Genomic DNA, 48,963 nt, shown 5'->3' with positions numbered 1-48,963 from the left:
AGAGTTTACAATATTTGATAGTAATAAGAAAGAAATTAAAAAAGGTGTGACAGACAAAGAAGGTAAAGTAGTATTTGAAAACTTAGAATATGGAAACTATTACTATAAAGAAACAAAAGCACCAGAAGGATACACAATAGATAACAAGATGTATCCATTTGAAATAAAGGATAACAATCAAGTAATAAGTAAAACAGCAACAGATGATAAGATAATAGGAAAGATAGAAATAACAAAGAAAGATTCAAAAGATAGTAAGAAAGTACTAGCAAATACAGAGTTTACAATATTTGATAGTAATAAGAAAGAAATTAAAAAAGGTGTGACAGATAAAGAAGGTAGGGTAGTATTTGAAAACTTAGAATATGGAAACTACTACTATAAAGAAACAAAAGCACCAGAAGGATACACAATAGATAACAAGATATATCCATTTGAAATAAAGGACAACAATCAAGTAATAAGTAAAACAGCAACAGATGATAAGATAATAGGAAAGATAGAGATAACAAAGAAAGATTCAAAAGATAGTAAGAAAGTATTAGAAAATACAGAGTTTACAATATTTGATAGTAACAAGAAAGAAATTAAAAAAGGTGTGACAGATAAAGAGGGTAAAGTAGTATTTGAAAACTTAGAATACGGAAACTACTACTATAAAGAAACAAAAGCACCAGAAGGATACACAATAGATAACAAGATGTATCCATTTGAAATAAAAGATAACAATCAAGTAATAAATAAAACAGCAACAGATGATAAGATAATAGGAAAGATAGAAATAACAAAGAAAGATTCAAAAGATAGTAAGAAAGTATTAGCAAATACAGAGTTTACAATATTTGATAGTAACAAGAAAGAAATTAAAAAAGGTGTGACAGACAAAGAAGGTAAAGTAGTATTTGAAAACTTAGAATATGGAAACTACTACTATAAAGAAACAAAAGCACCAGAAGGATACACAATAGATAACAAGATGTATCCATTTGAAATAAAGGACAACAATCAAGTAATAAGTAAAACAGCAACAAATGATAAGATTGTACCTATTAAGGATCCAATAAAAGATCCTACTTTAGAGGAAAATGTGACAGTTAAGCCTGAAGATTCTAATAACAAACAAATTGAACCTAGTAATGAAAATAGATCAGAACTTGATAATAATACAAAAAATAATGAAGTTACTGAAAATATAAGTAGTGAAAAAACAGATAATAATAAAGTTCAGACAACTAAAGGCAACTATGGAAATCCAATAACCTCAGATAGTAGTATATTACCATATATAGGGTTATTTGCAGTATCAACAATAGGATTAGCTGTAAATCTTAACAATAGAAAGAAAAAATAAAAATTAGAATACTAAAAGTACTTATTATAAAAATAGAGTATCAAATTTAATTTTGATACTCTATTTATTTTAAATAAAAAATATAATGTTTGCAAAAGATAAATTATAAAATAGTTTGATTTAAACAAATTGTAATATATAATAATAATTGATATTTAAAATAAATAGAAAATGATAAGGTGTGACATATGGAAGAACTAAAGAATAGTATTTATGAAATAACAGATGACAATATAATAAAAGTAGTTATAAGTAATAAACTAAATAAAGATATTGAATATAATAAAATCAATATTGAGTTAAAAGAAAAAAATAATACAGAGTATTATCAAGTAGAAAAGTATACAGATAAACAGGTATTTCATGAGAATATAGAAAAAGATATGTTAAATGAAAAAATGTTAGAATTTATAGATGGCAAGTATAAACAAGTGGGAGCTTGGTCTCAAGAATACACATATGATTTAAAGATATCAAAAAAAGGAAAAGTATTTCTAGGTAGAAAAAAAAGCGATAACTCTAAATTAGTAAATAAGAGTCATAATAGAGAAAAAAATTATATTCTAAAAGAAGGTATGATAATACAACCTTTAATAGATTTAGGGGTATTCACTAAAGATGGAAAAGTTGTTAATTCAAAATATGATAAATATAAACAAATAAATAGATTTATTGAAATAATAGATGATGAAATAAAGAAAAATAATGATAAAGAACTTACCATTTTAGACTTTGGATGTGGAAAGTCATACTTAACATTTGTACTATACTATTATTTTGTTGAAATTAAAAAAATAAATGTAAAAATGATAGGTTTAGATTTAAAAGCGGATGTAATAAAAAAATGTAATGAGATAGCTAAAAAGTATAATTATAAAAATTTACACTTTGAACTAGGCGATATAAATGGGTACAAATATACTGATAATGTAGATATGGTTATAACTTTACATGCTTGTGATACTGCTACAGACTATGCTTTATATAATGCAATTAAGTGGAATGCTAAAATGATATTTTCTGTACCTTGTTGTCAACATGAATTTAACTCACAAATGAAGAGTGAAGATCTTTCTATATTAACAAGATATGGAATAATAAAAGAAAGAGTAGCAGCTCTTATGACAGATGCTGTAAGAGGAAATTTATTAGAGGCTATAGGATATAAAACTCAATTGTTAGAATTTATAGACATAGCACACTCTCCTAAAAATATCTTAATAAGAGCATCAAAGAGTAAAATAAGTAGAGAAAAGAAAGAAAGCTCACTAATGGAAGTTGATAATATTATGAAAGAATTTAACTTAGAACCGACATTATTTAATTTGTTAAAAAAAGATAATTTAATATAAATATAGGAACCTTTAATATAAATTTGAATATAAAATAGTATAAGCTTAATTTTATATAAAATTATCAGGTACTATATGTACTGGGCTTTTACAGCAGTGGTTAAATCCATGGGATAGGTAAATACTTTTCCATGGATTTTTATTTTGACAGGTTTAATGGAGGATAATATGATAAATAAAAATTATAGAGATGTAAAACTTGTTTTATGGATTATATTATTTGCAAATTTAGTGGTTTCTATATCAAAAGTTCTAATTGGATTTATTACTAAAAGTGCTAGTATTACAGCTGATGGATTTCATTCAATTTCAGATGCTTCATCTAATCTTGTAGGGCTAATAGGAATAAATTTAGCATCTAAACCAAGTGATAAAAAGCATCCGTATGGACATTATAAATTTGAAATACTCACAGGGTTATTTATAGGAGCAATGCTTTTATTTATGGGATGTAAAATAATAATAGAGGCTAAAAATAAATTTTTAAATCCAGAAGTATTAATAATAAGTAAGGAAAATATAATAATTCTTATTATTACATTAATAATAAATATATTTGTTTCAATTTATGAATACAAAAAAGGAAAAAATTTAAATAGTTATATTCTTATTTCTGACTCATTACACACAAGAAGCGATATATTTGTTTCTATAGGTGTTATAATGGGATTAATAGGAATTAAATTGGGATTACCTATAATAATAGACCCAGTAATATCCATTGGAGTATCAATATGCATATTCCATTCTGCTTATGAAATATTTAAATCAGCTATTGATGTATTAGTAGACACAGCAGTTTTAGAAGAAGAAAATATTACAGAAATTTTAAAGAATATAGATGAAATAAAAGATATCCATAATATAAGAAGTAGAGGTAGTGAAAATAATATTTATATAGATATGCATATTATGGTAGAACCTAGTACTACAGTATATGAAGCTCATAAATTAGAACATAGTATAGCAAATATAATTAAAAAACATATAAATGAAAATACACAAGTTATTATTCATATAGAGCCATTTATTAAATAAAATTTAAAAATAGAAATGAGGTAATTATATTTAAAATCAAAATAATTTGTTTTTAAAAAGTATATTATATATTTTAGACTAGTTAGTATAATCAAGTACTTACTTTTTAGTAAGTACTTGATTATACTATTAATATAAATTAATATTAGTATTATTAATAAAAATAAAATTTAGATAATTTGGAGTGATTAATATGAAATTTACATTTTGCCATAATAATTTTAATGTTTTAGATTTAGAAAAAAGCTTAGAATTTTATGATAAAGCTTTAGGGTTAAAAGAAGTAAGAAGATATGAATCACAAGATGGGAGTTTTATACTTTCTTATTTAGGAGATGGACAAACTAATCATACATTAGAGTTAACATGGATAAGAGATTGGGATAAGCCATACAATTTAGGAGATAATGAATTCCATCTAGCCCTAAGAGTTGATGATTTTGATGCTGCTTACAAACTACATAAAGATATGGGTTGTATATGTTACGAAAATAAAGATATGGGGATATACTTTATATCAGACCCTGACAATTATTGGATTGAAATATTACCTTCAAGAAAACATAATTAAGAAATAAATTAAAAACTGTATCTAAATAAGTTTATACTAGAATTAGTATAACAATTTAGATACAGTTTTTGTTTTATTAATTTAGATTGATTTGTATGATTAAAATTTGGATATATAAATAACTAATAAGTTAAACCTAACTTTGAATGAGGGAGGCTGTATATGAGAAAAAAGAAATTATGGATAAGTTTAATAATCATGATATTTATTATAATTACGTTTATAGGTATGTTTTTAAGTAAAACAGAACCTAAATCAATTAATTATGAAAAGAAACCTAATGTAGAAGAAGATATAAAGTCAGATTCGAAAAGTATACAATTTTTAAAATCTATTTCGGGCATAGAAGCTATAAACACTAAATTAATAGATAATCCAGTTGGAATAAAAGGAGAGTTCTTAGTTCCAGAAAAATCAATTGTACAAGGTGTAAATTATTTTTTAATAGAAACTAAAAATGATAAAATTACAAATTTAAATATAAATATAGAAGATGGAAAAATAAAAGCTAAGGTAGATTATAGGTTAACTAAAAATATAAATGTTCCTGTAGAAGTTGAAGTGCTTCCAACTTTAAATAAAAATAAAGATTTAGTATTAAATATAAAGAATGTTAAGCTTTTGGATTTGAAGTTATATGATTGGATAGTTGATTTATCTGTAAACAGTTTTATAAAAGATTGGTTTTCTAAAGAGAGTAATATTTTAGTAAAGTTTAATGATGGAAGTGTAATTATAGATAAAACAAATTTTAAAGGTGTAAATCTAGAGAATATAAATCTAGATAAACACAGTTTAAAACTTAATATGATAATAAATTTAAAATATTTTTTAAATAAATAAAACACTGTGAAAAAATTTCACGGTGTTTTTTTATGTTTGATTTAAAAGCAAATATAAATAATATAAAAATTAATTATTGATAATATCGATATCATTAATTAATGATATCGATATTATCAATTTGTAGAAAAAACATATATATTGTAAGATGATTATGTAATATTTAATAAGTGAAGAGGTGGATTTATGGAGTATAAAATAAATAAAGATCAGATGACTCCTAAGGAGAGAATGGAAGCTTTTGCTAAAGGAGAGCCTATGGATAGAATTTTATGTTCACCGTTTTTGGCAGAAAGTGTTTCTCCTATATTTGGGCATACAATACATGAATATAACCATTCGGTAGATGCACTTGTAGATGTAGCTGTTGGAAGTTTTAAGCTATTTAGACCTGATAGTATAGGTTTTGGACCAGGATTACAAGGTATACCAGAAGCTATGGGAAGTGAAGTTATATTTCCAACAAACAACACACCGTATATAAATAAACCAGCTATAAATGATTATAGTGAAATTGGGAAATTAAGACCTATAGATCCTTATAAAGATGGTAGAATACATTATTTTCTAGAAGCACTTAAAATTGCTCAGGATAAGTTAATAGCAGAAGTTGGAGTAGGGACATCTGTAGGAGGTCCGTTCACTACAGCATGCTTTTTAAGAGGAACAGATAAATTTTTAAGGGATTTAACTAAAAACAAAGATATGGCACATCAATTATTAGAAATATCAACTCAAAGTGTTATAAATTATATAGACGCAGCATGTGATATTGGACTTGCTCCAAGTTTAGCAGAACCAATTGCATCGTCGACTATGATAAGCGAGAAAAAATTTGTAGAATTTGCAAAGCCTTACTTAAAAAAATGTATGGATAGAATAATAGAGAGAACTGGAGGAGGAACTACACTACATATATGTGGTAGAACAAAGAAAATATGGGGACATATGGTAGACACAGGAATAGCTAATTTGAGTCTAGATAATATAGATGATATAGGAGAACTTAAAGAAGCTTACGGGGATAAGGTTTGCTTGATTGGAAATGTAGATCCAGTAGATACTATAATGAGAGGTATTATAGAAGACATATATAAAGAAGCTAAAGAATGTATAAGAAAAGCACATGATAGTAAATGTGGATTTATACTAAGCACAGGTTGTGATGTTCCTATAGGAACAAATCCTGAGAATATTAAAGCATTAATGGATGCGGCTAGAATATATGGGGCTTATCCAATTAATATAGATAATTTATAGGAGGAGTAAATTATGGATAATTCAAAAGAAATTTTATTAAAAAAATTAGCAGATTGTGTTTTAGAAATGGAAGATGAAGAAGTTATAGATGTTGCTAAAGAATATATTGAAAATGATTTTGAAGCTTATGAAGGTATATCAAAAGGTCTTGCTTTAGGAATGGAAGAGGCTGGAAGATTATATGAAGAGGAAGAATATTATATACCTGAATTATTATTATGTTCAGATGCTATGTATGGAGGAATAGATGTTTTAAAGCCTCATTTACCAAAACACCAAACTGGAGAACATTATAGAGCTGTAGTTGGGGTTGTTGAAGGGGACACACATGATATAGGGAAAAATCTATTTAAGATAATGCTAGAGACTGCTGGATTTGAAGTTTTTGATTTAGGAAGAGATGTAGCACCTATGTCATTTATACAAAAAGCAAAGGAAATTAATGCTGATGTTGTAGGAATGTCTACTTTAATGACAACTACAATGGATAATATGCAAGTAGTAATAGATTTATTGAAAGAAAAAAATATGAGAGACGATGTAGTTGTGATGGTAGGTGGAGGACCTATATCTCAAAGCTTTGCTGATAAAATTGGGGCAGATGGATATGCACATGAAGCATCAAAAGCAGTTAAATTAGCAAAAGATTTAGTTGATAAAAAAAGAGGGGTACACAAAGAGGTGGTATAAAATGAATCCAAAAGAAAGACTTTATAAAGTCTTAAAAGGGGAAGAAGTAGATAGAGTTCCATGTATATGTCCAGGTGGGATGATGAATATGATAATAGAAGATGTTATGGATATTGAAGATGTATCTTGGCCTAAGGCACATACAAATCCATCTATGATGGCAGATTTAACTTATGGAATGTATAAAAATAATGCATTTGAAAATTTAGGAGTACCATTTTGTATGACTGTTGAAGCAGAATCTATGGGTGCGAAAGTTTATATGGGAACAAAAAATACAGAACCTAGAGTAACTGAATATCCTATAACATCAAGTGAAGAATATAAGACTTTAAAAAATATAGATGTAAATAAAGGCAGAGCCAAAGTTGTTTTAGATGCTATAAAAATATTAAAAAATAGAGATTTAAAAGTTCCAATAATAGCTAATTTAACAGGACCTGTTAGCTTAGCATCATCTTTAATGGAGCCTATGATTTATTATAAAGAAATTAGGAAAAAACCTGAAAAAGTTCATGAGTTTATGGATTTTGTAACTAATAATCTTATAATATTTGGGAAAGCTCAATTAGAAGCTGGAGCAGATATACTAACAATATCTGATCCTAGTGGAACAGGAGAAATTTTAGGTGCTAAGAATTTTAATGAGTTTGCTATACCATATTTAAATAAAATAATAGATCAGCTAAAAAGTTATGCAAAAGGTGGGACTATAATACATATATGTGGAAGGTTAAAAAGTATTTATAAAGAGCTAAACTCATTACATAGTGATGCTATAAGTTTTGACTCTATAACTAGTGTAAGTCAAGTAAAAGCAAATGTATACAACAAGGTTATAATGGGAAATGTAAGCACATTTGCTCTTGAAAATAGTGAAAAAAGTAGTTTGGAAAATATATGTGAATCTTGCTTAAATAGTGGAGTTGATATATTGTCTCCTGCTTGTGGGATAGGGGTTAGGACTAAACTTGATAATATACAAGTTTTAAAAAAATGCGTAGAAAACTATAGTAGATAAAGAGGGATTGTATGAATTTTTTATATGTAGACGGTGGATCCTATGAGTTTGAATTAGGAAGTAATCTTTTAGAAATAATACAAAATAATGATTTAGGAATGGAAAGTCCTTGTGGGGGAAAAGGATTATGCGGTAAGTGTAAGGTACAAATTGTAAATGGGACTATAAACGAACTAACTAATGAAGAACTTAAATTTTTAAGCCAAGAAGAAATGGATAATAATATTAGACTAGGGTGTTTAGTTTATCCAAAAGGTAATTTAAATATAAAACTATTAAAAGACAAAAACACTAATCATAAAATATTGGCAGATGGATATATGCCTGAATTTATAAAAAAACCTGTGCTTACTAAAAATTTATACAATATAGTACAACCTACTTTACAAAATAATAAGTCTTATGAAACTATAATTAAAGATATATTAGGACAAGACATTCAATTTAACTATGAAACATTAAAGCAATTACCTAAATTATTTAAAGAAGAAAATTTTACTGTAATTTGTTTAAATGAAAAACTTATAGGATTAGAATGTAGAGATACTAAAGATAGCTTATATTCTTTAGCAGTTGATATAGGAACCACAACGGTAGTATGTTCTTTAATAGATATTAATAGCCAAGTAGAATTAAGGTGTGAAAGTGAAATTAACCCTCAGAAAGAGTATGGACTAGATGTACTATCTCGTATAAATTTTATAAGAAGTAAAGAAAATGGATTAGAAATTTTACATAAATTGATTATAGATTGTATAAATAAACTGATAAAAAAATTATGTGAAACTGAAAATATTAAAACTAGTAATATATATGAATTAGCAATAGCTGCAAACTCTACAATGATGCATATACTTTTAAATGTAAATCCAGAATCTATTGGAAAATCACCTTATGCAACATCTTTTGTAGCAAGTAAAAATATAAGTGCAAAAGAACTAGGTATAGATATATCTAAATTTGGTAATGTTTATTTACTTCCTGGAGTATCTAGTTATATAGGTGCTGATATTGTTTCTGGAGTATGTGTATGTGATTTAAAAAATACTGACAAAAATATACTGTTTATAGATATTGGAACTAATGGAGAGATGGTTTTATCTAAAAAAGGAAAATTAGTTTCTTGCTCATGTGCAGCAGGACCAGCTTTAGAAGGAATGAATATAAGTTGTGGAATGAGAGCTGGAGATGGAGCTATTGAAAATATAAAAATTTCTGATGAAATTAGTTTTAAGGTTATTGGAGATACAGACCCTAAAGGTATTTGTGGAAGTGGAATTGTTGATGCTATAAGTGAGCTTGCAAAATCTAAACTTATAGGAAAGACAGGAAGAATATGCAAGAGCGAATCAATAAAACAAGATGAAAAATTAAGCCATTTAAGTAATTACATAGTAGATGTAGATAAGAAAAGAAAATTTGTTTTAATGAGTAAGCCAAAAGAAATATCAATTACACAAGAAGATATAAGACAAGTACAATTAGCTAAAGGTGCCATTCTTTCTGGAATATATGCACTTGTAAGCCAAGTAGATATAAATATAGAGGATTTAGATGAAGTTATAATAGCTGGACAATTTGGGAAACACCTAAGTATAGATAGTTTAATTGGAGTTGGAATAATTCCAAAAGAATTGAAAGACAAAATAACTTACATAGGAAATTCATCTAAAACAGGTGCGATAATGAGTTTATTATCCAAAGATGTTAGAGAAAACTTAGATAATATAGCTAAAGATATTGATTATTTTGAACTGTCAACAAAAGAAAATTATGAAAGATTGTTTACGGACTGTTTAAAATTTTAAAAAGGTGATGAAATGATAAAAATAGATGTTGTATCAGGTTTTTTAGGATCAGGAAAAACAACTTTAATTAAACATATGTTAGAATCTATAGAAAATGAGAAAGTTGTTATAATTGAAAATGAGTTTGGCCAAATCGGTATTGATGGAGATTTAATAAGCAAATCAGGCATTGATGTATTAGAGTTACAAAATGGGTGTATATGTTGTAGTATTAAATTGAACTTTAGAGATACACTTTTAGATATTATAGAAAAGTTTAATCCTGATAGAATACTAATAGAGCCAACAGGTATAGGTTTACTTAGTGAAATAATATCAATGATAGAAAATTCAAAACTTAAAAATACCTTGAGTATTAATTCTTTAATTACAATTGTAGATGGGCTCAATTATTTTGACTATATTGATAATTTTGGTGATTTTTTTGAAGATCAAATAAAAAATGCATCAATTCTTATGATAAGTAAAACCCAGTTAATAGGTAAAGATGAATTAAATAAAGTAGAGTTATCATTAAAGAATTTAAATAAAACAGCTAATATAATTAATAAAGATTGGGATAAGATTCCATTTGATAATTTTTTTGAAAAATTGGATTTATTAAATTGTAAAATAAGTGATGATATAAAAACTTTAATAAAAAAAGATATTAGTGAAGATATGAAAAATATTGAATCTATATCTAAAATCCCAAATAAAATTTATACAGTGGAAAGTCTTGAACATATATTAAGTAGTCTTAACAATGAAAAATTAGGAAAAATTATAAGGTGCAAAGGGTTTGTAAATAATGATGAAGGAATATTGGAATTTAACTATATAAATGGAAATTATACTATAGCAAGTACCAATAGAGATATAACTCCTAAGCTATGCATAATTGGAAGTAATTTAGAAAAAGAAGAACTATTAAATATGTTTAAATAGGAGTTATTAAAATGAAAATAGATTTTAAGTGTAATCAAAATGAAAATGAAAATATTCCAAAAGATATCGTTGAAAATTTAAAGTTAAAATTTCCAGTTTTACATACAAGGGCTAAAGATATATCAATAGTATCTAAAAAATTGAAAATATATAAAAATGATAATATATGTAAAGTTCCGTTTTGTACAACTGTAGAAGCTGAATCATTTGGAGGATTAATAAACTTAGGTGATGATAAAAATACTCCTAGAGTAAAAGAATATGCGTATAATAATGTAGATGAGTTATCCAAAATAGATAAAATTGATTTTGACAATGGAAGAATAAAAGAAGTATTAGAATCAATTAAAATTTTAAAAAATGATGAAATAGTTTCTTTAAATATTTGCGGACCAATTACTATATTGTCTCTTTTAATAGATTTAAAATATTTTTATAAATCTGTTAGGAAAAAAGATACTGTGATTTTAGACGTAATGAAGATTTTGGAAGATAATATAGTTAATTATGCAATTAGAGGATATAGATGTGGAGCTAAAATAATATCATATAGTGATCCTGTTGGAGATATAACTATAGTGGGGCCTAAAGTATATAAGGAAGTAGTACTTAATTCTACTTTAAATATAATAAAAAGAATTTTAAATGAAACTGACGATATAGTAATTCATTTATGTGGAAAAACATCTTCATCTTTATATAATCTTGATGTATGTGAATTCAATGAAATTAGGTATGATAATAATCTTACATATGGAGAGGCTATATGCAATTTATTAGATGATAAATGTATAAAGCTTATAGGTAATAATTGCATGAAAAGAACACCACATAAACTCAAAAATTCAATTATATACAGTATAGAAATTAAATAAGAGAGCTTACCTCTCTTATTTAATTTCTATACTGTACTTATAGTATTAGCTATATTTTTAGCATCATTTATACTTTTTAAAATTTCATATATATTCATAAATATTAGTTTGTCATCTCTTTCATTTAATTTATTGAAATCATCAACCACTTTACTTTTACTTAAATCTCCAGTTATATATTGTTGTATTTCTTTGCATGCTTCTGGTATATTCAAATTTTTTACCCTATTATTTTTTATGCTATTTTTAAAAACTCTTAAATTACTCATAATGACTCTTTCATTAACCAAGAAATTACTAATTTTATCACAGCAAATAGTATTATTGTTTATACTAATTTTCTCATTTGTAAGGTTATTGGTTAAAACTACTTCTCTCAAATTCGATGAACTTAAATTTGAAGAGTATAAACTTCCCAAGTTATGTTCAATAGTTTTATTTAAATCAATTGATTTATCAATTAAGTTTCTAGTAACAACTTTGATTTTATATGGAAATATAGTTCTATTAGCAACAAATGCAAAAAAGCATCCTAATAAAATAAACTTTATTCTATCAAAGGATAATATATTAAAGTCTGTACTAGTAGCGCCTATGCTTAAAGCGAAAACTGTCATGAACGTCATTCTCTTAGAGTAATCTTTAAAATAGTTACTAATATATCCACAAGCAAAACCTATAAATATTTTAAACTCTATATTTGGAACTAAATGAAATAACAATTCAAATATTAATACACCTATTAAAGTACCTTTTATTCTATCTAACATTTTTGATTCACTTGACTCTATATAAGGCTGAATTACAGAAGCTAAAGTAAAAACCATCCATTTACCTTTATATAAATCAAAATAGTTTACTATAAAGGCACCCAAACTTACTACTAATGCAACCCTAAAGGCGAATGTAAATCTAAGTGAATTTCTATTAAAACGTTTTTTAATAACATCAATCTCTTTGATTTTATCTGATATATCAAATCTTTTATCACTTAAAGACAATCCACCATTTTCTAAATCGGTTAAAATATCTTTTAGTAAGGTCATATTTTGTTTTAGTTCATAGGATATATAGTAACTGTAGCCCTTCTCATCTCCACTATATATAAAATGATTTAACTGTTCTTTTAACTCAGACATATCTTTTTCGTTATTAATAAGTTTTAATATATCTTCAAATTGGACCTTTAAATCTTTTAATACATCTACACATTTACTTAAATTTTCCTTATCATCTAAAGCTTGCTCTAAAATTATATTAGCACCTTCTATGGTTTGAGTTATACATAAATAAAGTCGAGTCTTATCTGATATTATAAATGTTTTTTCTCTTCTAGAATATAAACTTTTAGACAATGACTTTAAACTTCTATTAATCTGAGTACAATTCTTTATTATAGAATCATAATTATCTCCATCTATTAATATTTCTAATTCATTTATTAATAAATTTAAATTTTTAGTAATTGTGGATTTTGATTTAGTCCAAAAATTATTTTTATTAGCAATAATTTGCACAAGCATAATAAGCATACCAGAGAGAATTAAAGCACCTATTCTAGCTGGTATGTCGCCAGGTTTAGCTGGAAAATAAACCATAAATAAGTATGCCAAAGCAAAGGGCATATATATTGGTTTACTTGTGTCGTATGTAAATATGTAAATTATAAAAAATATTGAAATAAATGTTGATACTAAAGTAAGTGAAGGAGAAATTGTTGATATAAAAGCACAAGCGCCTATAAATAGTTCTATAGATATAAATCTAATAGTATTTTTTATAGGTGTAGGTGTATAATCGTTATGAATTAAGCTTGTAGCAGCCATAAAAGCTGTTATACCAACTAACATATTTGTAGTACCAAATAATAATTTAAATATTATTGCTGTTGGTATTATTCCTATGAAAATCATTGTTTTAGAAATTATATTTTTCATATCTTCACCTCCTATAAATTAAAATGTAACCATACTTTAAAATTTTTACCCTTAATATAAAAATTCAAAACCTATATGAATTAAACTTATCATCCATACAAGGAGGTAAACATATAATAAACTAGTGGAGAGATTGGTTAGGTGGTGATTATTATATACTGTAAGGCTATGTTTAAATATAAAAATAAAGTTATACTAATAGATGAAAATATAGAAAAATTAAAAGAAACTATATTATCTTATTACAAAATAGAAAGTTTTGATGATAGTGAAATAGAAGATTTTAAAAAACAAATTTTATTCAGAGGACACAATAAATGGGAATATAAAGATTTAAAAAAATATAGTTTTTATGATGAATATATTATAAATAGTAAAAATAATGTAGTTCTTAAACTAGAACTTCATAAAAAGGAGGATCAAGTAGATGGTTTTAAATTAATTGATTTTATAAAATTTATAAAAGATAATTCGTATAAGTATAAAGTGCCTACATTAATAGACTTAAATTTAGAAAATTATAAGTTAAATGAATTTTATAAAAATGAATTAGAAAAATACTCAAATCAAATATACATAGAAAAAAATTTAAAATTAGATCATAACCAAAATATAATAAATTTAAATATAGAAAATGATGAGAGTAATAGTGAAATAAACATATTAAAAGATAAGGACCTAGATGTTCAGTTAAGTTTAAAAACCCCAAATGAATATGAAGTTAAAAATATAATTCCTAGGTATAAAAAACAAGAATATTTTTTAGAAAATACAAAAGTAGATATTAATATTATAAAAGTAAAACATCTTGAGGATTCAGATATAATAAAAGTTAAATTCCAATCAAAAGATATAATTGAAAGTGGAAAATGGGCAATTAAGTTTAATGTTCTAAAAGGAAGTAAAAAAAATATAAGTATCTATACTAATAAAATGAAAAATTATAATTTTATAGAAAATGCAAGTATATCTTTTTTAATTCGATTTGGAATAAATAGTTCTATAAAAAGTTTGAAGAATAGAAGTTTTAGAGATGAATCGATTAATTTAAGTGAATTTTCTCCGATATTTATTATAGATTATAAAGATGGTTTTGAAGAAGATATAAAAGAGTTAGCAGATATTTTTAAGTTTGATAAATTATCCGATAACTTTGGGATATTATATATAAATAAATCTAGAACAGAAGATATGGGAGAATTATATAGGATTACATCTATATATAGAATTCAAAGATATACAAAAATGGTTCAACTAACTAATTTAAATAGAGGCATAGAAAATGGGTATGTAGCAACAGAAGAAATAGGCGCAAACTTTTTTAAAGAAAATCCAAATATAACTTTAGATGGAAGAGGAGTTTTTATTGGAATTGCAAATTCAGGAATTGACTATTTACATCCAGATTTTATATATCAAGATGGGACATCTAAAATAGCCTATTTATGGGATCAAACAAAAGAAGGGAATCCTCCTAGTGGATTTAATATAGGCACAGAATATACGCGAGAAGATATAAATAAAGCTATTAAAGAAAATAATAAAACATTATCTATAGACGAAGAAGGTATAGGAACCGCATTAAGCGGTATATGTTCTGGTTTAGGTAATGTAAATAAGGAATATGGAGGAGTTGCAGAAGGATCAGATTTAATAGTTATAAAACTAAAAAAAATAGATGGACATTACAACATAGCTACCCTTCACACTGCAATGAGGTATGCATATAAAAAGGCCAAAGAAGAAAACAAACCTATAGTTAATAATGTTTCATTAGGAAGCAATGGTTCTGTTGTTACTGGAACACTCATAATCACAGATAACTTATTTTATGAATATGGAGTTTGTGAAGTAATAGGTGCAGGAAATGAAGGCAGTGGAAAAACTCACGCTTCGGGATATCTATCATTTAAAGGTGATATTGAATATGTAGATATAGAAATAGAAGAAGAAGAGGAGATTGAAATAGACGTTTTAGTAAATAGACCTGATATAATAAATATTGCAATAGTGTCTCCATCTGGGGAGCAAAGTAAAATTTCATATGTATCAAATTTAAATTATATACAAGGTTTGTTTGATCTAGAAAATACATTTTATTCAATAGTTTCGAATTATCCAGCTAGTTATTCAGGTCAACAACAGACAATGATAAAACTTACATCAGTAAAAAAAGGTATATGGAGAATTAAACTAATAGGAGAGTCTATAACAAATGGAATATATAATATATATTTACCAAATGAATTGTTGTTAAAACCAGGAACTAAATTTAGAAATGGAGACCCCAACACAACATTAACATATCCTAGCGGATACAAAGATACAATAACTGTAGGAACTTATGATAGTGTAAATAAGAGTTTATGGGCAAACTCCTCAAGAGGACCAACGGTAGGTGCCACAGGAAGAATTGAAAAGCCAGATGTAATAGCTCCTGGAGTTAATATAATAGCTCCTTATAATGGAGGTAAGTATGCAACTGTAACTGGAAGTGGAGTATCTTCAGCATTTGTAACAGGGGCTATGGCCGTATTTTTTCAATATATATTATCAGATAAAAACTATAAAAATAAAGCCGTTGTACAAAAAATGAGAACATATTTAAGAGCAGGAGCAAAAAGATCAGAATCGATAAATTATCCAAATACAAATTCTGGATATGGACTATTAGATATTAAAGGAATGTTTGATCAATTAAAATAGCTATAGGAGGGTTGTAATTTGAAAACATCTTATATAGTAGTTTACAACGGTAACACACAAGAATTAGAAGCAGATTTAAAAAAATATAGTTTAGATAATTATATTATATTAAATGAAAAAATAGCTTCTATATATATTGATGAAAATTTTGATGAAGAAATATTTAAACAAATAGATTCTATATATGACTGGTCAATTTCAATACCAATTAGTTCTCTTATTAAAATTGGAGAAGGAGTTGACAATGGAGATAGACCAAGAGTAGTTTCAGGAGCTGACTATATTGATAAAAATCCGTACATAAGTCCATCAGGGAAGAATATAATAATAGCAATTATTGACTCAGGTATAAATTATTTGCATCCGGATTTTATCAAAGATGACAATACATCTAAAATAATATCCATATGGGATCAGATGAGCAATAAAGGAATTCCACCTAAAGGATTAAAAATTGGAAGTGAATTCAAAAGAGAAGAAATTAATAAATATATAAAAGAAAATGATCCGAGCTTATCTGAGGATAATATTGGAAGTGGAACTATAGCAGCTGGGATAGCAGCAGGTAATGGGAGATTAAATAAAGATTTTATAGGAATTGCAACAGATAGTGAATTAGTAGTTGTAAAATTAAGAGAATATAGAGGTGTTTATAAAGAAGGGAAAATTAGCTATGAACTAAGTGATTTATTAGCAGCGATTAAATATATTGAAGATATATCTAAGATTTATAATAAAGATATAATTATAAACTTAACTCTTGCCGAAAAAAGTAAATCTTTAATTTTAACTAATTTTTTAGACTCTTTTAATTTTTTAACTAGTCCAGGTATTATTATAGTAAGTGGGGCAGGAGATGAAGGAAATACGGATATTCATTACTCTGGAAGACTATATAATGAGAATCAAATAAATGATATATTAATTCAAATTGGAAATCAAAAGAATTTAGATGTTTCAGTAAGCAATATTGGACCTGATAAAATCAGTGTATCTATGATATCACCTTCTGGGGAATTAAGTTATATGAATCAATACTCACCAGGAGAAACAATTTATAACGGTAGATTCAATATAGAAGGAACTAATTATGAAATGATATATAGATATCCATGGTTAAAGTCGGGAACTGAAGAAGCTATAATAAGATTAACTGGTGTTAAACCAGGAATATGGACCCTTAGACTTAAAGGGGAATTCATAGTAACAGGAGAATATGATGCATTTTTACCAAATAAAGATTTGATAGATGATGAAACCAGGTTTATAAATTCTAACTCATTTTCTACAACTACATTATTTGCAACCACTGAAAATGTAATAACTGTAGGAGGATTTAACAATAGAACTGACAGTATGTGGATAGAATCATCAAGAGGAACGTTAAATCAAAATCCAATAAAGCCAGATATAGTAGCGCCTAGTGTTGATATAATAGGACCATATAAAAATAATGATTATGTAAAGGCAACAGGAACAGGTGTTGGAAGTTCAATAATTAGTGGGGTTACAGCTGTTTTATCAGATTACCTTATAAATCAAAGTAAATTTGGAAGAACTTTGTTGTTTACAGAAGTTATGAAAACATATTTAATGATTGGTGCTGACAAACAACCAATATATACATATCCAAATGTAGATATGGGATATGGGGTTTTAAATTTTAGAAGAACAATGGAACAAATGTCAAAACGATTAAGATAGATTAAGCTTTAATATTTAATAAAAAAAGAACTAACTAAAAGTTAGTTCTTTTTTTATTAAATATTAAAATTGGGTAACAGAGTTTATTTTTGGAATAGAATAAATTGATATATCTGAGTTTTCATTGTTTACAATCATTATATCATTACCAACAAAGTTTACTGAACCGCATATTTTTTCAGTGTTTTCGCAACAGCTAGAAATATTATTATTAACGATATCTACACATTGAACTACACTAGAAATATTTTTATCAAAGTTTAAATCACCTATAACATCATGAGTACTTTTTATAGTTTTTATTGACCTAACGACAGGATCCATTTTTATATCATTAATATATTTAATAGTATCATGTTTAATATTTTTTATACTATTAATATTTTCAAGATTATTTTTAGTAACTACAGAAGTTGTATCAACATCATTAGTTATATTTTTTATTGTAGTTTTAGAAGTATTTATAAGATCTTTTATGGAAACTATATTTTCATCATCATATTTTATAGCATTACCACCATAGCCTATATCTAAAGATTGCAATAAACAATCTTTACTTATATCTAAGTGAGTAACTGAATTTTTCAACTGATTTCTATATATGTTTCCAACTAAATTAAATGTATCCTTAGGAATAACATTAAAGGTTTTAAAACTTAACTTTAGAGGTTCGAATGTACCATCATCTAAAAACACACCAATGCAATTTTCGCCATTAGGGCTTAAACTAAGCAATTTACCGTCTAATGAGCATTTGCTAATACATTGATTTAGTGGAACTAAATCTAATACTTCTATAGTTTTAGGGGGGATAATTTGTCTTTGAATATCAATATTTGATATTGTATTTTCTGAATAATAAGGGTTTATGTCAGTAACTGATTCTATTTGATTTTGGTTGACTTTATTTAATATCTTTACAGGTTTTGGATTTATAGCTACAGAGTAATTTTTTGTATGTATTTTAGTTAAAACATCTATGTCTTCTGTATCTATAGGTTTTGAAACCTCTACTTCACTAGCATTGTTAGTAAGAACTAGTTTTTCTTCAGTTTTAATATCTGTTATTACTTCATCGCAAAATTCTTTTATGGAACTTACAACGTTTAGTGTGTCTATATCTAAATCAATATTTTCTAAGGTTTCCATTTCAGTAGCATATAAACTTGTATTTGAGTTTAAGACGTTTTCATGAACGGTATTAACTGTTATATTGTTATCTAAACAGTTAGTAGACATATTAAAATTTATATCTTTTATATTTTTCATATTTTTTAATATATAATCTTGAATATTATAACTTATATTAAAACAATCATCAGAGAAAACATTAAATCTATTGATACATTTTTTGTTAGAAAAAGTATCAATAGGGCTGTTTACATTATATATAGTTAGATTTTCTAGACTTTTTAATAGAGAGAAAGTAAATTTATTAGAAGGAATTTTATCTATTAGTATTTTAATTTTTACTATACTACTTATGTTTATAGCTTTATTTTTATAAATAAGTATATTTTCATTAATAGAAAAATTATCTTCTTCAGATTTTGAAATTATTATTTTAGTTGTTATTCCATCATCAGTTAAAACTAACATTGGTACAAAAAAATTATGTATATTTACTGTATTACAAACTAAACTTTTAACTGTATTAAACACATTTGTTATTGATGTAGAGTTAGGATATTTATCACTCATATATAGCCTCCTATAATAAATAGTAATTATATTTATACTTATGAATATTTAGAATAGATTATTACTATTAGTAATATAGATAAATATAAGGAAAAATAAAAAATAGGTTCATTAAAAAATGAACCTATAATTTAAATTTAGTATATTACTAGTACAAATCATTATTTGTACTAGTAATTAATATTATTTTTCGTGATGTTTAAATTCAGCAGGAGCTGAGTATACAACTAGTGCATCTGATTTTGTAAGGTATAGTTTTTCACTAATTAATAATTCATCAAATATTCTAGCACTGAAAGTTCCTCCGCTGAAAGGTGTTGTTGGAACTATAGATTTAACTACGAATTTAAGATCAAATTGAGCTCTTAAAGTTAATGGATCATCAGTATTAGGTAAACAAATAGTGCTAAATAAGTTTATATTTGTTAAGAAATCAGGAGCATCTGATGGAGTTACTGGGAATCTAGCTGTAAAAGGATCACAACCTATAAATCCTTCAACTATATATTGGAAGTTATAAATAGATGCATCCAAAGGTCCTTGAACTAAAGTTGCAGTTGAACCTTTCTCACGACAAATACAACCTGTAGATATTGTTCCTTCATAATTATGGAATACAGATGCTTCACCTGAAGGACATAGTTGAGGTGTTCCTGTAAGTGAACCGCTAGTATTACATAAAGTTATAGGTAATAAATCATTTGAGAACCCTAAACAATCGTATACTACAGTAACTTTTTCTATACATACAGGAGCTCCAGCTGTATATGGAGGACATCCCATAGGTCTAGGATCTACAGTAAATACTTGAGGTGCTATAGATCTAGGTATTTGTTGATTTACACATTTGAAATCAAATATTCTATCTGCCAATATAGGTGTACATATAGCACAGTTTATATCTGGGCATTCAAATTTCACAGGGTTACAAGGTTTACCACATTCATTTTGATTAAATTTTGCTTCTGAACAACAACAGCAATTTGGTTTTTTATTACCTTTACATGGGTCATACTGAGGTCTTTCAGGGCAATAATCATGTTGAGGTTTTTCATGACAATGATTGTATTGAGGTTTCTCAGGGCAATGATCATACTGAGGCTTTTCATGACAATGACCATACTGAGGTTTCTCAGGGCAATGATCATATTGAGGTTTCTCATAACAATGGCCGTATTGAGGTCTTTCTGGACAATGATCATAGCTAGGTCTTTCAGGATAACAATTACATTCTTGACTTTCTCTATATTGATTAGAGTTTAATCTATCACAAGTAAGATTATCGATATTACTGTTTGTTTGAGCTGTATTATTTTTAGTCATGCTACATATCCTTTCATATAAATTTATTAAAGAGAAGGCTTTGTTTTTCTCTTTAATAGATTATATGATTTAATAATAGATATGTTACTTTCTAAAAGTAAATTTTGTCTAAAATATGAATAAATTAAAGTATTTAAAATGAATCGAAGTTCAATAATATTGAATGGGAGGGGATTCAATGATTTTTAATGATACAGATATACTTATTAAAAGTTCTAATGAAGATTTAAATATATTTTGTTTTATAGATGGTATAGTTTTAAAAAGAATAAAAAAGAATTTAAATGACAGATATAGTATAAAAATTATAGATGGTATTTATTCATTTGTAGATTTTTATGCAGATATAAATAATTATGATGAAATTTACGGAATTTTAAATGATAAAAGTGGATTTTTGTGGAACATATATATAGATGAAAAAAATAGTGAAAGCATTATACTTAATAAGGAATTAATTCTTAAATACGATAATGAAATTTCATGCATAAAATTTCCATATATAAAATATCTGAAAAAAGAAACTCATATTATTTACTACTTAATAAATAAAGATGAGCCTTTTAAGTGTGAATTAATTCATATAAATAAAGAGGATAATTTAGTTATAAAAAATAAAATTGATTTTAGCTATTATAATATAATTAGTAACTTTGAAGTCTTATGGGAAGGAAGTATACCTATTTTATTTTACTTTAAATGTATAAATGGTTACGAAGAATTATTCGTTTCCAAATTAGAGTCTAAAGACACATGGAGTGAACCAATTAAAATAACAAATACTAAAAAAACTAAGATATATCTATCAGTTATAAAGGATAACGCTGGATGTTTTAATATAGTTTTTTCAGAAGAATCAGATGGTAAGTATCACTGTAGATATATAAAGGGAGAATTAAAAGGTAATACTTTTTATCAAACTTATACAGAAACTATAAAAACAGATATAATGTGTTTATTTCCACATTTGATTAACTACAAAGATACTAGTTATATCCAGTGGGGAGAATATAATTATTTATATACATGTGAGTCTAATGATTTAGGAAATACCTGGAGTAGATCCAGACAATGTGATAAAGATTTGGAGTCATATTCAAAAAGATATCTATACAAATCGAATTGTATAGATGATAAAGATTATATATTAAATAGTGTATTTGGACATCAAGAATACGATAAAATGATTAATTATAAAATAAAAGATAATATATAATTTAAAATACAATATAAATTATAATTTAATATATATATTATGAAAAAGTCGTAAATAATAAAATTTTATAAAAAAAGAAAAATATATAGAACAATATATATAATTATAAAATAAATTTAATTTTCTGAAAATTATTTAATGTATTTACTATTTTCTTGCAATATAATACTATAAAATCGTTCAAAGAATAGTTATTGAAATAGCTTGATTTAGATATGAAAATTTATTTTTAAAATGATTTAAGATTTACATATACAAGGAATGTTATATATCAATATACAAATACTATAATCAACATAATCATTTTTATGAATAATCCAAAAATTAATATTAAATGAAAATATTAGCCATGAAGGTTTAATTTAAATAAGGTATATTTTATATGCTGTTAATTAAAACTTTATGGCTTTAATTTTTTTTAATGTTATAGTAAACTAAACATAGGAAAAATATGGGGGAAAATAAAATGATAAAAAGTAAAAGTTTAAAAAAGTTTGTAGCATTAATGGCTATAGCAGGGATTACACTTAGTGTTGTAGGATGTTCGAACAATAAAAAAGAAGAAGCTAAAGCATCTGATACGAAGGTTGAATCTAGTAATTTTGAGAAGGTGGAATACGTTTACTCAGATGGAGCTCAAGATTATAATGTATCTGTAAATGCTCCAAAGCAAAAAGCAGTAACATTATCTCAATTTATGACAGAGATGTTACTAGCATTAGATCTAGGTGATAAAATGGTTGGAACAGCTCTTTTAGATAATCCTATATTACCACAATTCAAAGAAGCATATGATAAAATACCAGTTTTAAAAGTTGGAGAAGGACATTCTATATCAAAAGAGGCATTTGTAGCAACAGGAGCTGATTTTGTAAGTGGATGGGATTCATCTATAAATGATCAAACAACTGGATCTCCAAAAGAACTTATAGATAAAGGAGTAGCTCCTTTTATGGCAAAATCTTATGCACCAGATGCTACAGTTGAAACAGTGTATGAAGACTTTACGCAATTGGGAAAAATATTTGGAGTACAAGATAAATCTAAGGAAGTTATAGACAAAATGAAAAGTGATATAAAGGTTGTTCAAGATAAAGTTGGAAATGTAAAACCAGAAGATAGAGTTAAAATGATGGTTTATGATTCTGGGGAAAAGGATGCTATGGTAGTTGGAAGTGGACTAGCTAATAATTTAATTGAAATAGCTGGAGGAAACAATGTATTTGGAAAGGATGCTAAAAAACCATATATAAATGTTTCTTGGGAAAGTGTAGTGAAGAATAATCCAGATGTTATATTAGTTACTGATTTCTTAGCAGGGCAACCAGCTCAGGAAAAGATTGATTATTTAAAATCTCATCCAGCGCTTAAAGATGTTTCTGCAATAAAAAATAATAAAATATATGTAGTTAAACTAGCTGATTTATCTCCAGGAGTAAGAAATCCTATGGTTATAGAGGAAATGCATGGATATTTTTATGGAGATAATAAATAATGCAAGCTTATCAAGAAAACTCAAGAAGCCTTTCTAAAAAGAAAGGTTTCTTATTTTGGGTTATAGTTTTAATTATAATATTAGCAGGCACGATAGTTGGAGCGATAGCAGTAGGAAGTACATATATAGAACCAGGAGAAGTTTATAAGGTAATTTTAAATAAATTAACAAATGGAATAGCATTTAATGGTGTAGGAGAAGTTATGACCCAAAATATAATCTGGGAAATAAGATTTCCAAGAGTAATATTAGGGGCGATATGTGGAGCAGGACTTGCAATATGTGGAGTTTTGATGCAATGTGTAACTAAAAATCCAATTGCAGAACCTTATATACTGGGAATTTCATCAGGAGCATCTTGTGGAGCTGTCGCAGTTATTGTTTTAGGAGGAGCTTCAAGTATAGGTATAAATAGCATAACTAGTGGTGCGTTTGTAGGATCTATATTATCAGGAGTTTTAGTATTTGGAATTGGGACACAAATGGGAAAGACTACATCTACAACAAGACTAGTTCTTACTGGAATGGCTATATCAACAATATTTTCAGCATTAACTAATTTACTTATATATTCAGCAGAAAATTCAAATCAAGCTAAAAGTGCACTATTTTGGACTGTAGGAAGTTTAGGAGGGGCAAAATGGGATGTATTATTACTTCCATTTATAGTTTTAGCTATAGTAATAATTATCAGTTTTTTTATGTCAAAGTCTTTAGATATACTATTACTCGGAGACGATAGTGCCATTATACTTGGTATAAATGTAAAACTTATAAAAACTACCATTTTAATACTTGCAACTCTTTTAACATCTACATTAGTTGCAATAACAGGGGCTATAGGCTTTATAGGATTAGTAGTTCCTCATATTTGTAGAACTATAGCTGGAAGTGATCATAAAAAACTAATTGTATTATCAAGTTTTATAGGTGCAATATTTTTAATATGTTCAGATGTTTTAGCAAGAGGATTATTCCCTCCAGTAGAAATACCAATAGGAATAATAACATCTTTAATAGGTGGCCCATTCTTCTTATATTTAATTTCTAAGAAAAATTATTCATTTGGAGGGCGTGATTAATGTTTAAATTACAAGTGAAAAATTTAAATTTTAGTATAGAAAAAAAAGAAATTCTAAGAGATATATCTTTTGAAATACCAAAAGGGTCATTTGTAGGAATTATAGGACCTAATGGATCAGGAAAATCTACTATACTAAAAAATATATATAGGTTATATAAACCAAATAGTGGATCGATTATACTTGATAATAAAAATTTATCAGATATGAAAGATAAAGATTGTGCAAAAGAAATTGCAGTACTTGCACAAGAAACAAATTCTCAATTTGATTTTACAGTTGAGCAAATTGTAAAGATGGGACGATATCCTTATAAATCTGTTTTTGAAGATTATTCTAAAAAAGATATTGATATGGTAAATAATATGTTAAAAAGAGTTGGACTTGATAATTATAGCGATAGAAGTTTTTCAAAATTATCAGGAGGAGAAAAGCAAAGAACTTTAATTGCTAGAGCGTTAGTTCAAGATACTGATTTTTTAATACTAGATGAACCAACCAATCACCTGGATATAGGTTATCAAATACAACTTATGGATTTAGTTAAAAGCCTAAAAATAACCACATTAGCAGCTATTCATGATATGAATATTGCAGCAATGTATTGTGATTATTTAATTGTAATGAAAGAAGGAAAAATAAAATGTTGTGGATGTATAGATGAAGTTATAACTGCAAACATGTTAAAAGAAATATTTGGAGTAAATGCATATGTAGGAAAAAATCCAATAAATAATAAACTTCAAGTTTCATTTATGCATAGTCACCATCATGTAAATGGAGTAGGTCATGACCATGTGCATGATGATGGATTTACAGGTGAACATGAACACTTTCATCAACATATTTATGACGTATAAAAAATTTAAAATAAAAATTTAAAAATAATAGAGGAATTTAGAACTATTTATAGTATTATATATACATGTGATAAATTGAATAAAAATATTGTAGGTTTTTATAGATAAAATTAATAGGGAAAGAGGTGTAATTCCTCTGCAGCCCCCGCTACTGTAAAACGGATGAAACTTTCAAATACCACTGTGATAATTATTACGGGAAGGGAAAGGAGTAAAGTGAAGTTAAGCCAGGAGACCTGCCTATAATATATTAAGTTAGTTTCTTCGGGGTGAAGGAAAATAATTGATAAAATAATATCTTGACTTAGTACAAGTGTAAGTATTATTTAATATGTCATTAAAACCCTAATCTAACGATTAGGATTTTTTTATGTAAATAAATTTTTCTATATACACCTAATAGCTTTTTATTAATTTATCACAAAAATTGATAAAAATTTAATAAATTGAAAAGAGAGGTATTAACATGAAATTTTTACCACTATCAATAGTAGCAGGTGTACTATTAGTAATTTTAAATCCTATGACTTCAAGTGCTATGCATATCATGGAAGGTTACTTACCAGTAAAATGGTCAATATTTTGGACCGTCGTATTTATTCCATTTTTTATATATGGATTAAAATCAATAAATACCATAGTGAAAAAAGATCCTAAAAAAAAGGTATTATTAGCTTTAGCAGGAGCATTTGTATTTGTATTATCAGCTCTAAAAATACCATCATTAACAGGAAGCTGTTCACATCCTACAGGAGTAGGTTTAGGAGCTATATTATTTGGCCCAGCAGTTATGGCTGTAATAGGAACTATAGCTTTATTATTCCAAGCTATATTATTAGCTCATGGAGGGCTTACAACACTAGGAGCTAATGCTTTTTCAATGGCAATAGTTGGACCTATAGTATCATATTTAATATTTAAGTTTTGTAGAAAAAGAAATATGAATATGGGAGTGTGTATATTTTTAGCAGCAGCATTAGGTGATTTAGCTACATACACTGTAACAGCTACTCAGTTAGCACTAGCATTTCCAGATCCGGCAGGTGGAATCATGGGGTCTTTAATCAAGTTCTTAGGAGTATTCTTTATGACTCAAATACCAATAGCAATAGCTGAAGGTTTACTAACTAACCTAGTATATAATCTAATAACACAAAATGATGAAGGAGTGGAAGAAGATGAGTTTAAATTCGAAAGCCAAAACTAAAGTTAGAAATAAAAATTTACTACTATTAATTTTAACAGTAATACTTATAATAACTCCTTTAATATTAAATGCTACTGCAGAGTATGGTGGAGCTGATGGAGAAGCTGAAGGTTTAATAAGTGAAATAAGCCCACATTATGAACCATGGTTTAGTAGCTTATACGAACCACCAAGTGGAGAAATCGAAAGTTTGCTATTTTCTACTCAAGCTGCTATAGGAGCTGGGTTCATAGGTTATTACTTAGGTGTTAAAAAAGGAAAAAAGAGTAAATGCTAGAAATAGATAAATGTGCTTATACAAATTCTATAAAAGATGTGAACCCTATATTTAAATTTATAGTAGCATTTATATCTATGACAGTTTCTATACTTACAAATAGTATAAGCTTGCATTTATTAATAATATTAATTTTGACTATTTTGATTGTTTTTTTAGCAAAAGTGGATATAAAGCTATACATAAAATGCTTGAAGATACCTATATATTTTTTATTAATAGGAACTATACTTAATTTGATTAATATATCATTTGAATCTAAAGATTTTGTATTTAATATAAAAATATTAGGATTATATATAGGAACTACGAAATTTGCAATTGATAATACTATGCATATATTACTAAGAGCACTTAGTTGTATTATATCTATTTATTTTTTAATACTCACAACACCATTTAACCAATTGATAATTATATTTAAAAAATTACATTTTCCAGATGTATTAATAGAGCTAATGATCTTAACATATAGGTTTATATTTATATTTTTAGAAGAAGTAAAAGATATATATAAATCTCAGCAGTTAAAGTTTGGATATATCAATTTAAAAAATTCATATAATTCAACTGCATTACTTATAAAGGTTTTATTTTTTAGAATGATGAAAAAATATGAAGATATGAGTATAACATTAGATATTAAGCTTTATAATGGAAAATTTCATATATAGGAGAAAATCATGTTCAAGACAAGTAATTTAACATATAAGTATGAAAAACAAAATAAGGCTTTAAATAATATGAATTTAGATTTCTCAAATGGGAATATGATTGGAATCATTGGGGCTAATGGAAGTGGGAAGTCTACTTTATTTATGAACTTAATGGGTATATTAAAACCTACACAAGGACAAGTCTTTTATAAAGGTAAAGAGTTAACTTATAAAAAGAAAGATTTGAATAATTTAAGAAAAGAAGTAAGTATAGTTTTTCAAGACCCAGATAAACAAATATTTTATTCTAGGGTATATGATGATGTTGCTTTTTCTTTAAGAAATTTAGGGATAGAAGAAAGTGAAATCAATGAAAGAGTAAAACAAGCTTTAACGTTGGTTAATTCTATAGATTTAATAGATAAGCCTGTGCATTTTTTAAGTTATGGACAAAAGAAAAGAGTTGCTATTGCATCAGTAATAGCTATGAATAATAAAGTTGTTCTATTAGATGAACCAACAGCAGGATTAGATCCAGAAAGCACTAAAGCTATTGTTAAAATTTTAAAAAATTTATGTAAAGAAGGTATCAAAGTGGTTATATCTAGTCATGATATGGACTTGATATATGAAATATGTGATTATATATATGTTCTTAGTAAGGGAAGTATAGTTATAGAAGGAAATTGTATTGATGTATTTAAAGAAGTCGAAACTATACAAGCAGTAGGACTAAATATTCCTTGGCTCGTTAAAGTACATAAAAATATGAATCTTCCTCTTTTCAAAAAGGAAGAAGAACTATATGAGTACTTTAATAATTTGAGATGATATTATTATAAAAATAGAAATTAAAAAGAGGTTATTACTTAAGTAATAACCTCTTTTTTAAAAAAGTATAACACATAAGTCTTTTAAATTATGAAATAGTGTATATATTTTATAAAAATGTTGCATAAACAATTAAAATAATATATAGTATATCATATAAGGAACTTAATGAATAAATAATACATACTATATATTATTGGAGGTAATAATTATGTGTACTTTAATAGCATATGGAAGCAATAATGGAATAACGAAAAATTTGGCAGTATCATTAGCAGAAAAGATAGACTCAGAAGTTGATGTAAAAAACACTAAGTATAATTCATCTTTTTATTTAGATAAATATGAAAATATATTAATAGGCATAAACTTAGTAAATGGAGAAGTTTCTAAAGAAATAAGAAAATTTATAGAAAATAATATAGAGGAATTTAGATTTAAAAAATTAGGGGTATTTACTATAAATAAAGATGAAAATCAAATAGATTCAATAAGACAAAGCTTACCAAAAGAATTTAAAGACCTTTTAGAATTTAAAGAACATTTTGATAAAAATGATAATGAAAAAATTTATGGATTTGCAGATGTATTAAATAACAACTTAGTTGAAGATTTTATTAATTAGACTTAGAATACAATTAAAACATAAATATAATACTTAGGAAATCACCAGATAGATCTATCTGGTGATTTTTTAGTTTTCAAAAAGGGTATTATATACTATAGTAGAATTAACTATGTTTTAAGGAGAGAAAAAGAATGGGAAGATTATTAGAATTAAATATGGAATCAGATGCACTTGAGCTTGCAAGAAATTTTTGCAGAGATAATGACCTTATGCTTTTAAGTAACAACATTGAAGATAATAGTTTACTTGTTATGGATAGAAGTTGTAATACAAAAAGAATATATATAAAAGATGGAGAATGGGCTCTATAATAGTTTTAAATACTTTATATTTAATTTACCAAAGAATAAGGGCAAGTGAATGCATGGAAAATTCACTTGCCCTTATTTATAGAAAACAAACGATGATTATTGAGTGTGTTAGAAAAGTTTATTTTCTATATAGGATATTATAACATAAATGAAAAAAAGTATTATGTAATTGTAAAAAATATAATAAATATATAGATATATTTATTATATAAACTTATTAAATAGATATAAAATAGTAGAGATATACTGGGTTTTATATATAGTAATTCATTTTAAAATATACAGGATAACGAGGCTGTGTTATTATACTTATGGGAGAAAAAACATATAGAGGGGGCGAAAAAATGTTTAAAAGGTCAATATTTATATCCTTAATAGGTGGATTATTACTATTTACTGGATGTGAAAATAAATCATCCTCATATGAAAAAATGATTGAAGATGGTAAAATAGCAATTGTAAATAATGATTATGAAAAAGCTGAAGGGTTATTTGATTTAGCATTAGAAAAAAACTCAAATGATAAGGAAGCTAAATCATTACAAGAGCAAACACAAAAGTTAATACAAGCTAGTAAATTAAAGGATGAAGGACATATTGAAGAAGCTAAAAGAATATGTGATGAAATAGATGGCATGTATAGTAAATCTGATGTAGTTAAAAAACAAGTTAGTAAATTAAAGGAAGAATTAGATATTATAACTAAAAACGATATATTAGATAAAAGCTCTGAACATAAAAGTGAATTAAAAGATAAGCACAGTATACTTGCAGATAAAAGATATAAGTATATAGGAAAATTAGAAGAAATTCAAAATGAAATCAATTCATTTTCTCAAAACTATTCAAATAATGCTGATATGATTGAAGGCGAAGCTACTGCATTAAAATTATGGGATGATGAACTAAATAAAATATATGGTGAAATAAAAGAAAATACACATCCAAAAGAAATGGAGATTATAAAACGTAAACAATTAGAATGGATAGAGTATAGAGATAAAGAGGCCAAAAAAGAGTCGGAAAAAAATGGAGATGGTTCTTTATCTGGAGTTGTATATAATTCTACATTAGCTCGACTTACAAAAGAAAGGTGTTATGAGCTAGTTAATACATATATGAAATAAATATAAAATATTTAAATTAATACATTGTGCTAATTAAAAGATTTTTAACTAGCACAACAAATTAATTTATAATATTAAACTACTTATTTACAGGAGAAATAACTACATTTCCTTTGCTATCTAATAAAGGTGTCAAACCAACACCTTGACCGACACAATAAACTAAATAGTTAACTCCGGTATCCTGATCAACTATTATTTTTATTCCAGAAAAACCAAAACTTTGAATATTTTTTAAAGTAAATCTTTCATCGTTTTTCACTAAAGACTCCTCCTTTTAAAGTTTAGGCTATATCTGTATTATATTCCTGTATAATTTAAAAATCAATATTACTATATATTATTGAGTTCCAGACTAAATAAAAAGTAAGGTAAATTTACCTTACTTTTTTTATGGAAAGGTTTTAATGTAAAGGATATAATAATGTATAAATAAAATTTAAAATATTACGTATATAAGGGGAATAATATGGTTAACAAGGAAAGAATAGTAAAACACTTTATAGATATGGCTATGATACCGTCACCTAGCTATAAGGAAAGAGATATGGCAAACTATTTAATAAAAGAGTTAAAAAAATTAGGATTAGAAGTGTATGAAGATAGTACCGGGGAAAAAATTTTAGGAAATGCGGGGAATGTAGTAGCAGTTTTAAAAGGAAATAAACCTAAAAGATTATTAATATCAGCACATATGGACACAGTAGAACCTTGTGAAAAAATAACACCTATAGTAGAAGACGATATAATTAAAACAAATGGAGATTCAGTACTAGGAGCAGATGATAAAGCAGGTATAGCATCTATATTAGAATTGATAAGTATATTAAAAGAAAATAAGATAGAACACCCAGAAATAGTTATTGTATTTAGTGTTGCAGAAGAATGTGGACTTCATGGGGCTAAAAATATTGATTTATCTAAATTTGGGAAATTTGATTATGGTTATATATTAGATGCAGGAGGAGATCCAGGTATATGTTACAATAAAGCACCATATGCAGCAAATGGAAAATATATTATAGTAGGAAAATCATCACATGCAGGATTAGAGCCTGAAAAAGGGGTAAATTCATTTATAGTCTTAGCAAAGGCGATAAATAAATTAAAACTTGGAAGAGTAAATGAAAATACTACATGCAATATAGGTGTTGTAAATGGAGGATTTGCAACTAATATAGTTATGCCTAGGATAGAAATATCATTTGAAGCAAGGAGCCTATATGAAGATGAATTAGAAAGATTACTAAAGAAAACAGCCCATACATTAGAAGAAACTTGTAAAAAATATAAAGCTGAATTCATAAATAATGTTTATAGAGGAAAAACTAAAGGTTATGAATTAAGTGAAGACCATGAAGTTATAGAAGTATTTAAAAAAAGTGTCGAAAATTTAGGATATGAATTTAAGCTTAAATCAAGTGGTGGGGGTAGTGATACCAATATTTATAATATGAAAGGAATACCATCTGTAAATATTTCAATTGGAATGGAGAATATTCATAGCACAGATGAATTTATAAAGATAGATAGTTTAGTCAATACATCTATGTTACTTGTTGAACTATTAAAAAATTGTTAGGACTATATATTTAGATATAAAATTCAAATCCATGGGATAGTTTAATTACTTTTCATGGTTTTTTTTATAAAAATTAACTGCTAATATTGTAGGGTAACTGATTGTATTCAATATTTGTACAAATAAAAATAATATAAGTATAAAAAATTAAAATATATAAGTAATCTAATTATTTTTGGGTAAGAAATAAATATATAAGTTATATAATTGATAATATAAAATAGGGAAATGTTAATTATAATAAGAGTATGTTAAGGAGGTTATGTTATGACAAATGAAAATGATAAAACAAAAAAATCTTTAAAAGAGCTAGAAGAAAGAGCTAAAGAGTTAGAAAAAAGTACAAAGAAAAAACTAGAGAGTATAGAAGAGGATATAAAAGAAACTTTAGAAGAGTCTGATAGAGAAAGAGAAGAAATAGTAGATGAGTTGATGACACCTCCAGATGAATACATTGAAAAAGATAATGTATGCGAAGAAAAAAATGATTCTGAAGAGATAGTTGAAGATTTAAAATTAAATTCAGTATTTTATGATCAAGGAGAATTTAAATATGAAAAATGTAAAATAGTAAAACATTTAAATATTATATCAAAAATTGTATTAGTACTAGCTGTAATTTCTGCTATTATACTAGCGATGCAAAAACAAGTTATAATGAATCCTTTTGGAGGGTATGCAGGATATGAATGGCAACCTATAGCTTTATTATATGGGGTGTTAAGTGGATTTAGTGGATACATATTTTACACAGTACTCAATGCTTTAGCTAACTTAGTTGAAAATATTGACAAAAATAGACAATTAAAAGAATTTGAATTAAGAAAAGACATGGAAGATTTCGATATATAAACCACAAAATATTAAAACTAAACTATATGTGGTACTTTAATATATAACTCACAAAGCATATACTATTTATATAATAAATAATAGATAATAATGACATCAAATAAATAGGAGTGAGATATATGAAAGTTGCAATAATAATGGGTGGAATATCCTCAGAGAGAGAAGTATCTTTAAAATCTGGAGAAGCAGTTTTTAATGGAATAGATAAAAATAAATATGATGTTGTAAAAATAGTTTTAGATAGTAAAAGAGATATATTTACTAAAATAACAGATGATATAGATTTTGCATTTTTAGCTCTTCATGGAAAATTTGGAGAAGATGGATGTGTACAATCTATATTAGAAGCTATGGAAATTCCATACTCTGGGTGCAGTCCATTAACAAGTGCATTATGTATGGATAAAAATATGACTAAAAAAATATTAAGAGATTCAAATTTACCAACAGCAAAATGGACAGTAGTTAGAAATATAGAAGAAATAGACTATGACGAAATAGAGGAAATAGGATATCCTGTATTTATAAAACCAAATAGTGGTGGGTCTAGTGTAGCTACATTTTTAGTAAAAAGAAAAGAAGATGTTTATGAAGCTGTTAAAAAAGGATTAGAAGTTGATGAGTGTGTAATGATAGAAAAATATATAAAAGGTGGAGAATATACATCATTTATACTAAATGGAGAGGTATTTCCTACAATATCTATAGTTGCAAACTCAGAATTTTTTGATTTTGAGTCAAAATATAATAAAAATGGAGCAAGAGAAGAAGTTGTATATTTAGATAAAGAACTTCAAGAAAAAGTAAATGATATATCTAAAGGATGTTGGAAAGCTTTTAACTGTAAAGCCTATGTAAGAGTTGATGTAATAATAAGTGACGGGATACCTTATGTATTAGAGCTTAATACATTACCAGGAATGACTGAAACTAGTTTAATACCAAGAAGTGCAAAGGCTAATGGATTAGGATTTAGTGATTTAATAGATAAAATAATAGAATATTCTTTAAATTAATATTATTTAAAAATTAAAATAAAGTTTAAAACAATTGATTACTAAAAATGAACTCTAATTATTAGAGTTCATTTTTTTATAAAAAATAAAAAATAATATACTTTTAATTGTTGATAATAATTATCAAGTATGATAATATTGAAATATAATGATAATCAATATCAAATGGTGAATAGAAACAAAAGATGGGGAAAAGGGGGAGATTTTTAATGGATATTACACAAATGAATGTTGGAAGTGAAGGAATTGTAGATTATATACTTGGTAATAGCGCTTTTACTAAAAGGTTATTATCCTTAGGATGTATTGAAGGAACTACTATAAAGATAAAGAAGATAGCTCCACTTGGAGATCCTATTATAATAAATTTTAGAGGATTTGACATAGCAATTAGAAAAAAAGAAGCAGAATCTATAAAAATAAAATAATAAGTAATACAAGGGGTGCAATTATGATTAATGTAGCTTTGTTAGGAAATCCAAATGTTGGGAAAACAACTATATTCAATGCAATTACAGGCCTTAAACAAAGGGTAGGTAACTGGCCTGGAGTAACTATAGAAAAGAGAGAAGGCAAATTAGGTGAAAGTATAACTATTGTCGATCTACCTGGTATATATGCGATGGATACATTTTCAAATGAAGAAAAAATATCTAAAAATTATTTAGATAAAGAAAAAATTGATGTAATTGTTAATATAGTTGATGCGTCTAATATATCTAGGAATTTATACTTAACAACTCAGCTTATGAGGTATAAAAAACCTATAGTATTAGTTTTAAATATGACTGATATAGCCAAGCAAAAAGGTATTGAAGTTGATGCTAAGAAACTAGAAAAATCACTAGGTGTAAAAGTAGTACCTATGATTGCTAAAAAAGGTGTGGATTCAAAACTTTTAGAAAAAATTATTAAAGAAAGTTCAGATTCATTATTTTTATACAAAGATTATCCACATGATGAAGATGCTACATATAAAGAATTAGAAAAAGTTTTAAAAGAATGTACAAACATAAATAAAAGTAACAAAGAAACTCTAAGTGAAAAAATTGACTCTGTAGTTTTAAATCCAATATTAGCGTACCCGATATTTATAGGATTGTTATACACACTATTCAAATTTACTTTTGATTGGGTCGGAGGGCCATTACAGGAATTTTCAGTAGGAGCAATTGAAAATTATATACAAGGACCAGCAGGAGAACTTTTAGCAAATTCTAGTCCTTGGTTTAATTCATTAATAGTAGATGGAATTATAGGAGGACTTGGAGGAGCATTACCATTTTTTCCATTGATATTTGCTCTGTTTTTAGGAATTACACTACTTGAAGATAGTGGGTATATGGCAAGAATAGCCTTTTTAATGGATAAAATAATGACAAAAGTTGGATTATCAGGAAAAGCTTTTATACCAATGGTTATGGGAATGGGATGTTCATCACCAGCTATAATGTCAACTAGGACTCTAGATAGTGAACAAGATAGAAAAATAACTGCACTTATAGCACCACTTATGACATGTGGAGCTAAACTACCAATATACGCTATGTTTGTAGCTATATTCTTTCCTAAAAATGCAGCATTAGTTACAACATCATTATATCTAATAGGTATTGTTGTTGCTATAGGTGTTGCAATGTTTATAACTAAAAGTCAAAATTCTTATTCTACAGCACCGTTTATAATAGAACTTCCTAAATACTCTATGCCGACTGTAAGTCAATTACTTAAAAATACATGGAATAAATCTAAAGGATTTTTAGTTAGAGTTTGCACTATAATGTTTGCTATGTCTATTGTTATTTGGGGATTATCTTCATTTAATTTTGGTGGATTTACATCTGAGATAAATGAAAGTTTCTTAGCTAGTATTGGCAAGATTGTATCTCCTTTATTTGCTCCTCTTGGATTTGGAGATTGGAGAGCAGGAGTATCAATAATAACAGGGCTTTCAGCTAAAGAAATTGTTGTAGCTACAATGAAAATACTTTATGGAGATTTAAATACAGTATTACCAACAATGTTCACAGGAGTAACAGCATATGGATTTTTAGTATTTAGTGCACTATACACACCATGTATAGCAGCACTTGCGACTATGCAAAAAGAATATGGAAGTAAAATGACTTTAATATCATTTTTGTATCAATTTTTTATTGCTTGGGTAGGAGCTTTTTATGTATATCAAATAGGAACATTAATAACATCTGGATTTATAATTAGCAATGTTATTAATTTAATTTTAGGGTCTATAATAATTGTTGGTATATGTATATTTATTTACAAGAAACTTCAAAAACTAAATTTAAATAATGAAATAAAAACAAAAAATGAATTAAAAGCGGTTATATAAAATAGTATGGGTAAAAGGTGATTATATGAGTGTATTAATTTTAGGCGGACATGAATGTATGGAAAAAGATTATAAGAAAATGTTAAGGGCTAAAGGGTATAATACAAAGATATATACAAAAATGCCTTCTGGATTAAAAAAAAGAATTGGAAATCCAGATGCAATAGTATTATTTACTTCTACAATTTCTCATAGTATGGCAGAGATGGCTATAAATGATGCTAAAAGAAAGAATATACCAGTTATAAAAATAAGAAATAGTAGTAAAGTAGCTCTTAATAGTTGCATAGAACAAATAGATAAATGTTTATTAAATTGCAGTGAATGTAAGTATAGAAAAAGCTAGTCAAGGACTAGCTTTTTCTATATTTATGTTTATCCATATAAAGTATTAAAAAATTTTAATATTAATTTTAGATAACTTTAATTTTAAATATTTAGAATCACTTATTTTTAAAATGGAAATTACATTAAAAAATTGGTATTATAATAAATATATTTTAGATTTTAAATAAAACTCTTAAGAGGTGATAATTTGTTATTTTCAGATTTAAAATTAAATGAGGATGAACCTATATATATACAAATTAAAAATTATATAGATGCTATGATAAATAAAGGTTTGATACCCAATAATAGCAAGCTCCCCTCGACAAGAGAGCTGAGTCAATTTTTAAATGTAAGTAGGAACTCTATTATTTCTGCTTATGAAGAACTTAAGTCGGAGGGAATAATTTACTCAGTTTCAGGAAAGGGTACATTTGTAAATCATAAAAATATAATATCTAAAAACTCATGGAATATAAATTTTGATTTGCTAGAAAATGAATATAGTAAAATTGCAAATAAAATGGATATTGTAAAAAGTGAAATTCCATGGAGATCAGATTTAATATCTTTTAAAAGCATATCTCCAGATGGAGAACTATTTGATATAGATGAAGTTAAAAAGTCATTTTTAAATCGAATATCATTAGAAGGACATAAAATTTTAAATTATGGTTATGCAAAAGGATATAAACCATTAATAGATTATCTTTTGAGTTATATGAATATAAAAGGTGTAGATACTAGTAATAAAGATATATTAATAACAAATGGATTTACAGAAGGTCTTGATATAATATTATCTTCATTTACTGAAAAAGGAGATTATATAATTTGTGAGAATCCAACTCACAATACAGCTATTAAAATTTTTAAATCATTAGGTCTAAATATTATAGGAATTGATATAAACAAAAACGGTATAGATTTTAATAAATTTAAAGAAGATTTATATAAAATAAAATTAGATAAAAGTATAAAAATAAAATTTGCATATATAACGCCATCATATCATAACCCAACAGGAATAGTTATGAGTCCAGAAGATAGATATAAATTTTATAATATTATGAAAGAAAATAATATAGCTATAATTGAAGATGGATTTAATGAAGAATTGTTATACACAAGTTCTCATATATTCCCAATTGCATCTTTAGATAATTTAAATAATGGAGTAATTTATATAGGTAGTTTTTCAAAAATACTATTTCCAGGAATTCGTATTGGATGGATATTATGTGATAAAGATGTTATAAAAAAATTAGAAAGTGTGAAAAGGTGTAAAAGTATACATGTTTCTTTTTTAGACCAAGCTATTTTATATGATTATCTAAGCAATGGTGCATTTGATAAGTATGTAAAAAAAATAAGAAAATTTTATGGTGATAAGTTTAATTTTGCATATGAATGTGTACAAAGATATATTCCAAATGAATACATTCTAGGAGAAGGGGGATTACACATATTTATAAAACTAAAAGATTTAGATTCGAGAATCGTATTAGAAAGATGCTATGAAAAAGGTGTAATATTTATGCCTGGAGATATATTTTATATAGGAGAAAATGGAAGAAATACACTTAGATTAGGAATTTCAAGAGTATCGATGGAAAATATGGAAAAGGGTATAAAAATAATAGGAGAAGTGGTAAAAGATTTAATGAAATATAAAAAATAGGTGATTGTCTAAATTTTAGATAATCACCTATTTTATTAAATATATATAGCCATAATTATCTAGTTTATAAAATAATAGGAAAGTATGTGGAAGAAATTGTAAAAAAATATAGTGTTAATATATGCTAAAATCATAAAGAGTAATTGCCGATATTTAAATACAGAATATTGTTAAATGTTTGATTTACAACTAAAAAAAGACAATTCACTACGAAATACGACTAAATAAACCTTTTATTTTGTATAATATTGTTAAGGGATAAACACTATATTTACTCAGGGTAAAATGATTTAAAGGAGTGGGGACTATGAATAGCAACTTAGAGGAAATAATTAAAAAAGATGAGTATTTAGTGGAGAATGAAACTTTAAATGCTGTATTTTATAAAGATTTATATGGTAGATATATTTTTTGTAATAGAGAATTTTGTAAATGTTTAGGATTAGTTCCAAATCAAATAATAGGGAAAAATGACAAAGAAATATATGAGCTAATAAAACCTTTTAATATACTAGAAATTAAAGATAATGAAGTTATAAGCTGCAAGAAAAAATTAGCCTACCAAAGAGATATATGTTTAGACAATAATAAAATTATTAATTTGGAAATAACAAAAACTCCAATGGTAGATAGTCAAAATAAAGTTTGTGGAATAGTTGGAGTGGTAAGAGAAATTGATAGCCAAAAAAATGTAGATGAGGAGATTGAAAAATTAAGAACTGATTTTTTCTCAAATTTATCTCATGAATTAGGAACTCCTATAAATACTATTATGAGTTCCCTACAATTATTAAGTTATAATATAGATTCGATGGAAAGTGTAGATATAGAGAAAATAAAGTATATAAATGATATAATAAGAAAAAATGGACTTAGATTATTAAAATTAACTAATAATTTAGTATATGTTACAAAATTAGATGCAAATGAAGTTACTTGTAATTTAACTAAAAATAACATAGTAGGCTTTATAGAACGTATATGTATGAAAGCATCTGAATTTTGTAAAAGTAAAGGTATAGATTTAGTTTTTGATACAAATGAGGAAGAATATATAGGAAAATTTGATTCTAATATAATAGAAAAAATTCTTCTTAATTTAATATCTAATGCAATAAAATATAATAAAAAAAATGGGAGAATTGAAGTTTTATTAATTTGCGAATATCAGAGTATAACAATAAAAGTAAAGGATTATGGAGTGGGAATTCCAAATAGGGATACAAAACGTATTTTTGATAAATTAAGCTATGTTGATGATAGATTAGTTAAATTAAATGAAGGCAGTGGTTTAGGTTTATATATAACTAGCACTTTGGTTAAAATATATGGAGGTAGTATATCTGTAGATAGTTTGCTAGGAGAAGGTAGCGAGTTTACTGTTAAACTTCCATTTGAAAAAATAAATGAAAGTAGTAATCTAGATTTTAGCCAGATATGTAGTGGATTTGACCCTATTAGCGTAGAATTTTCTGATATATACTAAAAGTATTTAATATAGGGGGTAAAAAGTTGAAAATAGCTATTTGTGATGATGAAAAATTATATAGAATAAAAGTTAAAAAAAATATATATAAAACATTTAAAAACTTAAAAATAGACGGTAAAATATTTGAATATGAGTCAGGAGAAAATCTATTAGAAGACATTGAAAAAAAACAATTTGACTTAATAATTTTGGATATTGTCATGAATGATATGGATGGAATAAATACAGCTAAAGAAATTAGGGAAATAGATAAAAAAGTCTGTATAGTTTTTTTTACTAATTACAATCAATACGCTATACAGGGATATGGATTAAATGTATATAGATATTTAATTAAAAACTTAGATGAAGAAAAAATAAGTGAAATAATTTCTAATATTTATGAAGAAAAAAAATTTAAAACTATAGTTTTAAAGAGCCAGAAAGAAGTTATAAGTTTTGATTTAAGTAGTATTTATTTTTTTGAAGTAAATAATAGAATAATAACTATGCATTATGAAATTAACAGAGAATATAAAACTAGAGAGTTTTATGGGAAATTAGATGATCTTGAGCTTCAATTAAAAGGAGAGAGCTTTTTTAGGAGTCATAGAAGCTACATTGTTAATATAAAAAAAATAAGAAAAATAGTTTCAAGGGAAATATTTTTTGATATATTGCCAAAAGCAATAGTAAGTAGAAGTAGATATTTAGAATTAAAAAGAACATATATGGACTATAATATTGCAATTTAAACTTACCGAAGTAGGAGGTAGAATTTTATTGTTTACATAGCAAGCATAATAGGTTTTATAGTTTTTATATACTATAGTAACTTAATGTGTATTAAATTAACGTACAAGGATATTGCTGCCATGTTAAGTATAATAATACTTCCATTTTTAGTTCATTTAATAAATATGCATAATACATCGATGTATATATCTATATCTACTACAATTTCTATAATAATAGTTTGTATATATATATTTTACTTTCGTATTAAAAGTAATATTATACTGATGGGATTTACCATATTAAAATATTCTTTGTACGGAACTTTAATAGCATATGTATTAAATCAAATTATATTTAGAGAAGGTATAGTATTCATATATAGTCAAAGAAATATTACTAATAATAATTTTGAATTAGATATTATAATATCATTAATATCTATTAGTATATTTATATTTATGGAATACAAGTTTATTCGAGATAGAATAAAAAATAAATATGTATACTTAAATAAGCAATATAGATATTCTATTTATGCAACAATAAGCTATTGCATAGATAATATATTTATTTCTTATTTTATACGATTGATTTTTAGTGAAAAATATTCTACTAATTTGTTTGTATATGTAATTGTGTATGCAGTTATAAGTGAATTAATAATGGAGAATATACTTGTAAAAGCCGAGCTTTCATATACGAAATATAATCTGGAGTGTATAGAAAAACAGTTAGATAATCAGGTTAATCATTACAAAATTTATAACAACTATATAAAGGGTATAAGACGTATATCACATGATATAAAATGGCATAAGGAAATATTAAAAAAGCTTATGAAAAATAAACATTATGATGATGCTCAAAAATTTGTCGATGGGCTAGATGAATACATAGAGTCATATGAGTATAACAGTATATGTGAGAATGTAGTAGTTGATTCGATTATAAAGAATACCATTGAAATCTGTAAAAGTGATAATATAAATTTTTCATATAATATTTCAATAGGCCAGGATATAATTATTAAAAATATACATTTATCTATAATTTTTAATAACTTACTAGATAATGCAATTGAGGCTTGCAATAATATCCAAAATAGAGAAATAAATAAATATATAAACTTAAATGCAAAAGTCGTAAATGGAAATCTAGTATGTTCTATTGAAAATTCTAAAATTAATAAAGTTGAAGTAGATAAACATATGAAGTTTAAAACATTGAAAAAAGATAAGATAAACCATGGAATTGGTATAGAAAATTTAAAAATTACAATAAGCAAATATGATGGGATTATAGATTTTATAATAAATGAAAATTCATTTAAAGTAAATTTTATTATACCACTATAAAAGTGCTAATTTTTATAAAATTTTATTATAGAAACTAGCACTTAATTTACTGTAAAAATTATTCTGTTTTTTTAGATTCATATAAGTTATGATCTACTAATGATAGAGCATCATGTAAATTAACTTTATCATTATTTAAATGAGTAACTCCAAAACTACAAGATACATGTATCTTTTGATTTTCATAAATAAAGTCATGATTTTCAATTGTAGATTGTATATGTTCAATTAGTTTATTAGATTCATACTCTGAAATATTTTCAATAACCGAAATGAACTCGTCACCACCATATCTACAAGTCCAGCCGTTTAAATTACTTACACAAACCTTAATTAAATTAGCAACTATTTTTAATACATAATCACCACAAAGATGACCATATGTGTCATTTATATGTTTGAATTTATTTATATCGGCCATTAATATACTAAGAGAGAAGTCAGAGTTGGATAAACATTTTAAGGCTGCAGGAAGATGTTCATTTAAATATCTTCTATTAAAAATATTTGTAAGGTCATCTGTTATAGCAATCATGTTTAGTCTATGTATTTCACTTTTAAGTTCTTCTATGGTTTTTCCATTATAAATTGAAAACATTGTATCATTAGTAACTTCTTTAATAAGTTCAGCGACATATATTTCATTATTTATATTAATAGGAGCAGATATTATCATATATAACTTATCATCTAAGTGTTCTAATTTGGAAAAAGATGAATTTTCATTTAATGCTCTCATAGAAATACAGTTAGAACAAGCTTTGCCATTTTCCCAGAAATCAAAACATTTATGATTTTCGCTAAAAAACATATTATTTTTAAAATTTATAATTTTTTTATTTTTAGGATCCACAATTCTTTGTATTAGGAAAACATTATCTAATATATTGAGACTATTTTGTATAAGTGGCAATAAAACTTCACTTCCTTTCTGTAAGTAATCTTATTAATAATTATAAGGTCTTAAAAAGCTATTTGCAAATTTAAACTAAAAACTTAATATAAAAATAAAAGGAAGTTGATTAACTTCCTTTTATTTTTATATTAAGTTTTTAGTCTAATACTATTATAGACCTAGGTTGCTTAGGTTTCCTTTTTATATAACCTAATTTCTCAAGTTTTTTTAAGTGACAAAAAACTGTTGATGATGAATTTAAATTAACACCCTTGGCAATTTCGCGGATAGAGGGAGAGTATCCATTTTCACTAGTTGAATATTTTATGAAATTTAGAATCTCAACTTGTTTATAATATAAATTTGAATACATATACAAACCTCCTCGTATTAATTTAAATATATGTAATTTTGAGTATAAGATAACTATAGAATACCATATTTAGATAAAAAAATCAAACATATGTTTGGGTAATGATAAGCTTGAATTTATAAAAAAATATAATATATTTAAAAATAATAAATTTGATATATAATAATAGATGAATTAACATCCAAAGTGAGGAAAATACAATGTTAAAAAAAGAGGAATTTTTAAAAAAGTATAAAATTAGCGATAAAGAATTAATAGAAATTGGAATAGATTGGAAGGATTTAGAAGAAATTTATGAAGATTTTATGATTTATAGAAAAAGCTATGAGACACAAGCTGAATTAATAGCTACAATTCTTAGAAATCATCCAAAAGTTCATTCTGTAAAAACAAGAGTAAAGGATCCGGATCATTTAATAGAAAAGATAATTAGAAAAGTAGAAAATAGACGAAAAAAATATGGAAAAAACTTCAGTTTTACAGTTGAAAATTATAAAAATGAAATTACTGATTTACTAGGAATAAGAGTTATACATATATTTAAAGAAGACTGGGAAGAAATACACAGCTTTATAACTAGAATGTGGAATGTTTTAGAAATTGTTTCAAATGTAAGAGAAGGAGATAATACTAAAAAATTTGAAGAACTTGGAATAGAAGTTTGTTCAAGAATTTCAGGATATAGATCTGTTCATTATATAATAGAGTCTTATCCAACTACTCAAAAAATGATAGCGGAAATACAAGTTAGAACAATTTTTGAAGAGGGTTATGGAGAGATAGACCACCAATTAAGGTACTCTCATAAACAAATACCAGAAGTACTAGCACAAAATTTAATGCTCTTAAATAGAATAGCAGGGAGCTCAGATGAAATGGCATCATTGATAAATGTATTGAGTAAAAGTATGGAAGATGCAAAAAAGGAATATGAAGAAAAATTAAGAGAAAAGGATAAAGAGATAGAGGAATTATTAAAACTAGTTAATGAAAAAGATAAAAAATAGTAACAAATTCAAATAAATGTGGAAAATACTAGGATTTATGTTATCATATATATTAATAATTATTACAATAAAATTGAATTTAATTTAAACCTTAATTATATGAATGGAGATGGAATGTAAATGGGATTTTTTAAAAGATTAAAAAACGTAGTAGAAGCTAAAGCTAATAAAGCGATAGAAAAACATGAAGACCCTATTGAAATGTTAGAATTATCTATAAATAAAAAAGAAAAATTACTTCAAGAGGCTAAAAAGCAATGTGCAACTTTCATAGCATCAGTAGATAATATAAGAAATGAGAAAAAATCTCTAGAAGAAAAAATAGAGAAGTATGAACAAGCTACAAAAGCAGCTATATTAAAAGAAGATAATGAAAAAGCACAAAGTTTTGTTAAACAAAAACTAGAAATACAAGATAAATTAAATCAAACTGTGGCTAGAATAGAAGCTCAAGATAAGAAAATACAAGAAATAAAGTTTAAGATAGATGAATTAGAACTTGAGATATCTAAAATGAAATCTAAAAAACAAGAGTTAGCAACAAGACTTGATGTTGCCGAGATAAATAATGAAATAAATGAGACATTATCAGGTCTTAGCGATGATCATGGAATAAACTTAGATGACTTAGAAAAGAAAGTTCAAGAAAAGGAAAGTTACGGAAAAGCTTTAGAGGATATGAAACCTAAGAATGAAGATGATATGCTTGATGAATATATAAATGATTCTCCAGTTGTAGAGTCTAAAGTAGAAGATGAATTAGAGAGAATAAAAAGAGAAATGAATAAATAAATATAAAAGCTACCTAGGTAGATGGTCAAAGGCTATCTACCTTGTTTGTGTTAACTAAAATGATTTATATAAGTACAGCTAAAGGGAGGTATATTATGAGTGAAAAAATTTTAAAGGAAAAAAATAAGTATGATAAGATGTATACTGATTTAATGTTTGCAGTAAATGACTTAAAACAAATATTAACTGATAAAGAACTTAATAAAAGAGTTTTTATAAGAAAGGTATATGATTTAAGCGATTATATTAATTTTCTAGATAATTTAGAAAAGGAAGAGAAAAGAGAAGATAAGGGGTTATTTTCTAAAATTTTTAAAAAGAAATTAGATGTAGATTCAGATATACAAGCTTATTTAACTAGAGATAAAAGGGAATCTATAGGAAAGTTAGATAGATGTATGAAATGTAAATGCATAAACTGTGTAAGTGAGTGCTGTTTTAATAGATGTCTAAATTGCAGGGAATTAGAATATACTTATGAATGTGATAAGTCTCAGTTTGTATTTACAAAATCAAGTGATACTGTAACCTTATACAATGAAGATGAGGAATTTAAATTTGATGTAAAAGGATATTTAATAGAAAAGCATGAAGATGATTCTTTAAGTAGATATGTTTATTTAGTAGATATCAATGATAGTGACAATCAACAGTTATTAGAGTATTTTAAATTTAAAGGGGAGGAAAGCTATGATTCTGTAATTGAAGATGATGATTCTAGCAATTTAGATAGACTTTATGAAAAGTTTATAGAAATGGGGTTAAATGTTTAATGAAAAATATTAAAAAAAATATTATACTTTTTTTTACTTTATTCATATTTACAATAACATGTGCACTTACATTTACGGTAGACAAAGCTTATGCTAGTTCTGATTACAATAGTAAAAATACTGGAGAATATAAGGTAGCTTTAGCGAAATCTTCTAGAAGTTCAAGTAGTTCCAGCTCAAAGTCAAGGTCGAGTAGCTTTAGCTCAAAGCCAAAGTCAAGTAGTTTTAGCTCAAAGCCGAAATCGAGTAGCTTTAGTTCAAAATCAAGTTCAAGTAGTTCTAGTAAACCAAAAGCTACTTATACAAAACCTAAATCTACAAGCAATAGTAAAGTTGATTCAGGAGGGTTTACAACAAAACCAAAATCAAATACTACAAAAAGTAAATCTGAGGATAAAACTAAACCAAAGTCAGGTATAACAAATAAAAAACAAAGTACAACAAAACCAGATTCAGGCAGTTTCACAACGAAGCCAAAATCAGACACTAGTAATATAAATAAAGATTCAACAAGTAAAGGTTCCTCCAATAATGTAACTAAACCTAAAAAAAGTACTACAAAACCAGATTCAGGTAAATTTTCAACAAAACCAAGTACAAAACCTAAAACAAAGGAAAATGATAATAGTAAATCAAGAAATAAAAATTACGATGACTATGGAAGTAGTGGAAGAAGGATGTATATGCCACGTAGTTATGGTGGAGGATTCTTTGGATTTGGGGGATATAATCCATTTAGATATATGGGATATAGAATGGGAGTTAGTCCTATAATAACAGATATAGTTATGGTAATAACAGTAGGAATAGTATTATATATAGTTATAGATTTTATAAAAGGAAGAAGAAATAAATAAAAAATATTTGTAACTGATTAAATTTAAAAATTTGGGGAATATATACTACGCACCAATTTATATATTTACATGTTGGATAATTAAATAATTGGATTGTGTATTTGTTAAACTCAATAACAAATTAGATGTAATTCTAATATACCCAAGTAAAATATAACAAATTTATAAAATAAGAAAGTAGAATTAAATTAAGTCAAAATACTAATTGTTAATATTCTCTTAAGATTAGAAAAAAGCTAAAATTATTAAGATTTGAAGGCATACTCTTAAGAGTGTGTCTTTTTACATAAATAGCTTTAATTTCATGCTACAAAGTTTTACATAAAGGAGGATTTTTTTAAAAAATATTGAAGTATATATTAAATAAATTATTGAAAGGAAGTAGTAAATGTCAAAATATTTAGCATATCCATTTTTATATGATGATTCTAGTGATTTGAGATGTGATTTTGAAATCTTTACTGATGAAATTTCAAGTACAATTGGACTTTTAAGAGCATTTGTAGATGATAAATCATTAAAATATGAATTAAGTAAAATAAATGAATTAGTATATCACATGAATGCATCTCTTAGAACCTTTGTAAGTATTACAAAAGATGAATTAAAATGGATAGAATCAAGAACTGTATTTTATAAATCTGAAATAGAAGGAAGAATTAATAAGTTTGTTATACCTGAAGGATGTATTTGTGCTAGTTATGCGCATATTATAAGAACTAAGTTTAAAGCACTAGTTAGGTTGCTTTATAGATATAAAGAACAAGGTAATGAAGTAGATGAACTATTATTTGACTTTGCAAATTTACTTTCAGGTTACTTTTTTATACTTGCTCTAAAGTTCAATAAAGATGAAGAAATTAAAGAAACTGAATTTATAAGTCGAAATTATAAGTAAGGAGAGAAAAAAATGAAAAAAAGAATTTTAACATTAATAACTACATTATTAGTGGTTATGTTGGCTATGGCTGGATGTTCTCAGAAAGAAAAGTTGGTAAAAGATAGAGAAGGAAATGATTTTAAGGTTCCCCAAAAAATCAATAGAATAGTATCTACAGCTCCTTCAAACACTGAGATATTAGTAGAATTAGGATTAGCAGATAAACTAGTTGCAGTAGATAAATATTCTGCTGATATACCTGGTTTACCAAAGAATATAAAATTAATAGATTTTTCAAATCCAGATCCAGAAGCAATAGTATCATTAAATCCAGATATGATAATAGCATCAGGACATAATAAAACAGGAAAAAGTGAAGATCCATTTAAAGTTGTTAAAGATGCAGGAATAAGTGTTGCATATATACCAAGTAGCGATAGCATAAAAGGAATTTATGATGATATAATGTTTATTTCTGATATAACAGGAACTCAAGATAAAGGTAAAAAAATAGTTGATAATATGAAGGCTCAAGTTGCAGAAGTTGAGAAAATAGGAAAATCTATAAAAGGTAAAAAGAAAGTTTACTTTGAAATAGGTCCAGCACCAAACTTATATAGTTTTGGAAATAAAACATTTTTAAATGAGATGATAGAACTTGTAGGTGGAGAAAACATATTTAAAGATCAAGGTGGATGGATATCTCCAAGTGCAGAGTCTATAATAGAGAAAAACCCAGATGTAATAATAACTAATGTAAACTATGTTCCAGATGCAGTTAAAGAAATAAAAAATCGTGAAGGTTGGCAAAATATAGCAGCAATTAAAAATGGACAAGTTTACTTAGTAGATGCAAATACAACATCTAGACCATCTCAAAATATAACAAAAGCATTAAAGCAAATGGCGGAGTACATAAATCCAGATGCATATGCAAAACAAAAATAGACAACTAGCGATACTATCAATACCTTTAGTATTTATGATAATAAGTATTGGAACTTCCATAGGAAGTTCCAATATTCATATACTAGATACAATGAGTATAATACTCAACAATGTATTCAATATACCTTTGAGAGACGGTGTAGATCCAAAGAATATATCTATAATATGGTCTCTAAGGCTGCCAAGAGTATTACTTGCATTTATGGTTGGAGGGTGTTTAGCAGTAAGTGGATCTGTAGTCCAATCAATACTTAAAAATGAACTTGCAT

Annotated in this window: 47 protein-coding genes and 1 riboswitch (1 of these 48 running past the window's edge); of the genes, 41 read left to right on the top strand and 6 right to left on the bottom strand. The window is 25.9% G+C overall.

Annotated elements, in window-relative coordinates:
• From ATCC9714_RS11310 to ATCC9714_RS11260, 11 genes are all read left to right on the top strand, one after another.
• Nucleotides 1–1,351: MSCRAMM family protein (locus ATCC9714_RS11310; RefSeq protein ID WP_280136261.1), on the top strand; the 1,351-nt coding region annotated here is incomplete at its 5' end.
• Between the two features lie 188 nt (nt 1,352–1,539).
• Nucleotides 1,540–2,703, top strand: coding sequence for a class I SAM-dependent methyltransferase (locus ATCC9714_RS11305; protein ID WP_057545337.1), 1,164 nt, complete (start codon nt 1,540–1,542; stop codon nt 2,701–2,703).
• Nucleotides 2,704–2,871: 168 nt separating this feature from the next.
• Entirely contained in the window at nt 2,872–3,741 is an 870-nt protein-coding gene (locus ATCC9714_RS11300) for a cation diffusion facilitator family transporter (protein ID WP_054631221.1), read from the top strand.
• Between the two features lie 193 nt (nt 3,742–3,934).
• On the top strand, nt 3,935–4,312 hold the full coding sequence (locus ATCC9714_RS11295) for a VOC family protein (RefSeq protein ID WP_021126037.1): 378 nt from the start codon (nt 3,935–3,937) through the stop codon (nt 4,310–4,312).
• Nucleotides 4,313–4,474: 162 nt separating this feature from the next.
• Nucleotides 4,475–5,155, top strand: a complete 681-nt coding sequence (locus tag ATCC9714_RS11290; RefSeq protein ID WP_057545336.1) for a hypothetical protein — start codon at nt 4,475–4,477, stop codon at nt 5,153–5,155.
• Nucleotides 5,156–5,341: 186 nt separating this feature from the next.
• On the top strand, nt 5,342–6,415 hold the full coding sequence (locus ATCC9714_RS11285; protein WP_057545335.1) for a uroporphyrinogen decarboxylase family protein: 1,074 nt from the start codon (nt 5,342–5,344) through the stop codon (nt 6,413–6,415).
• A 12-nt stretch (nt 6,416–6,427) separates the two neighbouring features.
• Entirely contained in the window at nt 6,428–7,105 is a 678-nt protein-coding gene (locus ATCC9714_RS11280; RefSeq protein WP_057545334.1) for a corrinoid protein, read from the top strand.
• 1 nt (nt 7,106) lies between these two features.
• Nucleotides 7,107–8,126: a methylcobamide:CoM methyltransferase MtbA gene (locus tag ATCC9714_RS11275; RefSeq protein WP_057545333.1), complete on the top strand. Its 1,020-nt coding sequence runs from the start codon at nt 7,107–7,109 to the stop codon at nt 8,124–8,126.
• A gap of 11 nt (nt 8,127–8,137) precedes the next feature.
• A complete protein-coding gene (locus ATCC9714_RS11270) occupies nt 8,138–9,934 on the top strand; it encodes an ASKHA domain-containing protein (RefSeq protein WP_057545332.1) in 1,797 nt (598 codons plus the stop codon).
• Between the two features lie 12 nt (nt 9,935–9,946).
• The gene (locus tag ATCC9714_RS11265; protein WP_054631227.1) at nt 9,947–10,861 is read left to right on the top strand and encodes a CobW family GTP-binding protein; all 915 of its coding nucleotides are present in this window, start codon (nt 9,947–9,949) and stop codon (nt 10,859–10,861) included.
• Nucleotides 10,862–10,872: 11 nt separating this feature from the next.
• Nucleotides 10,873–11,736, top strand: coding sequence for a uroporphyrinogen decarboxylase family protein (locus ATCC9714_RS11260; protein WP_057545331.1), 864 nt, complete (start codon nt 10,873–10,875; stop codon nt 11,734–11,736).
• Nucleotides 11,737–11,762: 26 nt separating this feature from the next.
• Here the strand turns inward: ATCC9714_RS11260 and ATCC9714_RS11255 are convergent, their stop codons facing one another.
• A complete protein-coding gene (locus ATCC9714_RS11255) occupies nt 11,763–13,673 on the bottom strand; it encodes an FUSC family protein (RefSeq protein ID WP_057545330.1) in 1,911 nt (636 codons plus the stop codon).
• A gap of 141 nt (nt 13,674–13,814) precedes the next feature.
• Between ATCC9714_RS11255 and ATCC9714_RS17750 the strand changes: the two genes are divergently transcribed.
• Nucleotides 13,815–16,379: a S8 family peptidase gene (locus ATCC9714_RS17750; RefSeq protein WP_057574346.1), complete on the top strand. Its 2,565-nt coding sequence runs from the start codon at nt 13,815–13,817 to the stop codon at nt 16,377–16,379.
• 18 nt (nt 16,380–16,397) lie between these two features.
• The gene (cspC, locus tag ATCC9714_RS11245; RefSeq protein ID WP_057545328.1) at nt 16,398–18,083 is read left to right on the top strand and encodes a bile acid germinant receptor pseudoprotease CspC; all 1,686 of its coding nucleotides are present in this window, start codon (nt 16,398–16,400) and stop codon (nt 18,081–18,083) included.
• Between the two features lie 63 nt (nt 18,084–18,146).
• On the opposite strand, the gene ATCC9714_RS11240 is transcribed toward cspC, so the two are convergent.
• Complete coding sequence (locus tag ATCC9714_RS11240; protein WP_057545327.1) at nt 18,147–19,784, bottom strand: hypothetical protein; 1,638 nt, start codon at nt 19,782–19,784, stop codon at nt 18,147–18,149.
• A gap of 183 nt (nt 19,785–19,967) precedes the next feature.
• Nucleotides 19,968–21,107, bottom strand: a complete 1,140-nt coding sequence (locus ATCC9714_RS11235) for a hypothetical protein (protein WP_057545325.1) — start codon at nt 21,105–21,107, stop codon at nt 19,968–19,970.
• A gap of 178 nt (nt 21,108–21,285) precedes the next feature.
• Between ATCC9714_RS11235 and ATCC9714_RS11230 the strand changes: the two genes are divergently transcribed.
• The 11 genes from ATCC9714_RS11230 (at nt 21,286) to ATCC9714_RS11180 (ending at nt 30,797) form a co-directional block, all read left to right on the top strand.
• Entirely contained in the window at nt 21,286–22,323 is a 1,038-nt protein-coding gene (locus tag ATCC9714_RS11230) for a hypothetical protein (protein ID WP_057545323.1), read from the top strand.
• A gap of 466 nt (nt 22,324–22,789) precedes the next feature.
• The gene (locus ATCC9714_RS11225; protein WP_055328322.1) at nt 22,790–23,818 is read left to right on the top strand and encodes an ABC transporter substrate-binding protein; all 1,029 of its coding nucleotides are present in this window, start codon (nt 22,790–22,792) and stop codon (nt 23,816–23,818) included.
• Nucleotides 23,818–24,900, top strand: a complete 1,083-nt coding sequence (locus tag ATCC9714_RS11220; RefSeq protein WP_057545321.1) for a FecCD family ABC transporter permease — start codon at nt 23,818–23,820, stop codon at nt 24,898–24,900. The genes ATCC9714_RS11225 and ATCC9714_RS11220 overlap by 1 nt, the downstream gene beginning before the upstream one ends.
• On the top strand, nt 24,900–25,760 hold the full coding sequence (locus tag ATCC9714_RS11215) for an ABC transporter ATP-binding protein (RefSeq protein ID WP_021128039.1): 861 nt from the start codon (nt 24,900–24,902) through the stop codon (nt 25,758–25,760). Before ATCC9714_RS11220 ends, ATCC9714_RS11215 begins: the two co-directional genes overlap by 1 nt.
• 75 nt (nt 25,761–25,835) lie before the next feature.
• Nucleotides 25,836–26,018: riboswitch (cobalamin riboswitch) on the top strand.
• 208 nt (nt 26,019–26,226) lie between these two features.
• On the top strand, nt 26,227–26,967 hold the full coding sequence (locus ATCC9714_RS11210; protein ID WP_054631352.1) for an energy-coupling factor ABC transporter permease: 741 nt from the start codon (nt 26,227–26,229) through the stop codon (nt 26,965–26,967).
• Nucleotides 26,939–27,244: an energy-coupling factor ABC transporter substrate-binding protein gene (locus ATCC9714_RS11205; protein ID WP_021125997.1), complete on the top strand. Its 306-nt coding sequence runs from the start codon at nt 26,939–26,941 to the stop codon at nt 27,242–27,244. The genes ATCC9714_RS11210 and ATCC9714_RS11205 overlap by 29 nt, the downstream gene beginning before the upstream one ends.
• A complete protein-coding gene (gene cbiQ / locus ATCC9714_RS11200; protein ID WP_054631354.1) occupies nt 27,238–27,918 on the top strand; it encodes a cobalt ECF transporter T component CbiQ in 681 nt (226 codons plus the stop codon). Before ATCC9714_RS11205 ends, cbiQ begins: the two co-directional genes overlap by 7 nt.
• Before the next feature lie 9 nt (nt 27,919–27,927).
• Nucleotides 27,928–28,731 carry an energy-coupling factor ABC transporter ATP-binding protein gene (locus ATCC9714_RS11195; protein WP_021125995.1) on the top strand — a complete coding sequence of 268 codons (804 nt, stop codon included), beginning with the start codon at nt 27,928–27,930 and terminating at the stop codon, nt 28,729–28,731.
• 211 nt (nt 28,732–28,942) lie between these two features.
• Complete coding sequence (locus ATCC9714_RS11190) at nt 28,943–29,356, top strand: flavodoxin domain-containing protein (RefSeq protein ID WP_057545316.1); 414 nt, start codon at nt 28,943–28,945, stop codon at nt 29,354–29,356.
• Between the two features lie 134 nt (nt 29,357–29,490).
• Nucleotides 29,491–29,670 (top strand): hypothetical protein, encoded by a 180-nt coding sequence (locus ATCC9714_RS11185; RefSeq protein ID WP_021125993.1) that lies wholly within the window; start codon nt 29,491–29,493, stop codon nt 29,668–29,670.
• A gap of 344 nt (nt 29,671–30,014) precedes the next feature.
• Complete coding sequence (locus ATCC9714_RS11180) at nt 30,015–30,797, top strand: lysozyme inhibitor LprI family protein (protein WP_021125992.1); 783 nt, start codon at nt 30,015–30,017, stop codon at nt 30,795–30,797.
• Nucleotides 30,798–30,876: 79 nt separating this feature from the next.
• Here the strand turns inward: ATCC9714_RS11180 and ATCC9714_RS11175 are convergent, their stop codons facing one another.
• On the bottom strand, nt 30,877–31,059 hold the full coding sequence (locus ATCC9714_RS11175) for a DUF6440 family protein (RefSeq protein ID WP_054631356.1): 183 nt from the start codon (nt 31,057–31,059) through the stop codon (nt 30,877–30,879).
• 207 nt (nt 31,060–31,266) lie between these two features.
• On the opposite strand from ATCC9714_RS11175, the gene ATCC9714_RS11170 reads away from it, so the two are divergent.
• From ATCC9714_RS11170 to ATCC9714_RS11125, 10 genes are all read left to right on the top strand, one after another.
• Entirely contained in the window at nt 31,267–32,379 is a 1,113-nt protein-coding gene (locus ATCC9714_RS11170; protein WP_057545314.1) for a M20/M25/M40 family metallo-hydrolase, read from the top strand.
• A 267-nt stretch (nt 32,380–32,646) separates the two neighbouring features.
• Nucleotides 32,647–33,231 carry a hypothetical protein gene (locus ATCC9714_RS11165; protein WP_057545313.1) on the top strand — a complete coding sequence of 195 codons (585 nt, stop codon included), beginning with the start codon at nt 32,647–32,649 and terminating at the stop codon, nt 33,229–33,231.
• Nucleotides 33,232–33,350: 119 nt separating this feature from the next.
• Nucleotides 33,351–34,247 (top strand): D-alanine--D-alanine ligase, encoded by an 897-nt coding sequence (locus ATCC9714_RS11160; protein WP_057545311.1) that lies wholly within the window; start codon nt 33,351–33,353, stop codon nt 34,245–34,247.
• 209 nt (nt 34,248–34,456) lie between these two features.
• A complete protein-coding gene (locus ATCC9714_RS11155; RefSeq protein ID WP_021128029.1) occupies nt 34,457–34,675 on the top strand; it encodes a FeoA family protein in 219 nt (72 codons plus the stop codon).
• A gap of 23 nt (nt 34,676–34,698) precedes the next feature.
• Nucleotides 34,699–36,600: a ferrous iron transport protein B gene (feoB, locus tag ATCC9714_RS11150; protein WP_077065688.1), complete on the top strand. Its 1,902-nt coding sequence runs from the start codon at nt 34,699–34,701 to the stop codon at nt 36,598–36,600.
• Nucleotides 36,601–36,625: 25 nt separating this feature from the next.
• A complete protein-coding gene (locus tag ATCC9714_RS11145; RefSeq protein ID WP_021128027.1) occupies nt 36,626–36,946 on the top strand; it encodes a DUF2325 domain-containing protein in 321 nt (106 codons plus the stop codon).
• 189 nt (nt 36,947–37,135) lie between these two features.
• Nucleotides 37,136–38,608: a MocR-like pyridoxine biosynthesis transcription factor PdxR gene (gene pdxR, locus ATCC9714_RS11140; RefSeq protein WP_021128026.1), complete on the top strand. Its 1,473-nt coding sequence runs from the start codon at nt 37,136–37,138 to the stop codon at nt 38,606–38,608.
• Nucleotides 38,609–38,915: 307 nt separating this feature from the next.
• Nucleotides 38,916–40,094 carry a PAS domain-containing sensor histidine kinase gene (locus ATCC9714_RS11135; RefSeq protein ID WP_057545309.1) on the top strand — a complete coding sequence of 393 codons (1,179 nt, stop codon included), beginning with the start codon at nt 38,916–38,918 and terminating at the stop codon, nt 40,092–40,094.
• Between the two features lie 26 nt (nt 40,095–40,120).
• Nucleotides 40,121–40,831: a LytR/AlgR family response regulator transcription factor gene (locus tag ATCC9714_RS11130; protein WP_057545307.1), complete on the top strand. Its 711-nt coding sequence runs from the start codon at nt 40,121–40,123 to the stop codon at nt 40,829–40,831.
• 120 nt (nt 40,832–40,951) lie between these two features.
• A complete protein-coding gene (locus tag ATCC9714_RS11125; protein WP_054631363.1) occupies nt 40,952–42,169 on the top strand; it encodes a GHKL domain-containing protein in 1,218 nt (405 codons plus the stop codon).
• Between the two features lie 58 nt (nt 42,170–42,227).
• On the opposite strand, the gene ATCC9714_RS11120 is transcribed toward ATCC9714_RS11125, so the two are convergent.
• Both ATCC9714_RS11120 and ATCC9714_RS11115 read right to left on the bottom strand, forming a co-directional pair.
• A complete protein-coding gene (locus tag ATCC9714_RS11120; protein WP_057545305.1) occupies nt 42,228–43,082 on the bottom strand; it encodes a GGDEF domain-containing protein in 855 nt (284 codons plus the stop codon).
• Between the two features lie 139 nt (nt 43,083–43,221).
• A complete protein-coding gene (locus tag ATCC9714_RS11115) occupies nt 43,222–43,437 on the bottom strand; it encodes a LexA family protein (protein ID WP_021125969.1) in 216 nt (71 codons plus the stop codon).
• Between the two features lie 200 nt (nt 43,438–43,637).
• Between ATCC9714_RS11115 and ATCC9714_RS11110 the strand changes: the two genes are divergently transcribed.
• The 7 genes from ATCC9714_RS11110 to ATCC9714_RS11080 form a co-directional block, all read left to right on the top strand.
• On the top strand, nt 43,638–44,444 hold the full coding sequence (locus tag ATCC9714_RS11110; RefSeq protein WP_021128021.1) for a RelA/SpoT domain-containing protein: 807 nt from the start codon (nt 43,638–43,640) through the stop codon (nt 44,442–44,444).
• Nucleotides 44,445–44,564: 120 nt separating this feature from the next.
• Nucleotides 44,565–45,236: a PspA/IM30 family protein gene (locus ATCC9714_RS11105; protein WP_021128020.1), complete on the top strand. Its 672-nt coding sequence runs from the start codon at nt 44,565–44,567 to the stop codon at nt 45,234–45,236.
• Nucleotides 45,237–45,331: 95 nt separating this feature from the next.
• A complete protein-coding gene (locus ATCC9714_RS11100) occupies nt 45,332–46,009 on the top strand; it encodes a hypothetical protein (RefSeq protein WP_057545303.1) in 678 nt (225 codons plus the stop codon).
• Nucleotides 46,009–46,866 (top strand): hypothetical protein, encoded by an 858-nt coding sequence (locus ATCC9714_RS11095; RefSeq protein WP_057545301.1) that lies wholly within the window; start codon nt 46,009–46,011, stop codon nt 46,864–46,866. Before ATCC9714_RS11100 ends, ATCC9714_RS11095 begins: the two co-directional genes overlap by 1 nt.
• A gap of 388 nt (nt 46,867–47,254) precedes the next feature.
• A complete protein-coding gene (locus ATCC9714_RS11090; RefSeq protein ID WP_057545299.1) occupies nt 47,255–47,764 on the top strand; it encodes an ATP:cob(I)alamin adenosyltransferase in 510 nt (169 codons plus the stop codon).
• 12 nt (nt 47,765–47,776) lie between these two features.
• Nucleotides 47,777–48,694 carry an ABC transporter substrate-binding protein gene (locus tag ATCC9714_RS11085; RefSeq protein WP_057545296.1) on the top strand — a complete coding sequence of 306 codons (918 nt, stop codon included), beginning with the start codon at nt 47,777–47,779 and terminating at the stop codon, nt 48,692–48,694.
• On the top strand, nt 48,672–48,963 hold the 5' end (the start) of the coding sequence (locus ATCC9714_RS11080) for a FecCD family ABC transporter permease (RefSeq protein ID WP_057574347.1). Its footprint extends 740 nt past the window's final position; the window shows 292 of its 1,032 coding nt (coding positions 1–292); the start codon lies at nt 48,672–48,674; the stop codon falls past the right edge of the window. Before ATCC9714_RS11085 ends, ATCC9714_RS11080 begins: the two co-directional genes overlap by 23 nt.

Origin of the sequence: Paraclostridium sordellii (assembly GCF_000953675.1) — a bacterium.
GTDB classification, from domain to species: domain Bacteria; phylum Bacillota; class Clostridia; order Peptostreptococcales; family Peptostreptococcaceae; genus Paraclostridium; species Paraclostridium sordellii.
Note: the sequence above shows the minus strand (reverse complement) of the source record. Positions and strands in the feature narration are given on the sequence as shown.

What these genes read in the sequence shown, in the direction of transcription:
- ATCC9714_RS11305 (WP_057545337.1), top strand. Translation starts at nt 1,540, where the DNA reads ATGGAAGAACTAAAGAATAGTATTTATGAAATAACAGATGACAATATA.
- ATCC9714_RS11300 (WP_054631221.1), top strand. Translation starts at nt 2,872, where the DNA reads ATGATAAATAAAAATTATAGAGATGTAAAACTTGTTTTATGGATTATA.
- ATCC9714_RS11295 (WP_021126037.1), top strand. Translation starts at nt 3,935, where the DNA reads ATGAAATTTACATTTTGCCATAATAATTTTAATGTTTTAGATTTAGAA.
- ATCC9714_RS11290 (WP_057545336.1), top strand. Translation starts at nt 4,475, where the DNA reads ATGAGAAAAAAGAAATTATGGATAAGTTTAATAATCATGATATTTATT.
- ATCC9714_RS11285 (WP_057545335.1), top strand. Translation starts at nt 5,342, where the DNA reads ATGGAGTATAAAATAAATAAAGATCAGATGACTCCTAAGGAGAGAATG.
- ATCC9714_RS11280 (WP_057545334.1), top strand. Translation starts at nt 6,428, where the DNA reads ATGGATAATTCAAAAGAAATTTTATTAAAAAAATTAGCAGATTGTGTT.
- ATCC9714_RS11275 (WP_057545333.1), top strand. Translation starts at nt 7,107, where the DNA reads ATGAATCCAAAAGAAAGACTTTATAAAGTCTTAAAAGGGGAAGAAGTA.
- ATCC9714_RS11270 (WP_057545332.1), top strand. Translation starts at nt 8,138, where the DNA reads ATGAATTTTTTATATGTAGACGGTGGATCCTATGAGTTTGAATTAGGA.
- ATCC9714_RS11265 (WP_054631227.1), top strand. Translation starts at nt 9,947, where the DNA reads ATGATAAAAATAGATGTTGTATCAGGTTTTTTAGGATCAGGAAAAACA.
- ATCC9714_RS11260 (WP_057545331.1), top strand. Translation starts at nt 10,873, where the DNA reads ATGAAAATAGATTTTAAGTGTAATCAAAATGAAAATGAAAATATTCCA.
- ATCC9714_RS11255 (WP_057545330.1), bottom strand. Translation starts at nt 13,673, where the DNA reads ATGAAAAATATAATTTCTAAAACAATGATTTTCATAGGAATAATACCA.
- ATCC9714_RS11240 (WP_057545327.1), bottom strand. Translation starts at nt 19,784, where the DNA reads ATGAGTGATAAATATCCTAACTCTACATCAATAACAAATGTGTTTAAT.
- ATCC9714_RS11235 (WP_057545325.1), bottom strand. Translation starts at nt 21,107, where the DNA reads ATGACTAAAAATAATACAGCTCAAACAAACAGTAATATCGATAATCTT.
- ATCC9714_RS11230 (WP_057545323.1), top strand. Translation starts at nt 21,286, where the DNA reads ATGATTTTTAATGATACAGATATACTTATTAAAAGTTCTAATGAAGAT.
- ATCC9714_RS11225 (WP_055328322.1), top strand. Translation starts at nt 22,790, where the DNA reads ATGATAAAAAGTAAAAGTTTAAAAAAGTTTGTAGCATTAATGGCTATA.
- ATCC9714_RS11220 (WP_057545321.1), top strand. Translation starts at nt 23,818, where the DNA reads ATGCAAGCTTATCAAGAAAACTCAAGAAGCCTTTCTAAAAAGAAAGGT.
- ATCC9714_RS11215 (WP_021128039.1), top strand. Translation starts at nt 24,900, where the DNA reads ATGTTTAAATTACAAGTGAAAAATTTAAATTTTAGTATAGAAAAAAAA.
- ATCC9714_RS11210 (WP_054631352.1), top strand. Translation starts at nt 26,227, where the DNA reads ATGAAATTTTTACCACTATCAATAGTAGCAGGTGTACTATTAGTAATT.
- ATCC9714_RS11205 (WP_021125997.1), top strand. Translation starts at nt 26,939, where the DNA reads ATGAGTTTAAATTCGAAAGCCAAAACTAAAGTTAGAAATAAAAATTTA.
- cbiQ (WP_054631354.1), top strand. Translation starts at nt 27,238, where the DNA reads ATGCTAGAAATAGATAAATGTGCTTATACAAATTCTATAAAAGATGTG.
- ATCC9714_RS11195 (WP_021125995.1), top strand. Translation starts at nt 27,928, where the DNA reads ATGTTCAAGACAAGTAATTTAACATATAAGTATGAAAAACAAAATAAG.
- ATCC9714_RS11190 (WP_057545316.1), top strand. Translation starts at nt 28,943, where the DNA reads ATGTGTACTTTAATAGCATATGGAAGCAATAATGGAATAACGAAAAAT.
- ATCC9714_RS11185 (WP_021125993.1), top strand. Translation starts at nt 29,491, where the DNA reads ATGGGAAGATTATTAGAATTAAATATGGAATCAGATGCACTTGAGCTT.
- ATCC9714_RS11180 (WP_021125992.1), top strand. Translation starts at nt 30,015, where the DNA reads ATGTTTAAAAGGTCAATATTTATATCCTTAATAGGTGGATTATTACTA.
- ATCC9714_RS11170 (WP_057545314.1), top strand. Translation starts at nt 31,267, where the DNA reads ATGGTTAACAAGGAAAGAATAGTAAAACACTTTATAGATATGGCTATG.
- ATCC9714_RS11165 (WP_057545313.1), top strand. Translation starts at nt 32,647, where the DNA reads ATGACAAATGAAAATGATAAAACAAAAAAATCTTTAAAAGAGCTAGAA.
- ATCC9714_RS11160 (WP_057545311.1), top strand. Translation starts at nt 33,351, where the DNA reads ATGAAAGTTGCAATAATAATGGGTGGAATATCCTCAGAGAGAGAAGTA.
- ATCC9714_RS11155 (WP_021128029.1), top strand. Translation starts at nt 34,457, where the DNA reads ATGGATATTACACAAATGAATGTTGGAAGTGAAGGAATTGTAGATTAT.
- feoB (WP_077065688.1), top strand. Translation starts at nt 34,699, where the DNA reads ATGATTAATGTAGCTTTGTTAGGAAATCCAAATGTTGGGAAAACAACT.
- ATCC9714_RS11145 (WP_021128027.1), top strand. Translation starts at nt 36,626, where the DNA reads ATGAGTGTATTAATTTTAGGCGGACATGAATGTATGGAAAAAGATTAT.
- ATCC9714_RS11135 (WP_057545309.1), top strand. Translation starts at nt 38,916, where the DNA reads ATGAATAGCAACTTAGAGGAAATAATTAAAAAAGATGAGTATTTAGTG.
- ATCC9714_RS11125 (WP_054631363.1), top strand. Translation starts at nt 40,952, where the DNA reads ATGTTAAGTATAATAATACTTCCATTTTTAGTTCATTTAATAAATATG.
- ATCC9714_RS11115 (WP_021125969.1), bottom strand. Translation starts at nt 43,437, where the DNA reads ATGTATTCAAATTTATATTATAAACAAGTTGAGATTCTAAATTTCATA.
- ATCC9714_RS11110 (WP_021128021.1), top strand. Translation starts at nt 43,638, where the DNA reads ATGTTAAAAAAAGAGGAATTTTTAAAAAAGTATAAAATTAGCGATAAA.
- ATCC9714_RS11105 (WP_021128020.1), top strand. Translation starts at nt 44,565, where the DNA reads ATGGGATTTTTTAAAAGATTAAAAAACGTAGTAGAAGCTAAAGCTAAT.
- ATCC9714_RS11100 (WP_057545303.1), top strand. Translation starts at nt 45,332, where the DNA reads ATGAGTGAAAAAATTTTAAAGGAAAAAAATAAGTATGATAAGATGTAT.
- ATCC9714_RS11095 (WP_057545301.1), top strand. Translation starts at nt 46,009, where the DNA reads ATGAAAAATATTAAAAAAAATATTATACTTTTTTTTACTTTATTCATA.
- ATCC9714_RS11090 (WP_057545299.1), top strand. Translation starts at nt 47,255, where the DNA reads ATGTCAAAATATTTAGCATATCCATTTTTATATGATGATTCTAGTGAT.
- ATCC9714_RS11085 (WP_057545296.1), top strand. Translation starts at nt 47,777, where the DNA reads ATGAAAAAAAGAATTTTAACATTAATAACTACATTATTAGTGGTTATG.